Raw genomic sequence first — 57,169 nt, 5'->3', positions numbered from 1 at the left:
TATAGCCAAGTTCGGCAATCGTGCTGCGGCGATCGAGCCGTCGGGCGATCGTCTCGATGCTGTCTTCGGCAACTGCGCCGCGGTCCAGCGGCTCGAATGCACGCCGCCAGTCGCGAAGCATATCTTCCGCATTATCGAACCTCTCGTCAGCGTTTCGGCGTAATGCTTTTGTGAAGAAGTCACGCAATCCTTCACGCAACGCGGGATCAAAGCGGTCGGTTGCGATCGAGGCTTCGTCCTCTGTGACCAAGGGGTCTGTTGCCCCATCACCCCAGACGGGCGGCACACCTGCGACAAGCTCGTGCAAGGTGACAGCAGCGGCGTATCGCTCCGCATGAAGGTCCCAGCGGCGCTGTGGTCGCGCCGCGAGGAAAGGATCGAGGTAGGGGCGCGTCCCGGCCTGGATGTTTTCGGGAGGCGTGCGCGTGAGTGAGAAATCGAATAACACCAGGCGCAGGCGGCCGCTGCCACCAGCCGGTGCAATACCAATATTGTCGGGCTTGATGTCGCGATGAGCGACGCCCTGCTCTTCTAGATGATTGAGCGCCTGGAGGAGATCTTCTCCGAACCGCCGCATCAGATCGAGGGAGGGCATATCGTCACCCCGCAGACGCTCGGCGAGGGTACGGTCGCCAGCCTTTTCCATCAGAATAGCGGCGCGACCCGAGATAGTCAGGGTGTCGATGATTCGGACGATATTTTGATGGTGCAGGCGGCGAAGAACAGCGGCTTCAGCTTGCAGACGGTCACCATGTCCTTCATCGACGGCGACCTTGAGTACCAGTTCGGCATCCTCACCTTCGCGTCGGACCAAGAGCGCGTCCGCGGTGCCACCGCGTCCTAGTTTGCGGACGACGACGAGATCGCCGTCCAGCCTGTCATCGCGCTTTGCGACACTGGGATCGACTGTCGTTGAGGGTGGCTGCGCGCGCGTGTCTGTCTCGGCGGCGGCAAGGTATTCGAGAAACTCGCCGGCTGAAGCGATCCGCTCACCCACTACAGGGGTGGTCGACGCACGAACCAAGTCCTGAAGGTAGGAGCCGATGCCGTCCACCGCCTCGGCAAGCCGCAACCCGCCACCCTCACGCAACTTCGCTGGAAGATCCAGCGGGCTATCCGCCGGAGGTCGACCCGAAAAGAGGTGATAGGCAATGGCGCCCAACGAGAATACGTCCGCCTGCGCGCCAGTTTCGCCGCCGCTGAGTGCTTCAGGTGCAAGGTATACTTTCGCAGGATCACCAAAATGGTCATCGATATTGCGAGTGCCGGAGGTAACAGGGACGACTGTCTGGCTCGCCTGAGAACGGGAAGCGACCTGCCAATTCATGATCTGGAGGCGAGGGCTCTCATCTACGCCGTGGACCAGTATATTCTGAGGTGCCAGGCCGCGGTGGTAGAGGCGTTTGCTATGAGCGTGACCCAGGGCTTCAGCTAATTGCCTCAGTAGCCCGAGGCGTGTTTCGGCCGTGAGGTCCGATAGCTTTTCCTTCAGGAATCGATCGAACCTAACTGAGGCAGCGTCATGCTCGAACACCAACGCAGGGCCAAGTTCCGTTTCGCGGAAGTCGAGCACCCTGAGTATGCCGGGATGATCTATGCCTTCAAGAACGCGGAACTCGCGCATCGCCATGCGGCCGAGGCGCTCTCGCTCGTCCGGAGACGCAGCACGGGCATAAGGATAAACCCTGACACGACGGGTGACTCCAAGGCTGGCGTGCTTGGCAATGAAATCCTGCCAACCCTCACCCTCACCAAGCAGAGGCCCTAGGAGATAGTCGCCCACCCGGCGGTCGCGCCCAGCCGGCCGGATGCCGGCCTGTTCGATAGCCTTGGTGGTGGCGCGGGCAATATTCGCGTCCACTGATCCGGGGCGGCCCAGCTCAGTACCAAGCGCACCAGTAATTGCCGCGATAATGCCGGTATCGGATGGGCTCCGTGGTCTGCCTTGCAAAAACACCCTGCGTGCCGTGCCGGGATCTATACGGGGCGGCTGCAAAACCTTTGAGAGGAAGATGGCCTCCGTGACATAGGGCGCTCGACTGGCGCCGCGGCCGAATGCAGCCTGTCTCTTCAGCAAGGATGCAAGACGCTTTGCTTTGCGGTTGGCCAACAAGAGAGGATTGTCGACGGTATGGCGACGACCATCCGTTGTCCAATTCCAACTATGGGCGTCTCCCTCGATCACCCCCGGTCGACTCTTGATCTCGACAAGAATCAAGCCCGCTGGCCCTAGGACCAGCAAGTCGATCTCGTTTACTCGCCCCTCGTCATCTACGAATTCGAAATTTGACCACGCGCGCCATGGCTCGTGATCTGGCAGATGCTCCCGGACAAATTCCAGAGCTTCGCGCTCCCACTCGTATGCGGAGGAGCTAACAACCGTCCAACGCGGCGGTTTCATGTTTGTCTGTGCCCCTACGTAGCTGCCAAGCCAGTATTTTCTGCCTGGGCTTTGTCTCCCGTGACCGCGCGATCTCGTTTGGATGACCCACGAGCTCGAAGCGGTCCTGCCTCATAAGGGGTGGCTCCCCTTTGACGCGGCGACCTGGCCCAGAATTATTCTTACGAGGACGAGTAGCACGCTCCCCATTCTTCGCCACCGTAAGCTCAGAAGTCTGATTTTTCAATGGCTTGACGCGGGTTTTCAACGCCAACCGACAGCCGTTCCGACTGTGCTTCCAGGACCACGTGGGCTAATGGATGGCGGCCCAACTGTCGGTTCCAAAGTGCGGTCGCAACGCTTCCAATTCTGCAGGCAACTTTTGTTCGCAGGTCACGCCGAGGTAGGTGGCGGCGCGGGTCATACCGACATACACCAAGCGGCGATAGAGGTCTGGGATCCGTTGAGCGAGCCCATCGACGCCCATAAAGAACACGGCTTCGAACTCAAGACCCTTGATGTGCTTAACGTCGAAGATGCGCACCTCGCGCTCGTCGCCGACCACCTTGCCTTCCTTGCATCCTGCTACGGGAATATTTCTTTCTGCCAGTAGCGGCTGCAGGGCGCCAGCCAGGGGGTCAATGAGATCGTCCCCATCGACAAAGATCGCAATTGAGGGCAGGCGCCCGACGGCATCTTCAACCTCGACTATTCGCTTCGCCAGCCACTGAGCCGATGGCAATCCGGACAATCGTTCTCCCAGAAGCGGCCAGGCATTCGATTCATCGCTGCCCTTCGAAGCATCAGTGCCGCGTCCCTCAGTGTCATCCAACAAACGGGCAAGAGCGTCAGATAATTCCCGAAGCCTTTGGCTCTGCCGATATCCGATATTGATGCTGCGTAGATCGATCTTCGTTTCGGTCGCCTTGTTGAGCCATTCTATTTCGGCGTTGTCGCGAATGCCGTGGCCAGTGATCCGCTGGCGCAGGTCACCGCAGGCGAACCACGAACGAAGTGCTGGATCGGCCAGTTCAATCGTGCAGGCGAGCTGGACAGCAGAAAGGTCCGTCGCCTCGTCCACGAATACCTGAGTCAGGTGCCGTCTTCGTATCGTGCTAAGCCAATCGGGTTGGGCCGTCTGCTCGATACGCCTGCTATCCGCATAAGCGACTAGGCGACGAACATTTCGCAGAAGAACGAGGAGCAATGCGTCCAACTCGTCCTCAGATATGAGATTGCGATCGAGGAAGTGAGCAGTCTCGTCTCCAGCGCGGAAGTGTCTTCCATCCCTCGCGGCCTGCCGTCGGAAGCGAGCATACAGCGTCGGGAGTCCGATAACAGACGTGCGTGGCGCTTGAACGAATGTCCTCATACGAGCCCGCAGCGCGATCTGCTTACCCAAATCCAATAAGCTTTCGGCCGGAGGCATCCGGTTTCCGATCAGGGAAATGACCCTTCCTGATCTCCCGCCAACCGAGCGTCTTCCCTCAGCGACAGCACGAGCCCAACTGCGCATCGTTGCCATTACGACTTCAAGTGCTTCACGCCTCGGATTTCCCGCTGCGCCAGCGGGTTCTGCCCCCTCATCAACCTCGTCGTCGACGTCCTCCTCGTCTTCACCGCGGAGCGTCGACAAAGAGGCGGCGATCTCATCGAGCAACGATCGATTGACATTCAGCAGTAGATTAACCGTCCTGCCGAGGCCAGTTGAGATCGCCTCGGAGAGAGTCCTTATTTCGGCTTGCCAACCGTCCGCGCCATCGAGGAAGCGAAGAACGTCGCCAAGCGAGAATCTTTCCTCCGGCCCCAGAGCGCTGGCCAACGCGAGTGCCTGGCGCCGTATGCCTACACTCTCGGCTGAGCGCAATGCGGCCAAGGCCTCGTCGCACCGCCGAGCAAGGACGGATTCTGCATAGGTAGTAAAGTCATCATGCAACGTCGCGACGCCGCGACTGGACCGATCGATAAGGAATGCTCGATCGACCAACTGAAAGCGTCCGGAACTTCCGGTTCGAAGAATACCGAAGACATTGCGCGCGAGGTCATGGCGTTCCTTGTCCCATGTCCGGACGTTGCCAGAGTCCGGCACGCCTTCTTTGTTAAAGGCAGCCCCAAGGTATTCCTTGAGGAGTTCGGTTGGCGAAAACATCGCCCAATTGTCCGGCCTAAGGAATCGCTCGCGATCGTAAGCGGCGACGAGCCTCGTTTCGCTTTCCGTAAGCGCGTCCGCTGTTCTCTTCTGGGCCAACCGTTTGATGAGGGTAGTTGTCTTTCCAGAGCCCGGCGGTCCAAATAGTATGACCTGTCGATCGAGCGGCAGGCGATAAATCTCTCCCTGAAATTTGTCCAGTACCGGACGGTCCCGAAGCGCGATCCGGTCGACCACCTTGCGTCGGAGCCGACCTCGTTCCGCATCTGCTTCCGCGGCTTCGGCCAGCAATTTGCCGACTATGTCCTCGATCTCTGTCGGCCCGGCGAGCTTACGTTTTAGAGCGTCGAGCCCGATCCGCAACGACTCGGCACGGAGCAGTTCTAGAACCTCACCCCACTCTCCAACCTCAATGTTGGCGAGAAGAGCATCCCAAAGACCTTCCCGCATGTGCGGCGATAGGACAGCGCGCTTGATTATGCGAGCCTTACGACCGATCCCATTGATTTCGATAGTCGCGACATCACCAGCTTCGTATTCAGCCAATGCGCCGAGCCGGGCGCCCGAAGCGACAAAAGCCGCACCTTTGATCGCAGTGGTCAACCCGGCAGCAGAACGGCGCGCGAAGTAGTAGGTTGTTTGTGGCGGCCCACCCTTCTGCCACTCGACGTCTACCCTTGCAACGAATGGATCTTCTATCAGGCGGGCGAGCGCTGTCCGTTCCTCTGCATTCCTCGCCAGCATGAGCCGCTCGGGCTTGGCTTCTCCAACCATCCTGTTGGACGGCGTCGCCAGCGCTGTAAGGGAGGGGCCTCCACTAGAGCCTGATAGTGCTTCTCCTGCCGCTTCCGAGACGTTTGCCATTGCGGCTAAGATCTCATCACCCAGGTTCACCAGAACTTGGTCACGGCCATCCTTCCTAGACAAAGATACCTCCCCCGATATTTTTTCATCTTAGCGTTGTCGGGGAAGTTAAATACAGCAATTTCGAGAGCTGTAAGCGCGGCGGCTGTTTATCAATTCGCAGCATGGAGGGGAGATTCGTGAGCCAGTAAAAGTACGGAGTGGTACCCGCCACTAATGTGTCTCAGCTCATACAATCGCCGGCAAGAACGACGGTCCTCCAAGCTCGTCGCGTTGTGGAAGACCAGTGCCCCGCATCGAAGCTTGATCGTCACTCCCTGGAACGTGGTTTTGGGCTTAATATTGCACTTCGCGGCCAGACCGGCGACGCTTCATCCTTAGGGCGGCGGAATTCTTGCCATTGGTGCTTCAATAAATCGGGAAATGCGGCGTTGAAAACACTCTTCCGCTTGTCGGCGCCCCAGATGTTTGGCTTGGCCGGAAAGGTGCCTTTGTGCCGCTCCCAAAAGAGCGGTACGTTCTTTATGGCGCCGGTTTTGCTGTCATATCGATCCGGTTGATTCGTATCGAATGACAACATCGTATCAGAGCGTTTTCCGTTCGGTTTACAGTAGTGATAGTGCCAACCAACGTGGTGGTTGTCGCGGTCCAACTTGTTCCGGTCATCGATTATGTCTATGAATCTCGCGACAAGTTTGGACCGTTGAGCAGCCAGGCGCAAAGGCACTGTTTCGATCAGTTCCACGTGTCCCCGCAGGATCGGATGCACCTCGTGCACCAAGTTAACTATCAAAATGGGTGAACCAAGGCGTGGCGCTGAGATGTCACCAAGCATCCGAATTGCATCCCTAACTTCCGGACTAGCTAGTGCAAACAAGGCCGAAGAGCCCATCTCCTTCCACCACGGGCGAAGGTCGTGAGCGCGGCCTTCCAAAACCTCGTCCTGCTGGTCATCAGTCAAGCGCATGAGCGACGCGGCCGTGCGCAAAAACTCGACGGAAAACTGTGTCTCGTTCATGATCCCAGAGTGACTTTGGTATGAGCGCGGTAGGGCTCGAAAAAGAAGATCGGATGGGCAATCCATGCATGTCCACGCTTGCTGTTAAATGGACTTGTAACTCCGGTACCGCTCGCTGCACGTCTGTGTGCTGGATGCACGGTCAAATGCACGGTTGTTATCCAAGACTGTCACTCGCTTAGCTCAACCGTGTAAAGGATCTGTGCTCATCCGCGCGGTGATTTGCCCCCTGCAGGTCTTTTCTCCCTTTAGAGGAGGAAAGCGACGTGAAGGGTAGGTGATGTGCGGATCTCCAATCCGGTAAGTCTCGGCTAACGGCGGGAATCGAAGCGAATAGGGCACGCTTTTGACTCCTCTTAATGCCGCCCCTCAAGGTAGAAAATTATCAGTTAAAAATACTGCGATATCAGCGGTTTATCAGGCGCGGGGGCCCTACCGGACGCGGCTAAACTATCCGAACAGAAGTGACCTTCCGGCATTCCTCTACTGCAAAGTGTGCCGTTATACTGGGGCATATTTATGCACGATTCGGACATTCCTCCATTATGCCCACCGTTTCACCTTCTCTGCGCAATGTGGTGTTCATCAGCAAAGCCACTCCCGGCGATGATGAGTTCGCGCTCTGGCTCGCGCCACGCCTCGAAGCTTCCGGCTATACCGTCTATGCCGACATCATTCGTCTTGAGCCGGGCGTACGCTGGCGCCAGGAGCTAACCAATACGCTACAGGCGAGAGCGGTGAAGATGCTCCTTTGCGGGAGGGATTCGACGTTGTCGCGCAACGGCGTTCAAGAAGAGATCGGAATTGCCGAGGATCTTGCCCGGGAATTGAAAGACCCAAAGTTCATCATCCCGCTGCGCCTTGAGAGGTACAAAAAGGTTTTCGGCATCGGGGAGCTTCAATTCATCGACTTCAGCAACGGCTGGGCGAGCGGATTGAACCAGCTGTTGAATGCGCTCGACAAGGAAAAAGTCCCCCGCGATAGCTCCGCCATACGCATCAGTCCGAATTGGGAGCAGTACCGGCAGCGCAACGGCGTTTTGATCAAAAATGAACCGGAGCCGCTCACGTCGAATTGGCTTCGCGTTGTCGAAATTCCAGACACAATTCGCTATTTCTCTCCAAAGGGCGCGATCGACCACGCCGCATTTTCCAAGGCATGCGGCAAGTTCCGGTTTCACGGTCAAGTTCACGAACGTGGCTTCTTCTCCTTTGCATCCCTCGACGACGTCAACGCGGAGCTTGCGCATATCGCCAGCTTTGAAATTACCCATGAGTGCGACACCCTCACATTCGTCCGTGACGGCTATCCGCAGAAAAACATTGAAGCGCGAGAATCGTCCAACTTCGTGAAATCCATCTTCCGCAAAGCATGGGAAGCGTGGGCCATCAACGCGGGGCTATTGCGGATAGAGTATTCAAAGGACGCCGCCTTCCATGTTACGAAGGATCAAGCCAGGATCGGCCAACGCATACCTTGGGGCACCCAGGGTGAAAAGCACTCCTCCATGCTGCGGAACATTGCCCGCAAGCATGTGTGGTCCTTCGGCGTCACGGCCATTCCGTCGTTTTGGCCCTACTATCACTTTAAGATGAAGTCGCGGGTGCTGTTTTCGGAGGTCTCCGGTACCGAAGCCGGTCCGGTCCTTCAGAAGAAAGGCGCCCAGCACCGGCTTCGTCGATCCGTTTGCAAGGGCTGGCGCAATAAGCAATGGCACGGGCGGCTTCGCGCCTTTCTCGAATTACTGGTTGCGGATTCTGCCTATGTTACCCTTTCCGTAGGCTCGCAAGCAGGCATCAAACTTGAGGCTGTGCCGATCTTCTTTACATCACCCGTCACAACCGACCTTCCCGATATCGCAGACGATGCGGCGGAAGAGGCCGATGAGACGACCATGACGGGGCCCATACCCGACGACGACGAGGACGATGCGAATGAAGCTTGACGAAAGATCGCTCCCCGTCCTCCATATCGACGAACCCCCGCTCGAATTCAATTACGGGCAGAAATGCGCCTACCCGAAGGACGGGCTTTTCCTTTACGGCCCGCATATGAAGCCCCCGAAAGCACCTCTCATCTCGATCGGCGTTATTGGCAGGGCAGAAGGGGTTGAACATTTCCGGACCTGGGCGGCCAAACTGAAGGGCCAGATCGACGTGCCGCCGCCGAAGAAAGGCGAGAAGAAAAACAGGCTACACCTCGCCAATTTTCCGGGCATAGAGGAAGCTTTCGGAATCTCGTTCGACGCAGCTAACATTGTTTTCTATGAGATCAATTTCGATGAGCTGGACGAATCCACACGCACGCTCAACCATCATGAAGCCGTGCGCAAGGCGGTGAGCATCTACACCGATAAGGTCACTCAGCACGACAAGAACGAAGAGCGCAAGGTCGACGTCTGGATACTAGTCCTGCCGGAGCTCGTATTCGAGCGGTGTAAGCCGAAGGCAAAACGTACTGGTTTAGCCCTCGTGAAGGGCGATTTCGGCAAGAAGCAAATCGAGCGTGCCGACCTGCCGCTCTTCGAGAAGGTTATTGACCAATCTTCGGAAGAGATCTTCGACGACATTCCTGATTTCCATCGGCAAGCCAAAGCGGCATTTCTCAAATTGAATCACACCTCGCAACTCGTGCGAGAAACGACCCTTGCGCCGGAAGCTTTCCTCAACAGCGCGGGATACCAATCTCGGCACTTGCAGGACGCGGCAACCGTCGGATGGAACTTGGCGACGGGCCTCTATTACAAGACGCAAGCTGAGCCGCCGTGGAAACTTGCCAGTGCGCGGCCGGGCGTCGCCTACATCGGCTTAATTTTTAAGATGCTCCCAAACGATCCGAACGAACACGCCTGTTGTGCGGCTCAAATGTTCCTCGCCGAGGGCGACGGCGTCGTATTTCGTGGCGCCAATGGCCCGTGGCAGACAGGCCGCAATGAATTTCACTTAAAGCCAGACGCAGCCAAGAAACTCATTGGCCAAGTGCTGGATACCTATCGAGGCAAACACGGATGCCCGCCGAAGGAGCTGTTCATCCACGGTCGAACCACCTTTAGGGATGACGAATGGAATGCGTTCGCGGGCGTTGTACCAAAAGAGACAACCCTTGTCGGGGTCCGGATAAAGACGACTTACGGGGAGAACAAACTGTTTCGAAACGGCGATTATCCAGTGCTTCGTGGCACGGCGATCGTGCTTGATGACCAAAACGCATATCTTTGGACCACGGGATATGTTCCACAACTCGACACCTACATTGGCCCCGAAACCCCGAATCCTCTCTTCATATCGATTCTGCGCTCAAGCGCCGACTTCCCCCAAATGAAGGACGTTTTGGGTGACATCATGGGACTGACCAAGATCAACTACAACGCCTGCAACTTCAATGATGGCCTGCCGGTGACGGTCAGGTTTGCCGATAAAGTTGGCGACGTGCTTTCCATGGGAAGCGCGCGAGGCGCGGAGAAGCAGCCGTTCAAGTTCTATGTCTAGTCCTGACCACCAACGCAGTTAGCGTGGCCAAACATGCTGGTAAGCAACGAAGCGAGCACGTCGGATATTCTCGCCGCCTTCTATTGGGCCGACAGCGTGATCGGGCGTGAGTTCGATGCCAAGAGCGCGCGCCAAGAGCAGGAATTTCGCCGTGACCGCATCCTTGCCCTGCATTTTCTGAATAACTTTCACCTTGAGTGGCTTTTCGCGGCCGCGCGGGAATGGCACAGAAATACGGGCGAGCTCCCCCACGATGTTGTCTTCGACCCTCTCTTCAGTTTCCTCGTCTCTGCGCACCGAGTATTCCTCCATCTTCCGCCATCGGCGCAAGACGAATTCTCAAGTAAGCTGAAGGGGCTTGTGAACGGAAAATTCGGCATCCGGCCCTTCTCCTACGAACTGACGATGGCCATGCACCTGATGGGAATGGGCTGGGATGTTGTCCTGGCGGACATCGAGAAAGTCGGCAACTTCGACTTTCTGGCCCGGAAGGATGGCTTCGAGCTGGAGATGGAGTGCAAAACAACGTCGGGCGATTCAGGCCGCCAAATCCATCGACATGAAATGAGCCGCCTTTCATCGTTGATCGAATCCGGCCTAGAGCCGCTTCTGCTCGAGGCTGGGTCGCATTTCCTAAAAGTCGTGCTTCCTTCAAAGCTCGAACCCTCGACCGCCGCACTTCAAGGTGTAGCCGATGTCGTACTTGAAGCGGCACGCGGGCGTCGGGAGGTAAAAGCTGCCCCAGCCGCGGTATCCTACTCCCATAGCCACGAGCTGGTCTGGGCCGGGCCGCAGGACGACAAGATTGTCCACCGGGCATGCGCCGATGCCATGGGCGTTTCCAATGCGCACATCTTCCTTCGAGGCCGCCCCGGGTTCTCCGTCGCAGCTGCGGCTTTTATTAGCGAGCGGCCCGACACTGTCGTCGCCACGCTAACCAAGCGCGTGAAGGAAGCCGCCGACCAATGCAGCGGAACGCGGCCAGCCCTCGTCGCCCTCAATCTCGTCGATCCGATCAGCCGTTCCGAGCTAGAGGGCATGCTGCGAACGTCTAACGGGCTTCACGCCATCGCCGCTGGGGTCTTTACGTCCGAAAAGCGTGCTCATGTCGACACGGTCGCATTCACCGTGCCGCAAAATCCAGAAGTAAGTGAGGCGGGGTACACCACGCTGAAGGGCGACGTGATGACCCTTGTGAACCCAAAGCCAAGATTCCGCTGCGACGCGATCCGGGACCTATTTTCAGTCGTCAGGCGAAGTGGGGGGCCCAAGGCAGGTTGAAGTTCTCGACGTAGTCCAGCTTTCGGGCATACTTCGTCGCCATAACGCGGAATGTTTTCTCGACCGCTTTCTCCGCAAGGAGCTTCTTGGCTGGCGTGAACGCATCACGTTCGTTCCGGGGCGGGTAGTTCCTCGTATTCTGGATGTGAATGCGATTGCGCAGCTTCCTGATCTCATCGAGGTCGTCATAAAGCTTGTCGTTTGTCGCCTCGATCAAGCCATGTTTCTTCGCGCTTGCAATGTATTTCCCGAAGTCATCGATTCCCTTCTGTTTACGGACGTAGGCGATGGAGGACGCGATAATGTTTTCGACACCTTCGCGCGTGAATGTCTTGATCCGCTGATGCAAGTCATAAAAGACGGCATCGACCAGCGAAGCAAGTGTGACCACTATGGGCTTGCAGAGGAGGGCTTGCTCCGCTTCATCGGCTTCCGAATAGCTCTTGTACAAGGCCTCCAGAATTTTCAGGTTGTGATTGATGTTGTCGCCGATTTTGAAGTCGCCGATAAACTTGCTTTCGATAACAAACATTGGCCTTTGATCCTTGTCGTGCCTCGCGGTCCCTATGCGAGATCGGCTTCAGACGAATGCGAAGAATGAAAAAAGTGCTGGATCAGGTGTTTATCGACCTCCTGGTGGAGGGCACTATAATGCTACCCTAAGGTGATTCGATCGAGCCTGCATGGACAACAACAATTTCCAGAGACCGGGTGCGCTAAGCAACGCGCACGCCGGCAACGATTTTGAGGCAGCTGCACGCGCATTTTTCGCAACGCAGGGCGTTGTTCTGTCGAAAAATTTCGCGGTACTCGTGGGCGTCGCCGAGAGGAAGAAATTGCACCGCTTCGATCTCGGCAGTGAGAACCCGCCCGTCCTTGTCGAATGCAAGTCCCACACATGGACGCAAGGCGGCAACATGCCGAGCGCCAAGATGACGGTGTGGAACGAAGCAATGTACTATTTCCACGTTGCGCCTCCCTCATACCGGAAGATCTTTTTCGTTCTCAAGCACTACCGCAAGGAACAAAGCCTTGCGGCCTATTACCTCAAAACGCACGGCCATCTCGTGCCGGCAGGCGTAGAGCTTTGGGAATATGATTTCGAATCGTCAACTGCCGAGCGTCTGCGTTAGCCTTACAACGGTCGTGAGCGAAGTGCCGCTGGCTATCGGGCTTTGCCTTGGCGCCGCCGCAAGGTACGATACGGTTCCGGGGGCGAACAGCCAATGAGTGTGCCGGTACCGGACTGGATTTCCTTCGATGCAGTCCAAACGGCAGGCCTCGACTTGCTCGGGCTTCGCGCCCCTGTCCAAGCGATCGGCAACGACTTGTTCGACGGTGTCACAACCGTGACCCCCAAGCTCAGATACATGTCCCTAGTTTCTTGGATGATCTGGCGCTACGCCCAGGCGCGGCTTCCCGAGAAGAGATCGTCGTTCGCCGAATTCGCTGCAGCGCAAGAAGCGGCCTTCGTGATGGCCAACCGAATGACCCGACGGGATGTAAATAACCTGGTCGGCGTCGAGGAGGCCGACAAGGCGCTGGACTCGGGGAAAAAGACGCTGCCTTTGAGAAAACTCACGCAGAACATCGCGCTCAACGCCTACATCGCATCCAGCCGCCAATTGAACCTCACGAGCCAAGCGGAGCATGGGCTCAACAAGCTTAGTGAGGAACGTGGGGCTGCGCTCGCAAAAGAATTCGACAAGGTACTGCACAATACCGCTTACGGCGAGCGCCTCGCGAAGAAGCCGAGCACCGATCGGATTTCGCGCGGGGAACTCGAAGAACTCGCTGAGCCCATGTCGATCGTATCGATACCACGCGGTGAGCGTGAGATCCTGATCGACGTCCTTATGCCTCGAAGTCCTACGGACGCTACAGAACGGCGACGGTTGCGGCATTATGCGCTAATGCTCTGGCTCACCGAAGCGAACCAGCGTCCTATCGAGGAGATGGACATCTTCGAGGCGGCACAACAGCCGCCTGAGGGGCTCCCGGCCTGCCTTGAATCGAGCACGGACGGTTTCCTCGCTTACGTCGTGCGGGACTGCCTCGCGGTCTGTCACGAATACGTGTTCGCGGCCGTTATGCGTGCGGTCGACGGCGTTTACGGCGCGCGCTCCGCACCCGCGTTATCCAGCGAAATCATCGCCAGTCTCAGCGCGGCCGCTCCGGAGAAAGACGAGGCGTTAGGTCATTTCCGTATCTTAGGCAAAGGCGAGACCACAGAGGGATTGTCGTTTCGCACCGTCCATGAGCGCGTGCAAAAACATTGTCGCAAGGGCCGGGTGGAGGAAGGTGGAGTAGCACGTTGGGCGGGCGGCCTATCCGAAACTGCGCTTTATAAGCACGCGCAATCGTCGGGTGATGCGGCGGTCGCCCTGTTGCCGGTTGCCTGGTGTCTGGCGTCCGCACGAGCTCCGCTGGAGGACGTGGCTGCAGCGCGCCGGAGCGCGCTCTTGGAGAGCGGGGGGTTTTTTCAAATCGGCATCAACGCGGTCATACGCCCGAAGATCGACGAGTTTCTCGAAGATGACCTCAGTTACCGAGACGTGATGGCCGAACTCGTCATGCGGACTGTCCAGCAACATCTTCGCGTCGCGTGGAAACGCTTTTCGGCACCGCGTGGGAAAGACGTCTCGGTGCTCATAGCAGACACCGAGGCATGGTCGCGCAACAATGGCTTCAATCCCGGCCGCACGGGTTCTCGCCTCCCAATGGCAATCGATTGGCTCAAGCAACTCGATCTCACCGACAAGCGCGGCTTGACGAAATCCGGAGCGCGCTTGTTGAAACGCTCCCTTGATACGCTTGTACGGCCATGATCAGCGCGCGCGAATTCTGCCAGGAGCCCGGGTATCCCATCGCCATATTCCTGACCTATGCATTCGATCCTCTCTTCTTCGAGCGCATTCCGCTCGACGACCTTGCCGTAGGCGGCTCGCGTCGCATCCTGATCCTGGGCGATGCGGGCCAGATCGGCGACGCTCTGAAACGCTGTGCCGGCCAGATATTCCATCTCGGACGAAGGTACACGCTGGCAGAGGCGAAACCTTCAAACCTTTTCCATCCGAAGCTGATCGCTCGCCTTTCACCCGAGGGCGGCAAAGTTTGGATCGGCTCCGGCAATCTTACTTATACGGGTTGGGGCGGAAACCACGAGCTTGCCACCGCATGGCGGATTGGCCCCGGTAAGGAAGACAACGGGACGTGGGTCTCTGCGATTCTGCGATCGGTCGGCACCGTGACCGGCTCGGAATCCTTCCGCTCGCAAATAGAGATCGTTCATGCGTCAGCTCCATGGCTGAACAGGCGGGAGGATGACCCGAAGCTAGGCCCCGTTCTTCTCGGCATGCCCGGCCGCCCCCTCGCGCCTCAATTGGCGCGTCGCTGGGAAGGCCGTCGCTTCACGACGCTTAAAATGTACACTGGCTCGACGGACGTCGACGGCGCATTCCTTCGGTGGGCACACGATACGCTTGGCGTAAGGAAGGCGGTGATCTGTCTAACCCCATCTTTCGCGTCGTTCAATGTAAAGCAGTTGGCAAAGCTTCCCCTGCAGATTCGGTTCGTCGAGCGTGATCCCAAGCGCCGGGTGCACGCAAAATTCTGCTGGTTCTCGGGGCCCGACGGCAATGCCGCGGTTATGGGCTCGGCGAACTGCTCTGCTGCGGCATGGCTTGCGAACCACGCGAACGGGAACATCGAACTCGTCACCGTGTATGATGCGGCGGAACGTGCCGCGTTCGCGCCGATCCTCACCGACTTCGATGGTGAAGAGCGCTTGGCCAAGGATGTTCTCACCGCCCCCGTCAAACTCGAGGAATTACCTGACAATGCAGGAGCCGGTCCAGCTTATCGCCTGACGAGCCTGAGGCTCAGGGCTTCCGGACGCACGATTGAGGCTCTCGTTGAGCCTGTCCCGGATGGCGAAGACGCGATATTGACCTTCGAATTATATCGGAAAGTGGTTCGCGTTGCGATGAAGCGGTCAGGTACGCGATACTCGGGGCGTCTTCCGGAAGAGACGTCATTGGGCCCGGAGCCCGTCTTTGCAACGATGCAGATCCAGTCAGGCTCGACGGTCGCGGTGACGCAGCCGCGCTGGATCGACAACGAGCGCGCCATTGAGAATGCCGCGCGTGGCCGCCAGGTCGATCCCAATCACCAAGTGTTCTCCGGGCGAGGCTTCGCGGGTGCAAGCGAGCAGCGCATCATGGAGGCGATCTATGCTGTCTCCACCAGTCTCCTCAACTTCGAGACGCCCGACTTGTCGATCTCGCCGTTGGAACGAAAGGGAGCCACCAAGCCGGATACCGACGCGGATGCCGAGAGCGAACCGGCCGGCTCGGTCGACCCCTCGAAGTTGACCTATCGCTTGAGCGAACAGGCCAAGAAGAGCGAAACGCATCCGCCCGGCCAGAACGACATGCACGGCGTTTCGCTCAGCGGTATCATGAAGTTTCTCTTCACTTCAGATGACGAGCCGGAAATAGATCTATCCCAAGAGAGATGGAGTGCTGACGAGCCCGAGAAATATGAGGCTAATGGCGAAACGGAAAACAATCCCGGAAAGACACCGCCGCCGCCTCCGCCCGCAACTCGGAGGAGTGATGCAGAGGCGCTTGCAACTTTGCGCAACCAAATTGACAGCTTCTTATCCGGGCTTGCTAAGCCTCGTTTTGCCGAGGCGTGTCCGCCTGCCACCCTCGCACAGGCGATCGTTTTTCCTATTCTGCTCTGCATCAAAGGAAACGAAGAAGGATGGTTTTCGGACGACGCACTCGCGTCCGTCGCGTGCCGCGTCGTTCAGATTGTATTTGTCAAGCCCTATGGCCGCGAGAAGCCAAAAGGATTGTTCCGGCAGGTGCAGGCCCGTTACGCGGCGGAGGACAAGCGGCCCGAGTTTCTCAAGGCGATCGGCGACGGTGCCTTGTATACCATCTTGCTTGCCGCGCTCGCCAAGCCAGAGGCGCAATCCGTCGGCGCGCTTATCCAGCAGGCAGATGCAATCTTCCACGTGTTAGAATGCCCTGACCTTCTCGCTGTGTCTCATCCCGATCAACGGTCCACACTGACGCAGAAACTCATCATCCGAGACGCCGGATTCGCGATAAATGAGCGCGCGGCAGCGCTGGCAAAGGCGATGAAGAAGCTTTCGATGATCATGCAGCAATGGGACCGTGTTCATCCGGGACGCGCCGGCCGAAGCACCATGCAACGAGCCGGGTCAGTGTTATGGTCGGCTCACGGATGGGAAGTGACGCCTCGGTCCCCCGCCGAGACCTACTGCAGCGGCGTCAATCTTGAGGCAGCTGGCGTGGAAAATCTCGAAATCAGGGATGCTCTCGACGAACTTTGGCGAGCGATGCAGATGGGCCGGAGTTCAACCGAGGCAGAGCGAGAGCAATCTGCTGCGAACATTGCGTCCCAAGCCTCCTTACCGGGCCAGAACGAGTCGGCTTTGCGCATCTGACGTACCTGGTCATCGCTTCATGTCGCACATGACCGTCTGGCCACTAAGCTCGAAGTCAGCGACTCCCTTGGTGGCAGTGCAGAAGTCGAACCCGACGCCGTCCTTCTCGGCGTGCCAACCGGCTTTGCCGCAGTCGGTCTCGTCGATGTTGTAGACGGTCCCCTTCCAGGTCAGGGTGTTCTTCGCGTCGTCGACCGTCAGCGGATACGTCTTCCCGCGGTCCTTGCAAACGTAGTTGAAGGTCGATGCGTGCGCCTGGTTGATGCCGAGGGCGAGAGTGATCAACAGCAGTTTCTTCATCTTGCGTCCTTTCACTTGCAGAACTCGCGGGCTTCGTCTGGGTTGGCGATCAATACCTCCCGCATCTTCTTTTTGAAGATCATGTACCAGTTCACGACCACCTCGGCAGGGGCTTCAACGGTAGCGGTTCTCAGGTACATCTTCACCTCGTCGTCCATCTTTATGCTGCCACACATCTCTGTCCGAAGTTCAGTGCGGGCTGCAAGGTACATCTGGGTCGGCGCTGTGCTCATGCCCTTCTTCCAGAGATATTCCTTGATCGCATCTGTCTCCTTGTCGAGGGTTGGCGTCTTCTCTGCCACTGCGACATTTGGAACGGCGCAACAGATCAGCGCCAGCAGGATCAACTTCTTCATCCGTTCAACATTCCCTCCAACTCAACTGCTGGCCCATGATTAAGCCTGCCAAATCCTCATTAGTCTTTCCTCCAGGGGTTTTGCCTACCCGTGCCGCCGAACTGTTTATCCCAATGCCATGCATCCGAGGCGCGGCTTTCTGCGACTGCGAGCGCATGCTTTACCTTTGCATAGATGGCTTTTTCCTCGGCCGAGAAGGACTGGTAGGTTTCCTCCCTTGCTAGATCCTTGGCCCGTGACAGATCCTCCGCATCTCGCTCCCTCTGCCTCTCTTCCTCAGTCATTTTGGAGAGGCGCTCGTTGTCGCGGGCGATCTCTCTACGTGCTCGGCCTGGATTGTTGTGACCCATCCTTCGTCTCCTGTTTGTGGTTCCACTTTTTTCAACGATTCACTGTGCTGCATCGCGCTGAGGCCAGAGCCCCTTCGCCCCCCGCACTCTGCTCCCCGTTTTAGTATCCACATCATACCGCCCCTTAGTCGCGATTTTTTATCGTCAGGGCAAGCGTCTCGGGCTTAGAGTTTTCAATCTCTCCCGTGAAGCTCTCGATAGGCAAACACACGGCAGCCATGGACACCGAATTTACCCGGAAGGAGCTGTACGACTTGGTGTGGTCTCAACCAATGAGGGCCGTGGCAGCGACTATCGGTATCTCGGACGTTGCGCTCGCTAAGCAATGCAAGAAAGCGGGTATCCCTGTGCCGACCCGGGGATATTGGGCACGCAAACAAGCCGGAAAGCCGGCCCAAATCGCGTTGCCGCCTCGCTTCCCCGGTGCTTCCGATAGGATTGGTGGACCGCCACGCAACGATTATTGGGGCGCGGATTGGCCGGAAAGATTCAAGGACGTTACGATCCCTTCTGTTCCGACCTTCGATGAGGACATGTGTTCAGTCGAAGAGCGTTCCAGAAAGTTGGTGGGGCAGGTCCGCTGCGGGCGCAAATTCGAGCCTGCACATCCGCTCGTAGCGAAGCTCCTTGCACATGATGAAGAACGACGTAAGGAATTTGCCAAGCAGCGCCACAGCTTGTACGCGCCAAAATACGACGCAGGAACGGCGCGGCGGCGCCTGCTGATCATAAACGCTCTCTTTTTGACAGCCGCTCGCATCGAGTGCCGACCTTTGATGAATACGTCGAAATACGTAGAAGAGCCCGGCGGCAAGAGAGATCTATGGATCACGATTGGCAAAGCCCACGTCTGCTTTACCATCGAGCCCATCAAATCGAAGAAAGGAGGCCAGAGCGAGCGCTTATGTCTAGTTTTCGGCAGAGAGCGTGATCGCTCGAACACCGATAAATCCTGGGAAGATCGGGAAGGAAGCCAACTCGAAAATCAACTGACCGAGATCTTGGTGCAGATGCTGCTCAGTGCGGAGGCGTCTTACCGCAACGGTCTCGCCCGACATAGAGAATGGATCATTGAGCGAAAAGCTGAAGCCGAAGCTGAAATCAAGCGGCGGCTGGACGAGGCCGAGCGCAAGGCACGCGAGCTTCAGCAGAAGTCGGAAAGGCAACGGATCGGACGTTTGCTTTCTCAGGCGAAGGCGCTCGACCGCGCCAATCAGATTCGAACCTATGTGGAATCGGCACGATTGCGGGTCGCTGAAACAGCAACGGGACAATCGGAATTCGAGAAATGGGCGAACTGGGCGCAACGGGAAGCGGATCGCATTGACCCAGTGAAGAACGGCACAATCGCAGCAGCCATCGAAGAGCATTTAGACAGAAGCTGACGTCGTGTGCCGTGAGCGCGATAGTCTCTTCATGGTTGGCCCGAAAGTATCCACCCGGTCCACCAAGCGGTCCACGCTATTTTTCGCCATAAGCATAAGTGATTGATACCATTGGTGGGCCCGGCAGGACTCGAACCTGCAACCAGACCGTTATGAGCGGCCGGCTCTAACCATTGAGCTACAGGCCCCGCCGCGAGGCGACCGCGGCTAAGCGCGGCCGGCAACGGTGCGCGGTTCGTTTACAGGGATGGAGGCGGGGGTGCAATGCTGGCTCTGGTGGATGGGAACGCCGGCACGGCATCATGGATCATTTTCGAATAACCGAAATTGGCGATGATGCCTGTATAACCCTGTTTTGCCCGACGAAGCAAACCGCCCTTTCGGAGGTTTTTTCGAGGTGGCCGGTAACCCATTGAAATCACTGGCCTCGCCTACTGTGCATGGGGTTGTTTTCGCAACTTTGTTCGAGAGGGCCTGTTGGCCCCCTCGAACGTGGTGCGGCCGCGCTCGGCGGGGGCCGCCTAGTCCACCGAGACGCCGGCGAACTCGACCACCTTGCGCCACTTCTCGGTCTCATCCGCGACCAGCTTGCCGAACTCGGCCGATGTCATCGGCTTGGGCAGGCCGCCGACCTCAGTGAGGCGCGCCACAAGCTTCGGATCCTTCAGCGCTTCGCCGACCGCCTTGTTGAGGATCTCGATCACCTCGCCCGGCGTGCCCTTCGGCGCGGAGATGCCATAGAAGCCGACCGATTCGAAGCCGGGCACGGTCTCGGCGATCGCGGGCACGTCGGGCACGCTCGGCCAGCGCTGCGGCGAGGTCACGCCGAGCGCGCGGACGTTGCCGCCCTTCACCTGCTCCATGGCGGAGGGTAGGTTGTCGAAGATCAGCTGCACCTTGTTGGAGATGATGTCGGGGAAGGCGATCGCCGAGCCGCGGTAGGGCACGTGCACCATGTCGCACTTCGTCATCACCTTGAACAGCTCGGCCGACATGTGCACCGAGGTGCCGTTGCCGGAGGAGGCATAGGAGATCTTGCCGGGGTTGGCCTTGCAATAGTCGATGAACTCCTGAACCGACTTCGGCGGAAACGCGTTGGAGACGACCAGCATGTTGGTGAGCTGCATGATGCTGGCGACTGGGGTGGTGTCGCGCAAAAAGTCGAACGGCAGCTTCTTGTAGAGCGAGGTCGAGATCGCGTTGTTGGGCGCGACGAACAGCAGCGTGTAGCCGTCCGCCGGCGAATTGATCGCAGCCGCGGCGGCGATGTTGCCGCCCGAGCCGGTGCGGTTCTCGACGATGAATTGCTGGCCGAGCCGGTCCGACAGCCATTGCGCCATGATCCGCGCCACGATGTCGACCGGGCCGCCGGCGGCAAAGCCGATCAGCCAGTGCACGGGACGGTCGGGATAGCCGGCGGCTGCGGGAGGGGTGGCGCTGAAAAGACTCAAGAGGACTGCGAGCCCGAAAACACCGCACCGCAAGATTCGCAACATGACATCTCCCATTGTTCTATTGTCTTTGCGCGGCATGCTTTCACAGAATCAGATCGCTGCCTACATCGCCGCAAGTCGGTGTTGACGCAGGTCCGTCAGGGATGCCCATGAGATTCGCGATGATCCTTCTCGGTGCGGCGCTTCTCGCCAGCCCCGCCGCCGCCCAAACCGGAGGCACGGCCATTCCGACCACGACGATCAGCTTGGGTACGGCGACGCCCGGCGGCGGCTTCCCGCTCTATGGCAACGCCTTCGCGGAGGTGATGAATGCGGCCGATCCGCATCTCACCATCGCCCCCCGCAACACCAAGGGCAGCAACGAGAACATCCCGCTGCTGGAGAAGGGCGAGCTCGATCTCGCGCTGGTCGCGGGCGAGCCGGCCTATGAAGCCTTCGCCGGCATCGGCCGCGCGCCTGTGCGCCTGAAGATCCTCACCGCGATCTATTCCAACCCCGGCATGTTCGTGGTGCGCGCCGACAGCCCCTACACGACGATTCGCGATCTCGTCGGTCAGCCCGTCGCGTTCGGCGCCAAGGGCTCCGGCCTGCCGATCCTGGCGCGCTATGTGCTCGATGGTCTCGGGCTGAAGCAGGACGAGGACTTCAAGGCTGTTTATCTCGACCGCGCCGGCGACGGCCCCGCGATGGTCGAGGACGGCCGCGTCGCCGCGCTCTGGGGCGCCGGCATCGGCTGGCCCGGCTTTGCCGCGGTCGCCGCGAGCGCGCGCTTCATTGCGCCGAATGCTGACGAGATCGCGCGCATCCGCGCCAAGCATCCGTTCCTGAAGCCGCTGACGGTGCCGGCGGGCTCCTATCCGAAGCAGACCGAGCCGATCGCCTCGCTCGGCTCCTGGAGCTTCATCCTCACGCGCGAGGATCTGCCCGACGACGTCGCCTACCGCCTCGCCAAGACGCTGCACGGCAATGAGGCGACGTTCTGCAAGAAGCTCGCCCAGGCCTGCGAGACCACGGCTGCAAACACGATCGCGGCCGCGCCGAAGGCAGAGCTGATCCATCCTGGCGTGATGAAGTATTTTCGCGAGATCGGGGTGGTGAAGTAGCGAACTTTCGACGACGCGCTTTCTCCCTTCTCCCCTTGTGGGAGAAGGTGGCGCGAACCGCCGGATGAGGGGTTCTCTCCGCTCGTGAAGTTGTTCGTGAGGATAGATACCCCTCACCCGGCTTCGCTTCGCGAATCCACCCTCTCCCACAAGGGGAGAGGGTGCACCGTCATCGCGGCTTCATATTAGCCAAACCTATTTCTTCACCATCGCACACGCCGGGTCGGGCGGCCCAAACGCCTTGTCGCCGGAGATGGTCGTGAGGATCTTGTAATAGTCCCACGGATATTTGCTCTCCTCCGGCGTCTTCACCTGCACCAGCCAGAGATCGTGCACCATCAGATTGTCCTCGCGAAGCTTGCCGTTGCGGGCGAAGAAATCCTCGATCGGCTTCTCGCGCATCTTGGCGGCCACCTTCAGCGGATCGTCGGTGCCGGTCTCCTTGATGGCGTTGAGATAGTGCATCACGCTGGAATAGACGCCGGCCTGCCACATCGTCGGCATCCTGTTCATCTTGGCGAAATAGCGCTTCGACCATTCGCGCGTCTTGTCGTCCATGTCCCAGTAGAACGAGGTGGTCAGCAGCAGGCCTTGCGCCGCCTGCAGTCCGAGGCCGTGGATGTCGGTGATCAGCGCCAGCAGCGCCGCCATCTGCTGGCCGCCCTTGAACACGCCGAACTCGGCGCCGGTCTTGATCTCGTTCATGTTGTTGGGGGGACCGGCGGCAATGCCGATGATCTTGGCCTTGGAGGCCTGCGCCTGCAGCACGAAGGAGGAGAGATCGGGCGTTGCCAGCGGCGGCCGCACCGAGCCCAGCACCTTGCCGCCATTGGCGGTGACGACGGCGGAAGCGTCGCGCTCCAGCGAATGGCCGAAGGCGTAGTCGTCGGTGATGAAGAACCAGCTGTCGCCGCCGCGCTTGACCACGGCGTCCGCAGTGCCGACTGCGAGCGCGCGGGTGTCGAACACCCATTGGATGGCGTAAGGCGAGCAGAACTTGCCGTGGAAATCCGCGGTCCCGGTGGAGTGGGTGATGAACAGCCGCTTCTTCTCGTTGGCGACGTTCTGCACCGCGAGGCCAACCGCGGAGACCGGCACGTCGACGATCAGATCGACCTGGTCGACGTCGTACCAGCGCCGCGCGATCGTGCCGCCGATGTCGGCCTTGAGCTGGTGGTCGCCGATCACGATGCTGATCGGCTTGCCGAGCACCTTGCCGCCGAAATCGTCGATCGCCATCTGCGCCGCGGTCACCGAGCCCTGGCCGGTCGGCGCCGAGGCCGGGCCGTTCATGTCGGTGAGAACGCCGATCTTGACGACGTCGTCGGAAACCTGCGCCCTGGCCGCGCCCGGCAGCAGCGCTGCCGCAAGTGCGGCCGCGACGGGCAGTCCAAATCTCGTTGGATACACGTTTCTCCTCCCCTGATCCGGCGCGTTGGCCGGTGTTGCTTGTTCCGGGTATGGCCCGGCTGAATTGGTTTCTTTTGCAACTAATAGGGGGCAGGCGTCAATGTCAGGCTGCGAAGCGGATCAGTCCTGCGGGCGAGGGATCGTAACCGGTCAGCTCTTCCGCGCGCTGGCGCAGCCGCCGCTCGTTCATGAAGCGGAGCAGGGCCTGCATGGCAGGGCGGAAATAGCTGCGCTGCCGCATCGCAAGATCGAAATTCTCCCAGACCAGCGGCACGAAATCGAGGCCGGCCGAGCGCGCCGCGGCGCGCGTCGCGATGCCGCAATCGGCCTGGCCGGCGCGAACCAGCTCGGCAAGATCCGGGCCGGTCAAAGCCGGCGTCTCGATGCGGCGCAGGTCCCGCATCGAGGCGCCCGCACGCTTCAGCAGCACGTCGAGCAGCATCTGCGCGCCCGTGCCCTGTTGCCGCGTGGCCATCCGGGCGCCGGCTGCGAGCACGTCGGTCAGGCTGTGCAGGTGCTGGGGATTGCCGTGTGGCAGCACGAGGCCTTCTTCGCGGCGCACGAACGCCACCAGCACCGCATCATGCAGGTCCGGCGTGGTCCGCAGCGCTTCCATACTGGCATCGCCGGCGAGATTGTCGGAGGCATCCAGGGCGTGGAAGTGCACAGCCGCGGCCATCACCTCGTTGCGCTGCAAGCGCTCGAGCCCGCGCGCGCTGCCCTCGCTCATCGATCCGAGCCCGGAGCCGGATTCGCGCAGGCTCCAATCCAAGAGTTCGTCCTGGCTGCCGCCGACGACCGGCGGCGGCTCGGCGATCAACATGCCGGCCGGACGCGCGAGGCCCGACAGGACCCAGAGATCGAGCTCGTGCCGTGGGAAGAGCCATTTCCCCGTCACCTTGCTGCAGGGGATCGCACCGGTGGTGACGAGTTCGTAGAGCTTGCGTTCGCCGAGCCGAAGGTAGTCGGCGGCTTCGCTGGTGGTCAGGAATTCCATCCTGCATTCCTATGCAAATTCTTGCTTCTTTTTGACGTCCGACGCAGGTGGAATTCTGCATTTCAGATTTTTGTCGCGGGAACCATGCCCGATCATCTCGCTGCTTTGCAACACATCCGCACGCGCGATTTTCGCTTTGGTGAACGATCCCAAGCGATCGTTCGCGCGCTACGTCTCGATGAAATTGCCGAAATTTCCCGACTGGCAGCGCAAAAACGCGTCACGAGTGCGGCGCAATCGATCATCATCATGATCGCGTCATAACCTGAGGGAACCCGCTCATGGGCCGCCTGTCCGTTGCACTTGCGCTCCTCTGCGGCCTTGCCGCAGGCATTGCGGCGTCATCCGCGGAGGAGCGCAGAATCGTCCTCGCTTCGACGACGGCGACGCAGGAGTCCGGGCTGCTCGACTATCTGCTGCCGATCTTCCGCGACAGGACCGGCATTGACGTCACCGTGATCGCGCGGCGCGCCGACGAGGTGCTCGATGGCGCGCGGCGGGGCGAGGTCGACGTCGTGTTGATGCACGCGCGGCCACAGGAGGAGAAGTTCGTTGCCGACGGCTTTGGCGTGAAGCGCTACGACGTGATGTACAGCGACTATGTGCTGATCGGGCCGAAGAGCGATCCCGCGGGCGTGAAGGGCAAGGACATCGCGACGGCGCTGAAGGCGATCGAAGCCAAGGGCGCGCCGTTCGTGACGCGCGGCGATCGCTCGGGCACCCACGCCGCGGAGCTCGCGCTTTGGATCGTGGCCGGCATCGATATCGCCGGCGCCAAGGGCGCCTGGTATCGCGAGGCCGGGCCCGGCATGGCCGCGGCGCTCGAGGCCGCGCGCGCCGCCAATGCTTACGAGCTGGCGGATCGCGGCAGCTGGATCGCCTTCAGGGATCGCGGCGATCTCGACATCGTCGTCGAAGGCGACCGGCGGCTGCTCAACCAATATGGCGTGATGCTGGTGAACCCTGCGAAGTTCCCGAACGTGAAGAAGGACCTCGCGCAGACTTTCGTCGACTGGCTGACGTCGCCGGAGGGGCAGACGGCGATCGCCGGCTACAAGGTCGACGCGCAGCAACTGTTTTTCCCCAATTCGGACAGGTCGGGCGGCTGAAGCCGGCATCGCCGGCGGTTGCCAAACCGGACGATGCATGGTCCTCATGGCGCATGACCCAGCGCCTGCCGCCCTCGCTCACGCCGCTCGACACCGCGCTCGCCGCGCTGTTGCGGGGCGTTGATCCCGTTGCGCCGGTGGAGGTGCCGCTGGCGGAGGCGATCGGCTGCATCGCGGCTGGCGATCCGCTGCTCGCCGCCCATCCTTCGCGCGACATTGCGGCCGTAGACGGTTGGGCGCTATCGGCCAACGATCTCGTCGGCGCGTCCGCTTATTCGCCCGTGCCGCTGACAACGGCCCCTGCATGGGTCGAGGCCGGTGACGCGATGCCGGCGGGATGCGACTGCGTGCTCGATGCCGACGCCGTGGAGATGTCGGGGCCGCTTGCCCAGGTGCTCGCAGAGGGGGCGCCGGGGCAGGGTGTCAGGCGCGCCGGCAGCGACATTGCCGCGCGCATGGCCGTGGGGGCTGCAGGCCATCCCGTCGGTGCGGCGGACCTGCTGCTCGCGCGCGTGGCGGGCGTGGAGAAACTCGCCGTCAGGCGGCCGCGGCTGCGCATCGTCAATGTGCCGAGTGGAACGGTCACGGCGCAGATGATTGCCGGGATCGCGCACACAGCGGGACTGGATGTGGAAACGCGTCAAGCGCGTGCGCGCGATGAAGCGTCGATCGCCGATGCGCTCGATGCGTCGTCTTGCGACGTTCTGCTGACCATCGGCGGTAGCGGCGTCGGCCGCCAGGACGCTGCCATCGCGGCCCTCGCCCGGCGCGGCGAGGTGATGGCGCACGGCCTTGCGCTGCAACCGGGACGCACGGCGGCGGTCGGACGGCTGGGACGGGTTCCCGTCATTGCCTTGCCCGGCTCACCCGATCATGCGCTTGCAGTCTGGCTTGCACTCGTGCTGCCGCTCGTCGAGCGTTTGTCGGCGCATCGGCCGCGCCGAAAAGTGTCGCTGCCGCTTGCGCGAAAAATCGCCTCCAGCGTCGGCCTGACGGAGATCGCTTTGCTGGCCGAGGAACATCGTGCCTGGATGCCGCTTGCCGTAGGCGAATGGCCGCTCCAGGCGGTCGCCCGTGCGGACGCATGGCTGCTGATTTCCGCCAGCGACGAGGGATTTGCGGCGGGTGCGTCGATCGATGCCGATCTGATGCCGGCGTGATATGGGTTCTGACATGACGATGATCCCGAAATCACCGGACCGCAGCGCGCTCGAGCAGGAGCAGTTCCTCAAGATCCTGTCGCGCGAGGAGGCCTTGGCGCGCTTCGAGGCGGCCTTGTTCCCGCGCGCGCTTCGAACCGAAACGCGCAAGCTCGCGGCTGCGCTGGGCACTGCCCTCGCTGAAGACGTCACGGCGCCGATCGACGTGCCGCCGTTCGACCGCTCCAATGTCGACGGCTTCGCCGTGCGCTCCGCCGACCTTGCGGCGGCCGGCGAGGGCGCGCCGGTGCGCCTCGCGCTGAATGGCGAGACCATTCATTGCGGGACCGCGCCGATACTGCAGGTGGCGGCCGGAACCGCAACGGCGATCGCCACCGGAGGTCCGTTGCCGCGCGGCGCCGATGCCGTGGTCATGGTCGAGCACACCCAGCCGGCCGGCCAGGATGCGATCGATGTCCGTCGCGCCGTCTCGCCGGGGCTATTCGTCTCGTATGCCGGATCCGACATCGCGCGCGGCGAGGCTTTGCTGCGCGCCGGCACCATCATCGGCTCGCGCGAGATCGGCATGCTGGCGGCTTGCGGTGTCGCCGAGGTGAGTGTCGTGCACAGACCGCGGGTTGCCGTCATCTCCACCGGGGACGAGCTGGTTCAGCCCGGCCAGGTGCTCGGGCCCGCCGAGATCTACGATACCAACGGCGCCATCGTCGCGGCCGCGATCGACGAAAACGGTGGTGAGGCTGTCTTCCTAGGCGCCATTCCGGACGACGAAGCCAAGCTCGAAGCCGCCATGCGCGACGCGCTTGCGGATGCCGACATGCTGGTGCTGTCGGGCGGCACGTCGAAAGGCGCGGGCGACCTCTCTCATCGCATCATCGGCCGGCTCGGCGCGCCCGGCATCATCGCCCACGGCGTTGCGCTCAAGCCCGGCAAGCCGCTGTGCCTTGCGGTGTGCGACGGCAAGCCTGTCGTGATCCTGCCGGGCTTTCCAACCTCGGCGATGTTCACCTTCCACGACATGATCGTGCCGGTGCTGCGCAGGATGGCCGGACTGCCGCCGCGCTCCGATGCCAAGGTGAACGCGACCGTGCCGGTGCGCATCGCCTCCGAGCTCGGCCGCACCGAATTCGTCATGGTTTCGCTGGTCCAGGGCAGGGCGGGCCTCATCGCCTACCCCACCGGCAAAGGGTCCGGTGCGATCACGTCCTTTGCGCAGGCGGACGGCTTTCTGCGCATCGACGCACTTGCCGACCAGATGCCGGCCGGCACCGAAACCGAGGTGACGCTGTTCACGCCGCATGTGCGCGTGCCGGATCTCGTCATCGTCGGCAGCCATTGCACCGGCCTCGATCTCGTCACCGCACAGCTCGCGCATGCCAGCCTGACCGTGCGCTCGATCGCGGTCGGCAGCCTTGGAGGATTGGCGGCGGCAAAGCGCGGCGAATGCGATCTCGCGCCGATCCATCTGTTCGACGATCGCAGCGAGACCTACAACACGCCCTATCTCGTCGAAGGACTCGAGCTCGTCGCCGGCTGGCGGCGGATGCAGGGCATTGTCTTCCGCAAGGGCGACAAACGTTTCGAGGGCCTGAGCGCAAAGGAGGCTGTTGCGGCTGCGCTCGCCGACCCCACCTGCATCATGGTCAACCGCAACCAGGGCGCCGGCACGCGCATCCTGATCGACCGGCTGCTCGGCGGGGCGCGTCCGGAAGGCTATTGGAACCAGCCGCGTTCGCACAATGCGGTTGCGGCGGCCGTGGCGCAGCACCGCGCCGACTGGGGCATGACCATTGCGCCGGTCGCCCACGCCGTCGGCCTCGGTTTCATTCCGCTGGCCGAAGAGCATTACGATTTCGCGCTGGTGACCGCGCGCAAGGACCGGCCAGCCGTGCGGGCCTTTCTTGATGCGCTCGGCTCGAGCGCAGCGCGCGCCGCACTTGAGCGCGCCGGTTTCCGGCCTGCGTAGATATCAGCGAGGGCTACGGTTGCGACGCCTGGTCGGTGGCGCTGGCGGCCTGATCGGATTGCTCGCGCCTGCGCTTCCGTTCCTCGGCCTCGGCCAGCGCACGCTGCGCGGCGGCCGGCAACGGCTTCGGATCGGGCGGAACCTCGACGGTGTCAGGCTTGCTCAGCTGCTTCGTGCGATCGATCACATCCGAAACATCGAGCGCAAGATCGAAGACATCGAAGACGACATCAAGGAGAGAGTCGGCCATGGTTCATCCCGGGGACAACGTACCGATCATTGGTCGTTCCCCAGCTCGGTCGGGTTCACGGCAGCTCAACGCAGTGGCTTAGGATGGTCATCCAGCGCCGCCAGCCGCTCGGCCTCGGCAATGTCCTCGACCGTGTTCGCATTGAAGAACGGATCGACCGGCTCGGTCGGCCAGGTCACTGTCGCGAGCGGATAGCGCGCGGTCCAGCGGTCGATCTTGCGGAGGTCTTCGACCACGAGGGCGTGGCGCAGTTCCTCACGCAAGGCGACACGCCACAGGCCGATCACCGGATGCGACTGCTCATCTGATGCAGCGACCGCGAGCTGTGCGTTCTCACGCGCGCGCGCCTCATGCAGGCGCGCCACGAGGTCGCGCGGCAGGAACGGACAGTCGCCGGCGGCGCTGAGCACCCATTCGATCTCCGGCCGGTTCGCCGCGGTCCAGTCGAGCGCCGCGAGGATGCCGGCGAGGGGGCCGGGGAAGCCGGGCACGTCGTCGGCGACGACCTGCAAGCCGAACGCAGCAAAGCGGGCGGGATCGCCGTTGGCGTTGAGGATCAGCTCGCTGCACTGGGGCGAGAGACGCGCGATCACGCGTTCCAGAATGGTGCAGCCACCGATGGTGCGCATCGGCTTGTCGCCGCCGCCCATGCGCCGCGCCAGCCCGCCGGCGAGCAGCACGCCGAGGGTCGGCGGAACACGCGCCGTGGAATTGTCAGTCGTCACCGCCTTCACCCTTGCGCTTGTGCTTGGCCGATTCCTCCTCGACATAAGCGAGGTTCTGGTCGTAGACGATGCGCTCTTCGCCTGCGAGCGCGATGAAGCGCTTGCCGCGCGTACGTCCGACCAGCGTCAGGCCGACCTGTCTTGCGAGATCGACACCCCAGGCGGTGAAGCCGGAGCGCGACACCAGGATCGGAATGCCCATGCGCACGGTCTTGATCACCATCTCCGAGGTGAGGCGCCCGGTGGTGTAGAGGATCTTGTCGGAAGCGTCGACGCCGTGGCGGTACATCCAGCCCGCGATCTTGTCGACGGCGTTGTGGCGGCCGACATCCTCGGTGTAGCAGAGCGGCGTGCCCTCCTTGCACAGCACGCAGCCGTGGATCGCGCCGGCCTCCAGGTAAAGCGAGGGCATGGTGTTGATGGTCTGCGTCATCTGGTAGAGCCAGGAGGTGCGCAGCTCCGCCTTGGGCAGCGCGACGCTCTCGACCGCCTCCAGGAGGTCGCCGAAGGCGGTGCCCTGCGCGCAGCCGGACGTCTGCGTGCGCTTCTTCAGCTTGGCCTCGAAATTGGTGTGGTGTGAGGTGCGCACGACGACCACCTGGAGGTCGTCGTCGTACTCGACCTCAGTGACCACGTCATTATATTTCAGCATGTTCTGGTTCAGCAGGTAGCCGAGCGCCAGATATTCGGGGTAGTCGCCGATCGTCATCATGGTGACGATCTCCTGGGCGTTCAAATAGAGCGTCAGCGGCCGCTCCATCGGCACCTTGATCTCGACCCTGGCGCCGGCCTGGTCGGTGCCGGTCACGCTCTGGGTCAGGCGCGGATCGTCCGGATTGGGGACGATCAGGGGCACCGGGGCTTTGTCGATCTTCATCATGGCGGCGAGGTTAGCATGACATTCGGGTCAAGCCGATATAAGCATGGCCGGGAATGGGCAAAATGCCTCCGCTCGTCATTGCGAGCGGAGCGAAGCAATCCAGAATCCTTCCGCGGCGGCAGTCTGGATTGCTTCGCTGCGCTCGCAATGACGCGGAGGGGGCCGCGGTTCCAGAAGGGACCTGGGTCGTTCGCGGACACGGAGCTGGAATGAAAGTCATCGGCCTTGCAGGATGGAGCGGTGCGGGCAAGACCACGCTGTTGACGCGGCTGATTCCGCATTTCAACGCGCAAGGCCTGCGCGTCTCCGTGATCAAGCATGCGCATCACCAGTTCGACGTCGACGTGCCCGGCAAGGATTCCTGGCGCCATCGCGAGGCCGGTGCGGCGGAGGTGCTGGTTGCTTCGTCGAACCGCTGGGCGCTGATGCATGAGCTGCGTGGGGCGGCGGAGCCGCGGCTGCCGGAGCTGCTCGAGAAACTCTCCGCGGTCGATCTCGTCGTGGTCGAGGGATTCAAGCGCGAGCCGCATCGCAAGATCGAGGTGCATCGTGCCGCCAACGGCAAGCCGCTGCTGTTTCCGGACGATCCCGGGATTGCCGGGATCGCGACGGACGTCGCGATTGACACGAGGCTCCCGACTGTCCATCTCGACGATATCGAAGGCGCCGCGGCATTGATGCTACGGGCGGCGATGCCGGTCGAGGAAGCGGTGGCAAGAAGCGCCGCGATACGCTGACGAGGCACCATGGCGCAACTGTCGGACGATTGCTTTGCCTTCGGCGGCCCGATGATGTCGGTCGACGAAGCCGTTGGCCTCATCACGACGCGCGTCAGTGCGATCGTCGATCTCGAGACGGTTGGGCTCGTCGACGCGGACGGACGCGTGCTCGCGGGCGATGTGGCCGCGCCTCTGCCGCTGCCGCCCTTCACCAACTCCGCAGTTGACGGCTACGCCGTGCGGAATGCCGACCTTCCGGCAAGGGCCGAACAGGCGTTCCCGCTCGACGGTCGCATTCAGGCCGGCGGCCTTGCGCAGGCGCCGATCAAGCCCGGCCACACCGCGCGCATCTTCACCGGCGCGCCGATGCCGCCGGACGCGGAGACCGTCTTCATGCAGGAGGACGTCCGCATCGATGAGTCCGGGAAGATCGTGTTGCCGCCGGGGCTGAAGCCCGGCGCCAATGTGCGACCCGCAGGCGAGGACATTCCCCAAGGACACGTCGCGCTCCGCGCCGGCCAGCGCCTGCGGCCGCAGCATGTCGCGCTTGCCGCCGCGTTCGGCCTGACGAGGCTCGACGTCGTCAGGCGCATCCGTGTTGCCGTGTTCTCGACCGGCGACGAACTGGCTTCACCCGGCGAGCCGCGCGCCGCCTCGCAATTGTTCGATTCCAACCGCTTCATGCTGATGGCGATGCTGCGGCGGCTCGGCTGCGAGGTCAGCGATCTCGGCATTCTGCGCGACGAGCGAACGTCGCTGGCGAGCGGCCTGAAGCAGGTTGCGGGCGACCATGACCTGATCCTCACCACCGGCGGCGTCTCGACCGGGGAGGAGGATCACGTCAAGGCGGCGGTGGAGAGCATCGGCTCGCTGGTGCTGTGGCGGATGGCGATCAAGCCCGGCCGTCCCGTGGCGATGGGCATCATCGACGGCACGCCGCTGATCGGACTGCCCGGCAATCCCGTCGCGAGTTTTGTCACCTTCGTCCATGTGGTGCGGCCGACGGTGCTGGCGCTGGCGGGTGGGCTGCCGGAGCCGCTGTTGCCGATTCCGGTGCGTGCTGCGTTTACCTACAAGAAGAAGGCCGGGCGGCGTGAATATGTGCGCGCCTCGTTGCGGCGCGCGCAGGACGGCGGGCTCGAGGCGATCAAGTTCCCGCGCGAAGGGGCCGGGCTCTTGTCCTCGCTGGTCGAGACCGACGGCCTCGTCGAGCTCGGCGAGGACATCACGAATGTCGAGCCGGGGCAGGATGTCGGCTTCCTGCCCTACGCCAGCCTGATCTGAGGCCTCCCCGCGTTGACGCAGCCGTTCCACGCCGCCATGGTGCGGCCATGACCAGGACGACACTCGATCTCACCGGGCTGAAATGCCCGCTGCCGGCGCTCAAGACGCGCAAGGCGCTCAAGCCGCTCAAGGCAGGCGACCAGCTCGAAGTTCACTGCACCGATCCGCTCTCGGTGATCGATATCCCCAATCTGATCCGCGAGACCGGCGACAAGGTCGAGATCACCGAGCGCAACGAGGCGCGCATCGTGTTCCTGGTCGAAAAGAGTGACGCCCCGTAGAAGGCGATGTTCACGGCGGCGGCCTTTGTGCTCCCGCCGTAGCCTCGGACCGGGCATTCGATAGGACTTCGCTATCGCAGCACGGGACACCTTTATTGATCTCCCGACCAATTCGGGCTTCGCTCCATCAATGGCCCGTTGGGACGAAACGCAGGCCGTGTCTGGGCAGTCACGTCTACCCTGAGTTTCGCTTAAACGCTTCCGCGAACATCACAATTCGCTTGGCATCTGGCATGCCAGGGGCTAGAAGTGGAGCCGTTCTAAAAGAAGAGATCGAGACGAATCGATGAGCCACGAGGACGTGCACAAGGTCCGCTCCTTCGAGCATCCCGGTGAGGGACGCCGACGCGCCAAGGCGACCCCCAAGGGGCGGCAGGTCGATCCCACGGCCGCGCACGAGATCGAGCTGTTGCTCGGCGACAGGCCGCGGCGGCGCGATCTCTTGATCGAGTATCTGCACCTGATCCAGGGCAAGTACCATCAGATCTCGGCTGCGCATCTGGCCGCGCTCGCCGACGAGATGAAGCTCGCCTTCGCCGAGGTGTTCGAGACCGCGACCTTCTACGCGCATTTCGACGTGGTGAAGGAAGGTGAACCCGACATTCCCCCGCTGACGATCCGCGTCTGCGATTCGCTCACCTGCGCGATGCTTGGCGGCGAGAAGCTGCTCGAGGATCTGCAGAGCGCGTCAGGTCCCGGCATCCGCGTCGTGCGCGCGCCCTGCGTCGGCCGCTGCGACACAGCGCCGGCCGCCGAGGTCGGGCACAATTTCGTCGACCACGCCACCGTCGCCAACGTCATGGCGGCAGCCAAGGCCGGCGACACGCACGCGCATCTGCCCACATATACCGAGTACGATGCCTACGTCGCCGATGGCGGCTACAAGCTACTCAATCGCCTGCGCTCGGGCGAGCTGTCGAAGGACGATCTCCTGAAAGCGCTCGACGACGCTTCGCTGCGTGGACTTGGCGGCGCCGGCTTTCCCACCGGGCGCAAATGGCGCGCCGTGCTCGGCGAGCCCGGGCCGCGGCTGATGGCGATCAACGGCGACGAGGGCGAGCCCGGCACGTTCAAGGACCGCTATTACCTCGAAACCGATCCGCATCGCTTCATCGAGGGCATGCTGATCGGCGCCCATGTGGTGCAGGCGAGCGACGTCTATATCTATCTGCGCGACGAATATCCGGCCTCGCGCGAGATCCTCCAGCGCGAGATCGCAAAGCTCCCGCCGGGCGGCCCGACGCTGCACCTGCGGCGCGGCGCCGGCGCTTACATCTGCGGCGAGGAATCCTCGCTGCTGGAGAGCATCGAGGGCAAGCGTGGCCTGCCCAGGCACAAGCCGCCTTACCCGTTCCAGGTCGGCCTGTTCGGTCTGCCGACGCTGATCAACAACATCGAGACGCTGTGGTGGGTGCGCGACATCGTCGAGAAGGGCGCCGGTTGGTGGAAGGGCCATGGCCGCCACGAGCGTCACGGCCTGCGCAGCTTCTCGGTTTCGGGACGCGTCAAAAATCCCGGCATGAAGCTCGCGCCCGCGGGTATCACCGTGCGCGAGCTGATCGAGGAATATTGCGGCGGCATGGCCGACGGCCATCGATTCTACGCGTATCTGCCGGGCGGTGCGTCCGGCGGCATCTTGCCGGCATCGATGGACGACATTCCGCTCGATTTCGGCACGCTGGAGAAATACGGTTGCTTCATCGGCTCGGCTGCGATCGTGATCCTGTCGCACAAGGACAGCGTGCGCGCTGCCGCATTGAACCTGATGAAGTTCTTCGAGGACGAGAGCTGCGGCCAGTGCACGCCGTGCCGCGTCGGTACCCAGAAGGCGGCGCTGCTGATGCAAAGGCCGGTCTGGAACCGTGCCTTGCTGGAAGAATTGAGCCAGGCGATGCGCGATGCCTCGATCTGCGGGCTCGGACAGGCGGCATCGAACCCCCTGTCCTCCGTGATCAAATATTTCCCTGACGAGTTCAAGGAAGCGGCGGAATGACGAAGATTACGTTCGAGCTCGACGGCAAGCAGGTCGAGGCCAAACCCGGCGAGACGATCTGGCAGGTCGCAAAACGCCAGGGCCGCGACATTCCGCATCTCTGCTACTCGCCGGCGCCCGACTATCGCCCTGACGGGAATTGCCGCGCCTGCATGGTCGAGATCGAGGGCGAGCGCGTGCTCGCCGCGTCCTGCAAGCGCACGCCGTCGGTCGGCATGAAGGTGAAGACGGAATCCGCGCGTGCGGTGTCGGCGCAAAAAATGGTGATGGAGCTGCTCGTTGCCGACCAGCCGGCGCGTGAGACGTCACACGATCCGGATTCGAAGTTCTGGCACTGGGCCGAGACCACTGGCGTCACCGAGAGCCGCTTTCCCGCCGCCGAGCGCTGGGCAACCGACGCCAGCCATCCGGCGATGCGCGTCAATCTCGATGCCTGCATCCAGTGCGGCCTCTGCGTGCGCGCCTGCCGCGAGGTCCAGGTCAACGACGTCATCGGCATGGCCTATCGCAATGCCGGCGCCAAGATCGTGTTCGACTTCGACGACCCCATGGGCGAGTCCACCTGCGTTGCCTGCGGCGAATGCGTGCAGGCCTGTCCGACCGGCGCTTTGATGCCGGCCGTGATGCTCGACGAAAACCAGACGCGCGTGACCTATGCCGACAAGAAGGTGGATTCGCTCTGCCCGTTCTGCGGCGTCGGCTGCCAGGTCACCTACGAGGTCAAGGACGAGAAGGTGATCTATGCGGAAGGCCGCGACGGCCCCGCCAACCACAATCGTCTCTGTGTGAAGGGCCGCTTCGGCTTCGACTATATCCACCATCCGCATCGCCTGACGAAGCCGCTGGTGCGGCTGCCGAACGCGAAGAAGGATGCCAACGACCAGGTCGACCCGGCCAATCCGTTCACGCATTTCCGCGAAGCGAGCTGGGAGGAAGCGCTCGACATCGCCGCCAAGGGTCTCGTCAAGATCCGCGACGACAAGGGCGTGAAGGCGCTGGCCGGCTTCGGTTCGGCCAAGGGCTCGAACGAAGAGGCCTATCTGTTCCAGAAGCTCGTGCGCACCGGCTTCGGCTCCAACAACGTCGACCATTGCACCCGCCTGTGCCATGCCTCGTCGGTGGCGGCGCTGTTCGAAGGCCTCAGCTCTGGCGCGGTGTCGGCGCCGTTCTCGGCTGCGATGGACGCCGAGGTCATCGTCGTGATCGGCGCCAATCCGACCGTGAACCATCCGGTTGCAGCGACCTTCATCAAGAACGCGGTCAAGCAGAACGGCGCAAAGCTGTTCGTGATGGACCCGCGCCGGCAGTCGCTGTCGCGTCACGCGACCAAGCATCTGCAGTTCAAGCCGGGCTCCGACGTCGCCATGCTGAACGCGATGATCAACACGATCATCACCGAAGGCCTGACCGACGACCAGTACATCGCCGGCTACACCGAAGGCTTCGAGGACCTCAAGGAGAAGATCAAGGAATTCACGCCGGAGAAGATGGAACCGATCTGCGGCATCCCGGCGCAAACCCTGCGCGAAGTAGCGCGCACCTATGCGCGGGCAAAATCCTCGATCATCTTCTGGGGCATGGGCATCAGCCAGCATGTCCACGGCACCGACAATGCGCGCTGCCTGATTGCGCTCGCCCTGATCACGGGCCAGGTCGGCCGTCCCGGCACCGGCCTGCATCCGCTGCGCGGCCAGAACAACGTGCAAGGCGCCTCCGATGCCGGCCTGATCCCGATGTTCCTGCCGGACTACCAGCCGGTGGGCCGCGATGACTTGCGCGGCAGCTTCGAAAAGCTCTGGCAGCAGGATCTCGATCCCGTGCGCGGCCTGACCGTGGTCGAGATCATGAACGCGATCCACGCCGGCGAGATCAAGGGCATGTATATCGAGGGCGAAAACCCCGCGATGTCCGATCCCGACCTGCAGCATGCGCGCCATGCGCTGGCGTTGCTCGATCATCTCGTGGTGCAGGATCTCTTCGTCACCGAGACTGCGTTCCATGCCGACGTGATCCTGCCGGCCTCGGCCTTCGCCGAAAAGGACGGCTCATTCACCAACACCGATCGCCGCGTGCAGCTGGCGCGCCAGGTGATCAAGCCGCCCGGCGATGCGCGGCAGGATCTCTGGATCATCCAGGAGATCGGCAAGCGCATGGGCCTGCCGTGGAATTATGCCGGTCCCGGCGACGTCTTCACCGAGATGGCAGAGCTGATGCCGTCGCTGAAGAACATCACCTGGGAGCGGCTGGTGCGTGAGGGCGCGGTCACTTATCCCGTCGACGATCCGAACAAGCCCGGCAACGAGATCATCTTCACCACGGGCTTCCCGACCGCGAGCGGCCGCGGCAAGATCGTGCCGGCCAAGGTCGTCCCGCCGGACGAGATTCCCGACGACGAATATCCGATGGTGCTCTCGACCGGCCGCGTGCTGGAGCACTGGCACACCGGCTCGATGACCCGCCGCGCCCAGGTGCTCGACCAGATCGAGCCGGAGGCGGTCGCGTTCATGTCACCCAAGGACATGCGCAAGAAGAAGCTGGTGCCCGGCGATTTCATTCGCCTGGAGACCCGCCGCGGCGCCGTCGAGGTCAAGGTCCGCTCCGACCGCGACGTGCCGGAGAACATGGTGTTCATGCCGTTCTGCTACGCGGAAGCGGCCGCGAACCTGCTCACCAACCCGGCACTGGACCCGTTCGGCAAGATCCCGGAGTTCAAGTTCTGCGCAGCGCGGGCCGAGCGCGCCGAGATGCGGGACGCGGCGGAGTAGGGGCCTCCGCCGTCATTGCGAGCGAAGCGAAGCAATCCAGACTGCCTCGCCGGCGGGATTCTGGATTGCTTCGTCGCTTCGCTCCTCGCAATGACGGTGCTACATGTGACGCATGTCCAAAGTCACCCCCGCCACACGCGCACTCGCAGCCGCCGGTGTTGCCTTCACCGTTCACACCTACGACTATGATCCCGACGCCGAGAGCATCGGGCTGCAGGCGGCGGCCGCGCTTGGCGAGGACCCTGCGCGCGTCCTGAAGACGCTGATGGCGCTGGTCGACGGCAAGCCGGTCTGCGTGGTCGTGCCGTCCGACCAGGAGGTCTCGATGAAGAAGCTGGCCGCGGCGGCGAGCGGCAAGTCGGCCCAGATGATGAAGCCGCCCGAGGCCGAGCGCGTCACCGGCTACAAGGTCGGCGGCATCAGCCCGTTCGGGCAGCGCAAGCCTGTGCGCACCGTGATCGAGCAGAGCGCGCTCGCCCATGACCTGGTCTATCTCAATGGCGGCCAGCGCGGCTTGCAGGTCCGGCTGAAGCCCACCGATGTGCGGGATGTTCTGAAGGCGGCCGTGGCGGATGTGCTGGCGTGAGCGCGATGGAGCGGGATCATGAGGCGGCCGCTCCTGGCGTGGCTCGCGGTGCTGCTCGGCCTCGCGCTTCCGGCGGAGGCACATGAGGTCAACCTCATCACGGCACGGGTGGCGCTGAGTCCCGATCGCACGGTGAGCGCCGAGCTCGGATTGAAGGGCAGCGACGTCGATCGCCTGATCGGCACGAAGATTTATGATGCGAGGCGGGATGCGGTCGATCCCGCCGCCGTCGAAGCGGCCAAGCCCGCGATCCTCGCCTATATGGGCACGCATCTGGCTGTTACAGGAGGTGCCAGGGCCTGCTCCGCTGGAAATGCAGCGATCCTGGCGGACGGTGACGGCATCGTCTATCGCAACAGCTTTGCCTGTGCCGACGCTGCCGGCGATATCATCTATCGCTCCACCGTACTGACGGAGAAAGACAAGACCGCGCGGCAGGTGGTGCTGATCGCGCAGGGCCGGTCCGAGACGCAGGCCTTGCTCGACGCCGACAACACGACGGTGACCCTCTCGACGGCGCCGCCGTCGCTGTCCTCTACGATGCAGCGTTATCTCGTCACCGGCGTCGAGCACATCTTCCTCGGTTACGATCACGTCGCATTCCTGGTCGCGATCGTCTTGTGGGCACGCCGGCTCTTGCCGGTCGTCAAGATCGTGACCGCCTTCACCATCGCTCACTCCCTGACGTTGTCGCTGGCGGCCCTGAACGTCCTGGTCATCCCGAGCCGCATCGTTGAGCCCGCGATCGCGGCCTCGATCGTGTTCGTCGCCGTCGAGAACTTCTTTTCGCGCGATGTCGACAGGCGCTGGCGGGTGGCTTTTCTGTTCGGCTTGATCCACGGCTTCGGCTTCGCCGGCGCGCTTCGCGAGATCGGCCTGTCCCCTGATGCGATCGTTCCGGCGCTGGCCGCCTTCAATGTCGGCGTCGAGATCGGGCAGATCGCGATCGTCGCGCTGCTGCTGCCGGTACTTGGCGTGTTGGACCGCGTGACTGCGGCCGGCCGGGAGCAGCCGGCACGAGCGGCAAGGCTGGTTTATGCCACGTCCGCAATGATCGGTGTGCTCGGCGGCTATTGGCTGCTGACGCGCGTGTTCGAGGCGTGATCGGGCAGACGACTTACTGCTTCTGCAGCAATTTCAACCGGCAGCGGAGAGCTTCGCGGATGTGTGCACGCGCGAGTTGCTCGGCCTTGTCGCCGCTGCGGGCGGCAATCGCATCGATGATCTTCCGATGCTCGCCGTGGCTGGTCGTCGGGCGTCCCGCCACCGTGAAGGTGGTCGGGCCGAGCAGGGCGATCCAATCCTGCAATTCCCGCGAGGCGTTGTCGAGATAGCGGTTCCGCGCCGCGCGGCAGATGGCCTCGTGGAAGGCGCGGTTGAGCCGCGCCATCTCGGCGGCATCGGTCGCGGATGCCTCGACAAAGGCCTGCTCGATATCGCGGAGCGCGTCGATCTCCGGCGCTGAGGCGTGCTCGGCGGCGAGGCGCGCGGCGGCGCCCTCCATGATCTCGCGCATGGCGTAGAGCTCGAGCACCTCGGAGATGTCGAGATTGCGGACGATCAGCCCGCGGCCGCCGGCAGGCGCGACGAAGCCGCGCGCGGCGAGCCGGCCCAGCGCCTCCCTCACCGGCGTGCGGCTGACCTTCAGCCGCTGGGCGACCTCTTCCTCGCGCAGCCGGTCGCCGGCGCGGTAGCTGCCGGCCTGGAGCGCCTCGCACAGCGAGCGGAACACGGCTTCGCCGAGCGCAACGCCGCCTCCGCGCGCGATCGTCCCACCTGAATTTGCCGGGCGTCTGGCCATTGTCCCTCGGTGCGTCTCCTGCCCATGCAGATGCCGCTTGCGCGACTTATGTATATCTTTGTATACAAAGGTACGCAATGGCGGATCGGCGCGATCGAGACCGCCGGCTGGCGGAATGTCTCCAACTTCGCCGCATCGGGCAGATGGGATGAGCAGCAAATACGACGTGCTGGTGATCGGCGGCGGCAATGCGGCCCTGTGCGCGGCGATCAGCGCGCGGCGCGGCGGCGCGTCCGTGCTGGTGCTCGAAGGCGCGCCCAAATTCTACCGCGGCGGCAACACCCGCCACACCCGCAACATGCGCTGCGCCCATGACGCGGCGACCGAAATCCTGACCGGCCCCTACACCGAGGAGGAGTTTTGGGAGGACCTGCTGCGCGTCACCGGCGGGCAAACCGACGAGGTGCTGGCGCGCCACATGATCCGCGAATCCAAGGACATCCTGAACTGGATCGTGGAGCAGGGCGTACGTTGGCAGCCCTCGCTCGGCGGCACGCTGAGCCTCGGCCGCACCAATTCCTTCTTCCTCGGCGGCGGCCGGGCGATGCTGAACGCGCTGTATCTGACCGCGGAGCGGCTCGGCGTCGCCGTCGAATACGACGCCGAGGTCACCGACCTCGTGATCGAGGACGGCATGTTCCTCGCGGCGCGCCTCAAGCGGCCGATCAAGGGCGAGACCGAGATCCGCGCGACGTCGCTGGTTGCCGCGGCCGGCGGGTTCGAGGCCAACATCGAGTGGCTGAAGCAATATTGGGGCGAGGCCGCCGACAACTTCCTGATCCGCGGCACGCCCTATAACCGCGGCTCGATTTTGAAGATGCTGCTGGACAAGGGCGTGCAGGAGGTCGGCGATCCCACCCAATGCCATGCGGTCGCGATCGATGCCCGCGCGCCGAAATTCGACGGCGGCATCATCACGCGCCACGACTCCGTCGTGTTCGGCATCGTCGTCAACAAGCACGCCCAGCGCTTCTACGACGAGGGCGAGGACATCTGGCCGAAACGCTACGCGATCTGGGGCCGGCTGGTCGCGGCGCAACCCGACCAGATCGCCTATATCATTTTCGACTCGACCGTCGTGACCAGCTTCATGCCGACGCTGTTCCCGCCGATCGCCGGGCAGACGATCGCGGAGCTCGCCGGCAAGCTCGAGCTCGATCCGGTCGCGTTGGAGAAGACCATCACCGAATTCAACGCCGCGGTGCGGCCCGGGACCTTCGACCACACCATTCTGGACGATTGCGTGACGGAGGGCATCGCTCCGCCCAAAACGCACTGGGCGCGCCGGATCGAGACGCCGCCTTTTCTCGCCTATCCGGTGCGGCCCGGCATCACCTTCACCTATCTCGGAACGCGCGTGAACAAGGAGGCGCGCATGCTGATGAAGGGCGGCAAGCCGTCCGCCAACATGTTCGCGGCCGGCGAGATCATGGCGGGCAACGTGCTCGGCAAGGGCTATGCGGCCGGCATGGGCATGACCATCGGCAGCGTGTTTGGGCGAATCGCAGGACGGGAAGCGGCGAAACATGCACGGAACTAGGATTTTGGACGAGGCCGACCGTCTGATGACGGTCTGTAATTCCTGCCGCTATTGCGAGGGCCTGTGCGCGGTGTTTCCGGCGATGGAGATGCGCCGCGCCTTCTCCGATGGCGATCTCAGCTATCTCGCCAATCTCTGCCATGCCTGCGGCGCCTGCTACGTCGACTGCCAGTTCTCGCCGCCGCACGAGTTCAACGTCAACGTTCCCGAGACGCTGGCGGTCGCGCGCGCGGAGTCCTATGCGGCCTATGCCTGGCCGCGTGCGCTCTCCGGCGCCTTCGCGCGCAACGGCCTCGTCATCAGCATCACCGCCGCGCTCAGCATGGCGGCCTTCATTCTCGCCTTTGCCGCCTTGAATGACCGCGGCGTGTTGTTCGGCGTGCACACCGGGCCCGGCGCCTTCTACAAGCTGATGCCGCACAACGCGATGGCTGCGCTGTTTGGCGCCGCATTCCTTTACGCGATCCTCGCACTTGTCATGAGCGTGCGCGCCTTCTGGCGCGACATCGGCGCGCCCATCGGCGACCGTGCCGATGGCGGCTCGATCTTTCAGGCAATCCGCGATGCCGGCGAGCTGCGCTATCTTCATGGCGGCGGCGTCGGTTGCTACAATGAGGACGACAAGCCCACCGACCGGCGCAAGCTCTATCACCACCTGACCTTCTACGGTTTCATCCTGTGCTTCGCAGCGACGTCTGTTGCGACGCTTTATCACTATCTGCTCGGCCGCGAGGCGCCGTATCCGTGGTGGGACCTGCCCGTGGTGCTCGGCACGCTCGGCGGCATCGGCCTGATCGTCGGGCCGATCGGCCTGTTCGCCGCCAAGATGCGGCGCGATCCCGCGCTGCTGGACGAGTTCAGCTACGGCATGGATGTCGGCTTCATCGCCATGCTGTTCCTGACCGGCCTCACCGGAATGCTGCTGCTGGTGCTGCGCGAGACCGCCGCGATGGGACCGCTGCTCGCGCTGCATCTCGGCGCCGTGTTCGCATTGTTCATCACCATGCCCTACGGCAAATTCGTGCACGGCATCTATCGCTTTGCCGCGCTGGTGCGTTACGCGCAGGAGCGGCGGACGGCGGCGTGACCCGCGCACCGCCCGCTCGGGGCCCGGTGAACCTCCTATGCCACATCGCGCTCTGGCGCTGATGCCTGCTCGCGGGCCATTGCCGTCGCCGTGACGTAATCGGTCTTGCCGGTGCCGAGCAGCGGCACCTTGTCGACCACCATGATCGTCGCGGGCACGGTCAGCTCGGAGGCGCCGATGGTCTTGGCCTGGGCCTGCATCGCACTGCGTTCGGCATTCTTCTCGGTGGTCAGCAGCACGATGCGCTCGCCCTTGCGCTGGTCGGGGATCGAGACCGCGACGGATGCTGCCTGCGGCCACAACGTCGCCGCGATGGCTTCGACCGCCGACAGGGAGACCATCTCGCCCGCGATCTTGGCAAAGCGCTTGGCGCGGCCCTTGATGGTGATGAACCCGGCCGCGTCGATCGAAACGATGTCGCCGGTGTCGTGCCAGCCGTCGGGGAGCACTTCGAGCACGCCGGGATTTTCGGCCCTGAGATAGCCGAGCATCACGTTCGGCCCGCGCACCGAGAGGCGTCCGCCTTCCTCGATGCCGGGGACCGGATCGAGGCGGCTTTCCATCAGCGGCGAGAGACGGCCGACGGTGCCGGGACGGTTGGCCATCGGCGTGTTCATCGCCAGCACCGGCGCCGTCTCGGTGACGCCGTAGCCTTCGAGGATGCGGATGCCGTAGCGCTCCATGAACACCTGCCGCGTGCGATCCTTGACCGCCTCGGCGCCGGCGATCACGAGACGCAGGGTGCGGAAGTCGTAAGCGTGCGCCGAGCGGGCATAGCCGGTCAGGAACGTGTCGGTGCCGAACAGGATGGTCGCGCCGGTCTGGTAGATCAGCTCGGGCACGATCCGGTAGTGGAGCGGCGAGGGATACATGTAGATCGGAATGCCCGCCAGCAGCGGCATCATCATTCCGCCGGTCAGCCCGAAGGAGTGGAACACCGGCAGCACGTTGAACACCTTGTCGTTGGCATTGGCATCGACCCGCGCCAGCGCCTGCGCCGCGTTGGCGAGGATGTTGCGATGGGACAATACCACGCCCTTCGGCGTTCCTTCCGAACCCGAGGTGAACAGCACGACGGCGGGATCGTTGGCCTGGCGGGGTACGCGCGGCGTGGTGCCGGCGAGCAGGCCCTTGACCTTGTCGACGGTGCCGATCGAGGCACGGACGTCCTCGAGATAGACCACACGCGCCTCCGCGGAGATCGCGGCCATCAGCTTGTCGAGCTTGCCCTTCTCGATGAAGGCCTTCGAGGTTAGCACCGTCTTGACCTGCGCGGCCTTCATGGCGGCGAGGACGTTGACCGGACCGGCCGAGAAGTTGAGCATCGCCGGCACCCGGCCGCTGTTCTGCAGCGCCATGAAGACGACGGCGACGCCCGCGGAGTTCGGCAGCAGCACGCCGACATTCTCGCCGACGGCGGTGCCGCTCTCCAGCTTCCGGCTCAGCACCTGCGCGCCGAGGATCAGCTTGCGGTAGGTCAGCTTGGTGCCGAGCGCGTCCTCGATGATGACCTTGCCGGTATCGCGGTCGCGATAGGCGTGTCCGAGTGCCTCGAACAGCGTGTGATCGAGCATGGCGTTCTTGACGAGAGCGTCGATCATGACGTCCTGCAGCGCGGCGCCGGCCGCGTTGCGGCGTGCCTTGCCCTTGAGCGCTTCGTCGACCGGAAGCTTGACCGGCGGCAGGATGGTGACCGTCACGCGCGGAAACCACGACCGCTTGATCTGGCTCGAGTTGAGATAGCTGAGATAGGAGCGCTGCGCGCCTTCGATGCGGACCGGCACGACCACGGCGTCGGCCTTGTCCGCGATCATCGCGGTGCCGTCATACACCTTCATCAGCGAGCCGGAGACGGTGATCCGTCCTTCCGGGAAGATCACGACGGGCTCGCCTGCGGCGACGAGCTTGATCAGGTCGCGCGCGGCCAGCGGCTTGGTCGGGTCCATGGTGTAGTGCTTGACGACGCGCAGGAACGGCTTGGCCCACCAGGCCTTGGCGATGCCGGTGTCGACCGCAAAGCTCGCGTCGATCGGCAGCACGGCGTGCAGCAGCGGGCCGTCGATCAGGCTGACATGGTTGGGCGCGATCAGCATGCGCGTGCCCGGAGGCGGCAGGTTCTCGAGCCCCCGCACCTCGGTACGGAACAGGGCGCGGAACAGCAGCCCGCCGGCATCGCGCACGCCTTCCTTGCCCCACTTGGTCAGCACGAACCACACCGCGCCGAAGCTGGCGACGCCGAGGCCGAAGAAGATCCAGCCGACATGGAGACCGGCCGCCTGCAGCAGCGCGACGAACAGCGAGCCGACCACCATGAAGGCGGCCTGCAGCACGTTGCCGGCGGCGATGATACGGGCGCGCTCGGAAGGTTCGGACCAGGCCTGGACCGCGGCAAAGGACGGAACGACGAACAGGCCGCCGCCGAACGCGAAGGCGACGAAGTCGGCCAGCATGCGCAAGCCGGCGAACGAGGTGGCGAAGCCGAGCGCGGTGATGTCCTGCCCCTTGGCGGTGACGCCGATCGCCCAGGCGAGATCGAGGCCGGCAAAGCCCATGATGATGGCGCCGATCGGCACCAGCGCCAGGTTCGGGCGAACATGGCTGAGGCTGGCGGCAAACAGCGAGCCGATGGCGATGCCGATCGCGAAGACGGCAAGGCACAGCGTCACCACGCCCTCGGTGCCGCCGACGACCTCCTTGATCAGCGCCGGCAGCAGCGACAGCACGATGGCGCCGACCAGCCAGAACCAGGAGACGATCACGGTGCCGTCCCACAGCCGATGATCGGCATGCAATGTCTTGAGCAGGCTCACCGTTGAGGTCCAGGGATTGGCATCGACGGGCAGCTCAGGCGCGGAGGGCGTCGTCTGCGGAATGCGGGACGCGAACGCCCAGGACAGCACGGCCAGCACGACCACGGCCGATGCGACCCAGCCCATATGCGCGGAGCCGGCCACGAACTGGCCGCCGGCGACGGTGCCGAGCAGGATCGCCATGAAGGTCGCGCCTTCGACCAGCGCGTTGCCGGTCGCGAGCTCGCCGAGCTCCAGCTGGTCCGGCAGCATGGCGTATTTCACGGGGCCGAACAGAGCGGCGATGGTGCCGAACAGCGCGAGCGCTGCGAACAAGAGCGGCACCGAATGCAGGAAGAAGCCGGCAGCGGCGAAGGCCGCGGCAAAAATCTCGGCGAATTTGAGCCGCCTTGCGACGACGGATTTGACGTATTTGTCGGCGAGCTGGCCGCCGAGCCCGGACAGGATGAAGTAGGGGAAGATGAAGACGGCACCTGCGACCGTGACCAGCGCATCGCCATGGCCGGTCGCCGCGCTGTAAAGCAGGATGATGACGAGTGCGTTCTTGAGCACGTTGTCATTGAGCGCCGAGAAGAATTGCGCCCAGAACAGCGGCGCGAAGCGGCGTGACGACATCAATTCCCTGATCATGACCAGTCCTGTTCCAAAAAGGCAGCCTGAGATTGTTGCGTTGTCTGTGAAACGTCACGACCGGAAGCGCATGGGGCGAACGATTGCGCGGCAACGAAGTTGCTGGCCTGCTCTGTCCCCTCGGTTCCTCCGATCCTGTTGGTCTTCAATTGGTCTCGTTAGGTTCGCAAATATCTGGTCGAGGTCGCGGCGGACCCGGGCGGCAGCAGCCTCACTCGCCCGGATATGGCGCCGGGCGATGAAGGAAAAGCTGAACCGCATCGCTGAAATCCGCCGGATCGGCCGCGCAGGTCCAGACATGGTGAGTCCATCCTTGCAGTCGGCGCTTGCATTCGAACCGACCCGCGCGGGCCTCAAGTGAGATGGGCGAGGTGGCGAAACGGCGAGAGGCGGCCGAGCAGGCTGAACCGCCGCCGCTCTTGACGCGCATGGGCGCGGCTCGCTCGCCACATCCGGAAGGTCGCCCGGCGCTCGGCGAGCACGCCCGCAACGTCGCAGGCCGTGGCGATGCGATTGATCGGCGCCATGGCGAACCGCAGCAGGGCGCGGCCGAGCCCGGTCACGAGGGCGGCGGCGTCATCGGCGAAGGTGGTGACGATATCGACAGCAAGGGTTTGCATTTTCCAGGTCTCCAGGTTAAATTGAACAATGTTCACATGAGTAGTTTGAAAATGAACAATGTTCAAGAAGAATCGCGACGCGACCAGAAAAAATTTCGGCGCCGGCTGCAAATCGTCGAGATTGCCCGCGGCATTATCTCAGCTAAGGGGCTGAGATCATTGAAGGTTCGGGACGTGGCGGAGGCCGCCGGCTGCTCGGTTGGCAGCGTCTATAACGAGTTCGGCGACTTCGACGGGGTCATCCTGACGGTGAACCGGGAAACGGTTCAGGCGCTCACGACCCGGCTCCGGGGTGTTCCTGCCGAGGATCCGGTTCGCCAGCTCTATGGGCTCGCCGAGACCTATCTCGACTTCTTCGCCGCGCACGCCAATCTGCTGCGCTCCCTGTTCGAGCATCGGATGGAGGACGATCGCCCCTATCCGGACGATATCCTGCAGATGGTGATGGATGCGTTCGCGCTGATGCATCCGCCTTTGGTGCGGCTCTTGCCGGATGCGGATGACGTGAAGATCGCGCTGCTGTCGCGCACGCTGTTTTCCGCCGTGCATGGCATCATCTCGCTCGGTCTCGAGGAGCGCATGGTGGCCGTGCCGTCGCAGATGCTGCGCCAGCAGATCGAACAGTTCGTCGACACCCATCTCAGAGGTCTCGGCATTCTGCCGGTCGGTGCAGGGCTGTCTCGATGAGGCGCCGCCGCTACCAGGTGTAGCGCAGGCTCGCGGTGCCGGAATAAGTGGTGCTGTGAGCCGCGAGCTCGCCGTCGAACTTGGCCGACAGGGCAACACCGTTCGAGAATTTCAGCTCGGCCCCGGCGGATGCGAGGGCAGCGTCTTTCGCCGGCGTCGCGCCATTGACGATGAAGCTGGCGCCGGGCAGGGCCTGGAAGGCGGCGACGAGCGTCGGATCGCTCACCCAATCATGGGCCCAGGCCGCGCGAGCCCGTAGCGTCAGGACGGCACTCGGCGAGACCAGCATCGCCCGGTCGAAGCGTGTGCCGAGCTCACTCCTCGTGTGGGAGGCCGTGCGTCCCTGATAGGTCAGCCCAAAGCCGCTGCCGGCCGGATCAGTTTCGGTATAGGTCGGCGTGCGAAATGCCTGCGCCTGCGCAGCCGCGTAGGGCGTGAAGCCGCCGATCGGCGTGGCGAAGCGATAGCCGCCCTCGATGCGGCCGCCCACGGTCTGAGCGTCGAACTTTGCGGTGAGCTGGTTGCCGAACGGTGCCAGGCGGTCCGTCGACATCCAATGATTAGCCACGGCGAGAGAGGCGGCGAAATAGGCGGGTCCGTTGCGGACCGCGGTGTACACGCCGGCCTGGACCGCATCGCTCTTGCCGCCGCCGATCGCCTGCGCCAGATCCCACTTGGTGCCGCCGCCCGAGAGCGCAAAGCCGACGACGGCGTCGCGGCTGACATGATAGTCGGCGCCGGCAGCTACGCCGCCGGCGCGGGCGCTGAGGTCGTGGCTGCCGATCACGACCGGGTCGCCGCTGGTGCGATTGGTGCCGCCGAACGCCGCGCCCCAGGCGGTCCAGCGCTCGGCAAAGGTCGGCGCCTTCGGCGGGGCGCCCAGAACCTTGTTGTAGGCGAGGGCAATATCCTCCGGCAGCGCGGCGCGCTCGGGGCTGAAGCCGAGCGCAGTGTCGCTGGCGCTCGTGGTACCGCGTCCGCTCACGAACGGATCGAGCATGAGGCCGAGGAACTGGCTGGTGAACTGGAACGCGCCCTGCTGCGCGCCGGTGGCAGCTTCGCCTGAGAGCTGATCGAGATTGTAGCGGAGCTGGGCGTCGCTTTGCCCTGCGAAAGACGAGAGGAAGGGCAGATTGGGGCCGAATGCGCTCAGCGCGCCGGCCACTTCCTTCTGGTTTTGCGTCTGTGCGATGGAGAGGAACGCGGCGTTGTTGTAGTTGAGCGTCAGGAAAACGTTGAATCCGTCATAGCTGAGGGAGGACGCGAACAGCTGCGGATTGTATCCGCTGACGGTCACGCCCGCGAAGCTGCCGGTGAGGCCAGCCGTCGTGCTGAGGATGGTATACTGTGTCGAGGGATTGTAGGCGCCTGCAAGTGTGGTGACGGCGACGGTGCCGCCGGTCAGCGTCGCGCTCATAGCGGCAATCTTGTCAGATTGTCCGGCCGCGTTGACCGAGATCGCGTACGTCGACCCTGACTGGAACGCCGCATTGCTGTTGACGACGAGTTGACCGAGATTGCCGGGCGCGACCGTACCGCCCGACACCACGGTGAGCGATCCGATCATGCCGCTGCCACCGAGCGTGCCGCCGGTCACGACCGTCCCGAAGTTGGCCATCGTGCCGTTGACGATGAGGGTGCCGGCCTGGACGACCAGGGCGGCCGCGTCCATCGTGATGCCCGTCAGCGTCCAGGTCGAATTGCCGTTTTTTTCCAGCAGCTCGAAGTCCTTGAACTGGCCGGCCGCGCTGAATGTGCCGAGGTCGAATGCCGCGTTGGCGGTCCCGCCCAGGCGCAACGTGTCCATTCCGTTCCCACCCACGACCCAGCCCGTGATGTTCGATCCCGCGCGCAGCTCGAAGACGTCGTTGCCATTCTTGAGGTCGACGGCGGTGCTGACCCCACTGCTGCTGATCGCGCCCGAATTGACGATGGTGTCTTGACTGTTCGAGCCCGAAATTGCGGTGCCGACACTCGAGATCGTTCCCGCATTGTTGATGACGTTGCCGTCAGCTGCGCTGTTGAGATCGATGGCAGCGACATTGCCGGACTGCACGAGGCCGCTCGACAAGATGTTCACCTGGTTGTTCGCCGCTCCAGCGCCGATGCTGATTCCGATAGCTCCGAGGGCGCCGCTTCCCACCGCGCCGGCGATCTCGACGACGTTGTTGCTCGAATTGGCGAGGCCGATGCTCGCCGAGCCAAGGGGTGTCGATGCAACCACCGCCCCGGCATCGATCGTTATGGTGTTGTTGCCTCCACCGCTCACGTCGATGCCGTCATTGCTGCTGGATGTGACCGACGCGTTGCCGAAGACCCTGACTGCGCTGTTGGATGCGAATTGAAGAAATATGCTCGCAAAGGTGGGGTCGCTCACCGTGGTCGCGGTGGTGCCGTCCCCGATGTTGACGGTGACGCCGGTGACCACGGCTGCTGTTTTGATCTGGGTGTTGTTCCCGACGCAGGTAACTGAATCGCCCGATTGAAGCGTCGTTAGCGTGCCGCTCCCGGTCATCACACACACCGCTTGTGCCGGCGTGATGAACCCCGGCAGCGAGCTGCCCAGGGCACCGATCGTGGTGCTCAAGAGAAGCGCGCGCCGCCGGCGCGTCGTTGCACGAACGATATTGCGCGGGGCGATCAAATCATTCCAAGGCACTTCCAAGCTCCTCTCGGCGCGGTCCGGGCGGATTCGTACCCGCAGCATCGGGCGCACCCATGCTTAGCGAGTGAGGCCCCGGCCATCGTGGACAGGGGCGCAATGCGACGTGTCAGAATGCGAAGGGCGCTGCTTTTTCAGATCGATGTGGCCGCGGCGTCACAACTGTGCTGCGTCACCGCATTGTGGGGCGCGCCGGATGGATCGGGGCGCCTTCGGTGGGCCTGAGGCACCTCAACCTGATTGCGATGGCGCTGGAGATGAATTTGGGGGCTAGGCGGCAATCAGCCCTTTGCAGCGATGACCTCGCGCGGCCGGTGCGCGACCACGACGACGTCCGGTTTTCCGCTCTCGACCTGAACGCGGTTGCGTCCCTTTTCCTTGGCGCGGTAGCAGGCGGCATCCGCGCGCCGCATCGCATCCTCGAGCGTGATGTTGCCGTCGGCGATGCAGGCGACCCCGATGCTGGCGGTCACGGCAAAGCCGCGGTCGTCCCAGGTGAAATCGAACAGCTCCAGCGACCGGCGCAGGCGCTCGGCGATGTCGACGGCATCGAAGGGGGAGCATCGCGGCAGGATCAGGCCGAATTCGTCACCGCCGAGCCGGGCCACCAGATCATGCGCATGCCGGTCCTGTTGTAGCAGGCGCGAGACCTGGCAGAGCAGGCGGTCGCCGGCGAGATGGCCGCAGCTGTCGTTGACGCTCTTGAACTGGTCGAGGTCGATCAGGATGAGGGCGAGCGCACCCGCCGCGACATTGTCCAGTTCGCCTTGCAGGCGCGCCTCGAAGGCGCGGCGGTTGCAAAGGCCGGTCAGCCAATCGTGCGATGCCTGCCAGGCCAGGCGCTCCTTCTCGGCATGCAAGGCGTCTTCGAATGACTGCCGTTGCAGCACCAGCCGCCGCGTATGCCAGATCAGCAGCAGGATCAGCGTCGCGGCGGTGAGGACATTTATGCCCGTCAGCATCAGCTTGATCGCGCGGGAGCCTTCGCCGAGGACGGTGGAGAACCGCTTGGCATGCACCGTGAACTGGGCATTGAGCTCTGACAGCCGCGACGACAGGAATTGCAGGCGGCCGTCGTCCTGAATGGGACCTTTCTCCAGCTCGGATCGGATGACCTCGCCGAACACGCTGAGCTCCAGCAGCATGGGGTCGGTGGCGGCCCATTCCCTGATCGCGTCCTGGAGGAAGCTGACGCGGTTGAAATAGCGAAACAGCCAGATCAAACCCGGGACATCGTCGGGATGGTTGCCGCCTTGCAGAAAGCCGATGCGGGCGGCCTCGACGTCGACCGGATCGCGCTCCAGCGCCCAGCGCGCGAACTCGTCGCCGATGGGAACGGCGAGTGAAGCCTGATATTGCGCGAACTGGCTCGGTTCGCCCGAATGCAGATAGAGATTGAGGAAATAGACGGCGTTCTTCTGCGAGCGTGACCAGAGTGCTTCGCCGGCGACATAGGCGCGGACCGACGACATCACCTCGAGGCTGAATCCGGCGATCGCCGCCTGCAGCAGGACGACCATCACGAAAGGCAAGACGAGCTTGATGACGTGAAGGAAGTTGCCGCCCTTCACCGACGCCGCTGTTCTGCGAAACACACTAGTCCCCAAGTCGATCGACGCGCCCCAGAGGGCGTTGCGCCTGCAACGCAAAGTAGACGAGATGGTTGCTTAACTCGACCTGAAAGGCGCGGAGAACTCCGTACCAGGGTGAAGCCGTTGTGAAGCAGGCGCCAGCAACTCGCTTCAAATGCGGTGAACGGGGAACTGGCGCAGCATCGACGAACGATGCCGCGCATTCGTCATGCGATTTACCCGATGGAGAGAGTTTGGCGAGGGGCTACACCAGCACCGGCTTGCGCACGCGACCGGCGTCGCCGAACACGCGCAGGTAACGCGCGATCTCCGAGGGCAGGCCGGTCGCCTTCTCCGGATTGTCGGAGAGCTTGACAGCCGGACGGCCGTCGACCGACGAGACCTTGCAGACCAGCGAGATCGGATCGAGGCTGATCGAGCCGTCCGGCGTGCAGCCGACGAAGTCGTTGGTGAGGTTGGTGCCCCAGCCGAAGGAGAGCCGCACGCGCCCTGCGAAGTGGCGATAGGTGTCCTCGATCGAGCCGACATCCATCGCGTCGGAAAAGACGAGCAGCTTGTCCTTGGGGTTGCGGCCCTTCTTTTCCCACCAGGCGATGATCTCCTCGCCGGCCTGGATCGGCGGCGCGCTGTCGGGGCGGAAGCCGGTCCAATCGGCCACCCATTCCGGCGCATCGCGCAGGAACGCCTTGCTGCCGAAGGCGTCGGGCAGCGCGATCAGGAGGTTGCCGCCGTAAGTCTGACGCCATTGGTCGAGAATGCGGTAGGGCGCCCAGCGCAATTCCTCGTCGTCCCTGGCGAGCGCGGCTGCCACCATGGGCAGCTCGTGCGCGTTGGTGCCGATGGCTTCGAGATCGTTGTCCATCGCGAGCAGCACGTTGGACGTGCCGATGAAGGAGGGGCCGAGGCCTTCCTTCACCGCCTCGACGCACCAGCGCTGCCACAGGAAGCCGTGACGCCGGCGCGTACCGAAGTCGGAGAGCCGCAGGCCCTCGAGCTGGCGCAGCCGTTCGACCTTGGTCCACAGCTTGGCCTTGGCGCGGGCGTAGAGCACGTCGAGCTCGAAGCGGCCGCGGCCCTTCATGGCCGCACGCGAACGCAGCTCGTTGAGGATCGCAAGCGCCGGAATCTCCCACATCGTGGTGTGGGTCCAGGGGCCATGGAAATGCAGCTCGTATTGGCCCTCGACCTTGCGCAGCTCGTATTCGGGCAGGCGGAATTCCGCCAGCCAGCGGATGAAATCCGCCGAAAACATATGGGTCTTGCCGTAGAAGGTGTTGCCGGCCAGCCAGATCAGCTCTTTCTTGGTGAAGCGGATGGTGCGGGCATGGTCGAGCTGGGCGCGCAGCTCGCCCTCGTCGATGATCTCGGCAAGCCGCACATGGCGCGAGCGGTTGATGACCGAGAAGGTCACCTGCTGATCCGGGTAATCCTCCCGAATCATCTGCAACATCAATAGCTTGTAGAAATCGGTATCAAGCAGGCTGCGGATGATGGGATCCAGCCGCCAGCTGTGATTGTAGGTCCGGCTCGCAATGTCAGTCACTGTCATGCGGGGATTTTAGCGCGGCTCTCCCGGCGCAACCAGTGGGTTTGGGAAGAGCAGTCCCCACGAAGCGCGGCACCTGATATCAGGACTTGAGAACTGGAGGTCAGGACTTGGCGGCCGTCGCAGCGACGGCCTCGAGCTGGCTCCTGACCCAGCGATGGGCCGGGTCCTTCTGGTAGCGCTGGTGCCAGACCATGAACATCGGCAGCTCGGCCAGGGTCTTCGTGCGGGACGCCAGCGGGATCGGTGTTTGCGCAAAGCCGCGCATCACGCCGGAGGCGAGCAGGCTCGGCATGCTCGCCAGCATCTGCGAGCCGCGCAGGAAGGACGGCACGCCGGAGAAGCTCGGCACCGAGATCGCGATGTCGCGGTGAAGCCCGTTCGCTGCGAGCCGGCGGTCGAAGTCGAGCCGCTCATTGTCCGTGTAGACCACGGTGATGTGACGCGCCGCGAGATAGGCATTGCGGCTGGCCGGCGCGGCACGTGCCTTGGCATCGTAGTAGCAGACATAGTGATCCCTCAGCAGCCGCTTCTGGACGATGTCGACGCCGGAGGGCGGCAGCGGTGTGATCAGGAGGTCGCAGCGGTTCTCGCGCAGCATCGCCGGCGAAGGCGATTGCGAGGGGATCACGCGCAGGTTCAGGCTCTTCACTTGTGCGGCGACGTGATCGAAGAACCGCGGCAGCAGCAGGTCGCGCTGGAAGTCGTTGGCGGCGATCGTCAGCGACAGCTGAGCCTCCTCCGGCGCGAAGCTGACGCCGCCGGCAAAGCTGCGCATCTCGTCGATCAGCGCGCGTGCCTTGCCGGCCAGCGCCTGGGCATGAGCCGTCGCGACGATGCCGCGGCCTGACTTGGCGAACAGCGGATCGCCGGCGATCCGCCGCAGCTTGTTCAGGGCGTGGCTGACGGCCGATTGCGTCAGGCCGAGCCGCGTCGCCGCCGCCGTCACCGATCCTTCCTCCAGCACGGCCAGGAACAGTTCGAGGGCGTGGCCATCGAGGGCCAAATGATCGATTTCCTTCATGTAATTCATTATAATTCATCTATTTATCTTGAGAATAGGGTGGCTCATGCTCTCCCGATAAGCCGGGCCCGACCCCGGGCTCCCAGGGAGAGACAACGCCGATGAATGCCCAGGCGCCAGCCTTGCGGGATCCCCGCCTCAACCGCCCCGAGCCGTTCACGCCGCCGCTCGGCGACGGCGGCTTCTTCCAGCGCGACCGCGCGATCCATCCGCCGGCACATGCGCCAGGCTACAAGTCCTCGGTGCTGCGCTCGCCGCGCCAGTCGCTGCTGTCCCTTGAGAACTCGATCTCGGAGATGTCAGGGCCGGTGTTCGGGCACAATGATCTCGGCCCGCTCGACAACGATTTGATCCGCAATTACGCCAAGGACGGCGATCCCGTCGGCGAGCGCATCATCGTCCACGGCCGCGTGCTGGACGAGACCGGCCGCGGCATTCCGAACACGCTCGTCGAGTTCTGGCAGGCCAATGCGGGCGGCCGCTACCGGCACAAGAAGGACACCTATCTGGCGCCGATCGATCCGAATTTCGGCGGCTGCGGCCGTGCGCTCACCGACGACACCGGGTACTATTATTTCCGCACCGTGAAGCCGGGCCCCTATCCCTGGCGCAACTACGTCAACAGCTGGCGCCCCGCCCATATCCACTTCTCGGTGTTCGGCTCGGGCTTTGCGCAGCGGCTGATCACGCAGATGTATTTCGAAGGTGATCCCCTGATCCCGGTCTGTCCGATCCTGACGACGATCCCGGACAAGGACGCGCTCGACCGCCTCGTCGCGCCGCTCGACCTCAACGCCTCGACGCCGTTTGACTCGCTAGCCTACCGCTTCGACATCGTGCTGCGCGGCCAGCGCTCCACCTATTTCGAAAATCGCACCGCGGGGAACTAAGCCCATGCCGCAGCCGCTCAACTACCTCAAGGAAACCGCCTCGCAGACCGCCGGGCCTTACGTCCATATCGGCCTGATCCCGGCCATGGCCGGCTTCGACATCTTCGAGAAGAACTTCTCCAACGTGCTGGTGACGCCGAACACCAAGGGCGAGCGCATCACGCTGGAGGGCAAGGTGCTCGACGGCGCCGGCACGCCGCTGCGCGACGTGCTGCTGGAGATCTGGCAGGCCAATGCGGCCGGCCGCTACAACCATCCGGCCGATCGCTCGGCCGGCGCGCTGGACGACGAGTTTCGCGGCTGGGGCCGCGCCGGGTCCGACTTCGACAGCGGCCTCGTCACCTTCGAGACCATCAAGCCGGGCGCGATCACCGACAGGACGGGCCGCCAATGTGCGCCGCACGTCAACGTCTGGATCGTCGCGCGCGGCATCAACATCGGCCTCAACACGCGGCTCTATTTCTCGGACGAAGAGGCGGCCAACGCCGCCGATCCCGTGCTCAACCTGATCGAGCAGCCGATGCGCCGCAAGACATTGATCGCAACCCGCAGCGAGCGCGCCGGCAAAATCGTGTACGCCTTCACGATCAATCTGCAGGGGCCGGAGGAGACGGTGTTCTTCGACGTGTGAGGCGCCGGGGCGGCCGTCCTCCGATCATTCCACCCGGTCGTCGCGCTTGATCGTTCCGCGCGCGAGGAATTGCGGCGGCTGTCGCACCTCGCGCGATCCCGGCCGATCGGGTGGATCGCGCCCCACTTTTGGTTTCAGCTCCACCAAGTCAATGAATGCGTCCGCCTGCCGGCGCAGGTCGTCGGCGACCATGGGCGGCTGAGTGGAGAGTGTGGAGACGACGGTCACGCGGACACCGCGGCGTTGCAAGGCCTCCACCAGCGAACGGAAGTCCCCATCGCCCGAGCACAACACGATCTGATCGACGTGCTGGGCGAGCTCCATCGCGCTCACGGCAAGGTCGACATCCATGCTGCCCTTCACCTTGCGGCGGCCGGTAGCGGGGTCGACGAATTCCTTGGTGAGCTTGGTGACGACGGTGAACCCGTTGTAGTCGAGCCAATCGATCAAGGGGCGGATCGACGAATATTCCTGATCCTCGATGATGGTCGTGTAGTAGAAGGCCCGTAACAGCGTAGCGCGGCTTTGAAATTCACAGAGCAGGCGTCTGTAATCGATCTCGAAGCCGAGCGCCTTGGCGGTGGCATGGAAATTGGAGCCGTCGATGAAGAGCGCGCTCTTCCCAAGCGAAGACATTATCCACAACTCCCGGGTTCGGCGCGAAAGCCGACCGTCCAGCCGAAATGGCGCGGCGTGTCGGCAGGAAAATACCTCAACGCGCCGTTGGTTTGCCGAAAAAGCGGCGCAGACGACCGGACAGGGTTGGCCGCCTTGCGCCGAGGGTAGGGAGGTTGCATGCCACCAGCGCCAGGGCGCCGAATGCCGTCACGCTAGGGCCTGGGCATGCCCCGCTCAATTGTACGGAGGTAAAGCGCCTCTATCCAAAGGATGGGGCGCTATATACGAAGGTAGTGGCAACGAGAGACATCGCGGTTCCGCGGCGCGTCAGCCTTCGCCGCCATGGAGCCGCTTGCGAAACGCGCGTGGCGACACGCCCGTGGCGGCGGCGTAGACCCGGCTGAAATAGGCGGGGTCGTCGAAGCCGAGGGCGTAGGCGATCGTCGAGACCGGCAGGTTGGTGTAGACGAGGTTGCGCCGCGCCTCGCGGATCAGGCGGTTGAGGATCAGATGCGAGGCGGTGTCCCCGGTCGCCGCCCGCGTGATCCGGTTGAGATGCGTCGGTGTCACCGACAGCACCTTGGCATAGTCGGCGACGCTCCAGCGCTCCAGATGATGCTGCTCCAGCAGCGCCTCGAAGCGGCGGAACAACCCGCTTTCCGCGGTGCCGTTGCCGCCGCTCTCGCCCGTGAGCGCGCGCGCCACCAGCCCGATCATGGCCGACGACAGGGCGCGGAGCACATGCGCACGGCCGAAGTCGCGCGCGGCGTGCTCGGCGAAGATCTGCTTCATCGTGGCGCGGATCTGCGGCGTGCCGCGCACCACCGCCGACCGCGACAGCGCACCGCGCAGGCCCTCGGCGGCGAGCAGCGCTTCGTCGAGAATCTCGGCGGCGATGGTCAACACCCATCCTTGCGTATCGGGCTCGAAGCGGAAGCCGTGGACGTGGCCGACCGGCACGTTGACGATCTGCATCGGCCTCAGCGGCACCACGCGCCCGTCGAGTGTCGCCTCGCCGCCACCGCGCTCGATCAGCAGCACCTGGTGCAAGCGGGCATGGCGGTGCACGGCCAGCGTCCAGTCGTGCAGCACCGAACGCGACGCGATCGTCTCGCAATGCACGACGTCAGGCAGATCGCCGGACTCGCCGAACAGATTGTAGACCCGGATCGCCGGGGCGGGGGCCGCGCTTCTCATGTTCGAATAGTACAAGACAAAGGCGAAACCCTCCATCGGTCTGCGGCGTAGAATATGCAAAAAAATGCCGACGGGAGGACGCAAAAATGAAAGTTCAGGTCTGT

General features: G+C 63.0%; 47 protein-coding genes and 1 tRNA gene (2 of these 48 cut by a window edge). 26 read left to right on the top strand and 22 right to left on the bottom strand.

Annotated features, from left to right (window positions below; genetic code table 11):
- The 3 genes from pglW to ACNJYA_RS32950 form a co-directional block, all read right to left on the bottom strand.
- Window positions 1-2,401: the 5' portion of a BREX system serine/threonine kinase PglW gene (gene pglW / locus ACNJYA_RS32960; protein ID WP_439401429.1), read on the bottom strand. 1,748 nt of this gene lie to the left of the window's left edge; the window shows 2,401 of its 4,149 coding nt (coding positions 1-2,401); its start codon is at window positions 2,399-2,401; its stop codon lies off the left edge, out of view.
- 292 nt (window positions 2,402-2,693) lie between these two features.
- A complete protein-coding gene (locus tag ACNJYA_RS32955; RefSeq protein WP_439401428.1) occupies window positions 2,694-5,456 on the bottom strand; it encodes an ATP-binding domain-containing protein in 2,763 nt (920 codons plus the stop codon).
- A gap of 247 nt (window positions 5,457-5,703) precedes the next feature.
- The gene (locus ACNJYA_RS32950) at window positions 5,704-6,411 is read right to left on the bottom strand and encodes a hypothetical protein (RefSeq protein WP_439401427.1); all 708 of its coding nucleotides are present in this window, start codon (window positions 6,409-6,411) and stop codon (window positions 5,704-5,706) included.
- A 545-nt stretch (window positions 6,412-6,956) separates the two neighbouring features.
- Here ACNJYA_RS32950 and ACNJYA_RS32945 point away from each other — a divergent pair.
- Genes ACNJYA_RS32945 through ACNJYA_RS32935 form a run of 3 tightly spaced genes read left to right on the top strand, consistent with a single transcriptional unit; the run spans window position 6,957 to window position 11,181 of the window.
- Window positions 6,957-8,357 (top strand): toll/interleukin-1 receptor domain-containing protein, encoded by a 1,401-nt coding sequence (locus ACNJYA_RS32945; RefSeq protein WP_439401426.1) that lies wholly within the window; start codon window positions 6,957-6,959, stop codon window positions 8,355-8,357.
- The gene (locus tag ACNJYA_RS32940; protein WP_439401425.1) at window positions 8,347-9,900 is read left to right on the top strand and encodes an argonaute/piwi family protein; all 1,554 of its coding nucleotides are present in this window, start codon (window positions 8,347-8,349) and stop codon (window positions 9,898-9,900) included. The genes ACNJYA_RS32945 and ACNJYA_RS32940 overlap by 11 nt, the downstream gene beginning before the upstream one ends.
- A 33-nt stretch (window positions 9,901-9,933) precedes the next feature.
- Window positions 9,934-11,181 (top strand): hypothetical protein, encoded by a 1,248-nt coding sequence (locus ACNJYA_RS32935; protein ID WP_439401424.1) that lies wholly within the window; start codon window positions 9,934-9,936, stop codon window positions 11,179-11,181.
- Here ACNJYA_RS32935 and ACNJYA_RS32930 read toward each other — a convergent pair.
- A complete protein-coding gene (locus tag ACNJYA_RS32930; RefSeq protein ID WP_439401423.1) occupies window positions 11,150-11,713 on the bottom strand; it encodes a hypothetical protein in 564 nt (187 codons plus the stop codon). The genes ACNJYA_RS32935 and ACNJYA_RS32930 overlap by 32 nt on opposite strands.
- 151 nt (window positions 11,714-11,864) lie before the next feature.
- Between ACNJYA_RS32930 and ACNJYA_RS32925 the strand changes: the two genes are divergently transcribed.
- The 3 genes from ACNJYA_RS32925 (at window position 11,865) to ACNJYA_RS32915 (ending at window position 16,660) form a co-directional block, all read left to right on the top strand.
- Entirely contained in the window at window positions 11,865-12,314 is a 450-nt protein-coding gene (locus ACNJYA_RS32925; RefSeq protein ID WP_439401422.1) for a hypothetical protein, read from the top strand.
- Between the two features lie 93 nt (window positions 12,315-12,407).
- The gene (locus ACNJYA_RS32920) at window positions 12,408-14,009 is read left to right on the top strand and encodes a hypothetical protein (RefSeq protein WP_439401421.1); all 1,602 of its coding nucleotides are present in this window, start codon (window positions 12,408-12,410) and stop codon (window positions 14,007-14,009) included.
- Window positions 14,006-16,660, top strand: a complete 2,655-nt coding sequence (locus tag ACNJYA_RS32915; RefSeq protein ID WP_439401420.1) for a hypothetical protein — start codon at window positions 14,006-14,008, stop codon at window positions 16,658-16,660. Before ACNJYA_RS32920 ends, ACNJYA_RS32915 begins: the two co-directional genes overlap by 4 nt.
- 9 nt (window positions 16,661-16,669) lie before the next feature.
- Here ACNJYA_RS32915 and ACNJYA_RS32910 read toward each other — a convergent pair whose 3' ends face one another.
- Genes ACNJYA_RS32910 through ACNJYA_RS32900 form a run of 3 tightly spaced genes read right to left on the bottom strand, consistent with a single transcriptional unit; the run spans window position 16,670 to window position 17,666 of the window.
- On the bottom strand, window positions 16,670-16,960 hold the full coding sequence (locus ACNJYA_RS32910; protein WP_439401419.1) for a hypothetical protein: 291 nt from the start codon (window positions 16,958-16,960) through the stop codon (window positions 16,670-16,672).
- Window positions 16,961-16,971: 11 nt separating this feature from the next.
- Window positions 16,972-17,316: a hypothetical protein gene (locus ACNJYA_RS32905; RefSeq protein ID WP_014498070.1), complete on the bottom strand. Its 345-nt coding sequence runs from the start codon at window positions 17,314-17,316 to the stop codon at window positions 16,972-16,974.
- A 59-nt stretch (window positions 17,317-17,375) separates the two neighbouring features.
- On the bottom strand, window positions 17,376-17,666 hold the full coding sequence (locus ACNJYA_RS32900; RefSeq protein WP_439401418.1) for a hypothetical protein: 291 nt from the start codon (window positions 17,664-17,666) through the stop codon (window positions 17,376-17,378).
- A gap of 218 nt (window positions 17,667-17,884) precedes the next feature.
- Here ACNJYA_RS32900 and ACNJYA_RS32895 point away from each other — a divergent pair, with 218 nt between their 5' ends.
- The gene (locus tag ACNJYA_RS32895; RefSeq protein ID WP_439401417.1) at window positions 17,885-19,051 is read left to right on the top strand and encodes a hypothetical protein; all 1,167 of its coding nucleotides are present in this window, start codon (window positions 17,885-17,887) and stop codon (window positions 19,049-19,051) included.
- 112 nt (window positions 19,052-19,163) lie between these two features.
- Here the strand turns inward: ACNJYA_RS32895 and ACNJYA_RS32890 are convergent.
- Together ACNJYA_RS32890 and ACNJYA_RS32885 are read right to left on the bottom strand one after the other, a co-directional pair.
- Window positions 19,164-19,239 (bottom strand) — tRNA-Ile (locus tag ACNJYA_RS32890).
- A 333-nt stretch (window positions 19,240-19,572) separates the two neighbouring features.
- The gene (locus ACNJYA_RS32885; RefSeq protein WP_439401416.1) at window positions 19,573-20,547 is read right to left on the bottom strand and encodes a Bug family tripartite tricarboxylate transporter substrate binding protein; all 975 of its coding nucleotides are present in this window, start codon (window positions 20,545-20,547) and stop codon (window positions 19,573-19,575) included.
- A 107-nt stretch (window positions 20,548-20,654) separates the two neighbouring features.
- Here ACNJYA_RS32885 and ACNJYA_RS32880 point away from each other — a divergent pair, with 107 nt between their 5' ends.
- The gene (locus ACNJYA_RS32880) at window positions 20,655-21,608 is read left to right on the top strand and encodes a TAXI family TRAP transporter solute-binding subunit (RefSeq protein ID WP_439401415.1); all 954 of its coding nucleotides are present in this window, start codon (window positions 20,655-20,657) and stop codon (window positions 21,606-21,608) included.
- Between the two features lie 195 nt (window positions 21,609-21,803).
- On the opposite strand, the gene ACNJYA_RS32875 is transcribed toward ACNJYA_RS32880, so the two are convergent.
- Window positions 21,804-23,018, bottom strand: coding sequence for an ABC transporter substrate-binding protein (locus ACNJYA_RS32875; RefSeq protein ID WP_439401414.1), 1,215 nt, complete (start codon window positions 23,016-23,018; stop codon window positions 21,804-21,806).
- 103 nt (window positions 23,019-23,121) lie between these two features.
- Window positions 23,122-24,015: a helix-turn-helix transcriptional regulator gene (locus ACNJYA_RS32870; RefSeq protein ID WP_271501963.1), complete on the bottom strand. Its 894-nt coding sequence runs from the start codon at window positions 24,013-24,015 to the stop codon at window positions 23,122-23,124.
- Window positions 24,016-24,099: 84 nt separating this feature from the next.
- Between ACNJYA_RS32870 and ACNJYA_RS32865 the strand changes: the two genes are divergently transcribed.
- From ACNJYA_RS32865 to ACNJYA_RS32850, 4 genes are read left to right on the top strand one after another with little or no spacing between them, the layout of a single operon-like run.
- Entirely contained in the window at window positions 24,100-24,279 is a 180-nt protein-coding gene (locus ACNJYA_RS32865; RefSeq protein WP_212259224.1) for a hypothetical protein, read from the top strand.
- 17 nt (window positions 24,280-24,296) lie between these two features.
- On the top strand, window positions 24,297-25,124 hold the full coding sequence (locus ACNJYA_RS32860) for a substrate-binding domain-containing protein (RefSeq protein ID WP_212259223.1): 828 nt from the start codon (window positions 24,297-24,299) through the stop codon (window positions 25,122-25,124).
- Window positions 25,125-25,177: 53 nt separating this feature from the next.
- Window positions 25,178-26,284, top strand: coding sequence for a molybdopterin-binding protein (locus tag ACNJYA_RS32855; protein ID WP_439401413.1), 1,107 nt, complete (start codon window positions 25,178-25,180; stop codon window positions 26,282-26,284).
- A gap of 13 nt (window positions 26,285-26,297) precedes the next feature.
- Window positions 26,298-28,247 carry a molybdopterin biosynthesis protein gene (locus tag ACNJYA_RS32850; RefSeq protein ID WP_439401412.1) on the top strand — a complete coding sequence of 650 codons (1,950 nt, stop codon included), beginning with the start codon at window positions 26,298-26,300 and terminating at the stop codon, window positions 28,245-28,247.
- A 13-nt stretch (window positions 28,248-28,260) separates the two neighbouring features.
- On the opposite strand, the gene ACNJYA_RS32845 is transcribed toward ACNJYA_RS32850, so the two are convergent.
- From ACNJYA_RS32845 to fdhD, 3 genes are all read right to left on the bottom strand, one after another.
- A complete protein-coding gene (locus tag ACNJYA_RS32845) occupies window positions 28,261-28,497 on the bottom strand; it encodes a hypothetical protein (RefSeq protein WP_439401411.1) in 237 nt (78 codons plus the stop codon).
- A 65-nt stretch (window positions 28,498-28,562) separates the two neighbouring features.
- Window positions 28,563-29,147, bottom strand: a complete 585-nt coding sequence (mobA, locus tag ACNJYA_RS32840; protein WP_439403501.1) for a molybdenum cofactor guanylyltransferase MobA — start codon at window positions 29,145-29,147, stop codon at window positions 28,563-28,565.
- A gap of 64 nt (window positions 29,148-29,211) precedes the next feature.
- Window positions 29,212-30,102 (bottom strand): formate dehydrogenase accessory sulfurtransferase FdhD, encoded by an 891-nt coding sequence (fdhD, locus tag ACNJYA_RS32835; protein ID WP_439401410.1) that lies wholly within the window; start codon window positions 30,100-30,102, stop codon window positions 29,212-29,214.
- A gap of 209 nt (window positions 30,103-30,311) precedes the next feature.
- Here fdhD and mobB point away from each other — a divergent pair, with 209 nt between their 5' ends.
- The 7 genes from mobB to ACNJYA_RS32800 all read left to right on the top strand — a co-directional run bounded on the left by mobB (window position 30,312) and on the right by ACNJYA_RS32800 (window position 38,834).
- Window positions 30,312-30,839, top strand: a complete 528-nt coding sequence (gene mobB, locus ACNJYA_RS32830) for a molybdopterin-guanine dinucleotide biosynthesis protein B (RefSeq protein WP_439401409.1) — start codon at window positions 30,312-30,314, stop codon at window positions 30,837-30,839.
- A gap of 9 nt (window positions 30,840-30,848) precedes the next feature.
- Window positions 30,849-32,105 (top strand): molybdopterin molybdotransferase MoeA, encoded by a 1,257-nt coding sequence (locus ACNJYA_RS32825; RefSeq protein WP_439401408.1) that lies wholly within the window; start codon window positions 30,849-30,851, stop codon window positions 32,103-32,105.
- 47 nt (window positions 32,106-32,152) lie between these two features.
- On the top strand, window positions 32,153-32,386 hold the full coding sequence (locus ACNJYA_RS32820) for a sulfurtransferase TusA family protein (protein ID WP_036011410.1): 234 nt from the start codon (window positions 32,153-32,155) through the stop codon (window positions 32,384-32,386).
- A gap of 286 nt (window positions 32,387-32,672) precedes the next feature.
- Entirely contained in the window at window positions 32,673-34,379 is a 1,707-nt protein-coding gene (locus tag ACNJYA_RS32815) for an NADH-ubiquinone oxidoreductase-F iron-sulfur binding region domain-containing protein (protein ID WP_439401407.1), read from the top strand.
- Window positions 34,376-37,144, top strand: a complete 2,769-nt coding sequence (gene fdhF / locus ACNJYA_RS32810) for a formate dehydrogenase subunit alpha (RefSeq protein ID WP_439401406.1) — start codon at window positions 34,376-34,378, stop codon at window positions 37,142-37,144. Before ACNJYA_RS32815 ends, fdhF begins: the two co-directional genes overlap by 4 nt.
- A 112-nt stretch (window positions 37,145-37,256) precedes the next feature.
- Window positions 37,257-37,730 carry a Cys-tRNA(Pro) deacylase gene (gene ybaK, locus ACNJYA_RS32805; protein WP_271501980.1) on the top strand — a complete coding sequence of 158 codons (474 nt, stop codon included), beginning with the start codon at window positions 37,257-37,259 and terminating at the stop codon, window positions 37,728-37,730.
- Between the two features lie 18 nt (window positions 37,731-37,748).
- On the top strand, window positions 37,749-38,834 hold the full coding sequence (locus ACNJYA_RS32800) for a HupE/UreJ family protein (RefSeq protein ID WP_439401405.1): 1,086 nt from the start codon (window positions 37,749-37,751) through the stop codon (window positions 38,832-38,834).
- Between the two features lie 13 nt (window positions 38,835-38,847).
- On the opposite strand, the gene ACNJYA_RS32795 is transcribed toward ACNJYA_RS32800, so the two are convergent.
- A complete protein-coding gene (locus tag ACNJYA_RS32795) occupies window positions 38,848-39,531 on the bottom strand; it encodes a GntR family transcriptional regulator (RefSeq protein WP_439401404.1) in 684 nt (227 codons plus the stop codon).
- A 148-nt stretch (window positions 39,532-39,679) separates the two neighbouring features.
- On the opposite strand from ACNJYA_RS32795, the gene tcuA reads away from it, so the two are divergent.
- Window positions 39,680-41,071, top strand: a complete 1,392-nt coding sequence (tcuA, locus tag ACNJYA_RS32790; RefSeq protein WP_439401403.1) for an FAD-dependent tricarballylate dehydrogenase TcuA — start codon at window positions 39,680-39,682, stop codon at window positions 41,069-41,071.
- On the top strand, window positions 41,058-42,158 hold the full coding sequence (gene tcuB, locus ACNJYA_RS32785; protein ID WP_439401402.1) for a tricarballylate utilization 4Fe-4S protein TcuB: 1,101 nt from the start codon (window positions 41,058-41,060) through the stop codon (window positions 42,156-42,158). Before tcuA ends, tcuB begins: the two co-directional genes overlap by 14 nt.
- Window positions 42,159-42,193: 35 nt before the next feature.
- Here the strand turns inward: tcuB and ACNJYA_RS32780 are convergent, their stop codons facing one another.
- A complete protein-coding gene (locus tag ACNJYA_RS32780) occupies window positions 42,194-45,598 on the bottom strand; it encodes an acyl-[ACP]--phospholipid O-acyltransferase (protein WP_439401401.1) in 3,405 nt (1,134 codons plus the stop codon).
- A gap of 238 nt (window positions 45,599-45,836) precedes the next feature.
- Between ACNJYA_RS32780 and ACNJYA_RS32775 the strand changes: the two genes are divergently transcribed.
- Both ACNJYA_RS32775 and ACNJYA_RS32770 read left to right on the top strand, forming a co-directional pair.
- Window positions 45,837-45,959: a hypothetical protein gene (locus ACNJYA_RS32775; RefSeq protein WP_283813637.1), complete on the top strand. Its 123-nt coding sequence runs from the start codon at window positions 45,837-45,839 to the stop codon at window positions 45,957-45,959.
- Window positions 45,960-46,269: 310 nt separating this feature from the next.
- On the top strand, window positions 46,270-46,905 hold the full coding sequence (locus ACNJYA_RS32770; protein WP_439403500.1) for a TetR/AcrR family transcriptional regulator: 636 nt from the start codon (window positions 46,270-46,272) through the stop codon (window positions 46,903-46,905).
- A 10-nt stretch (window positions 46,906-46,915) separates the two neighbouring features.
- Here the strand turns inward: ACNJYA_RS32770 and ACNJYA_RS32765 are convergent, their stop codons facing one another.
- The 4 genes from ACNJYA_RS32765 to ACNJYA_RS32750 form a co-directional block, all read right to left on the bottom strand.
- Window positions 46,916-49,564 carry an autotransporter outer membrane beta-barrel domain-containing protein gene (locus ACNJYA_RS32765; protein WP_439401400.1) on the bottom strand — a complete coding sequence of 883 codons (2,649 nt, stop codon included), beginning with the start codon at window positions 49,562-49,564 and terminating at the stop codon, window positions 46,916-46,918.
- Window positions 49,565-49,848: 284 nt separating this feature from the next.
- Window positions 49,849-51,162, bottom strand: coding sequence for a GGDEF domain-containing protein (locus ACNJYA_RS32760; RefSeq protein WP_439401399.1), 1,314 nt, complete (start codon window positions 51,160-51,162; stop codon window positions 49,849-49,851).
- 241 nt (window positions 51,163-51,403) lie between these two features.
- Entirely contained in the window at window positions 51,404-52,708 is a 1,305-nt protein-coding gene (gene pncB, locus ACNJYA_RS32755; RefSeq protein ID WP_172785713.1) for a nicotinate phosphoribosyltransferase, read from the bottom strand.
- A 100-nt stretch (window positions 52,709-52,808) separates the two neighbouring features.
- Complete coding sequence (locus ACNJYA_RS32750; RefSeq protein ID WP_172785714.1) at window positions 52,809-53,738, bottom strand: LysR family transcriptional regulator; 930 nt, start codon at window positions 53,736-53,738, stop codon at window positions 52,809-52,811.
- Window positions 53,739-53,830: 92 nt separating this feature from the next.
- Between ACNJYA_RS32750 and pcaH the strand changes: the two genes are divergently transcribed.
- Together pcaH and pcaG are read left to right on the top strand one after the other, a co-directional pair.
- Window positions 53,831-54,619 carry a protocatechuate 3,4-dioxygenase subunit beta gene (pcaH, locus tag ACNJYA_RS32745; RefSeq protein ID WP_172785715.1) on the top strand — a complete coding sequence of 263 codons (789 nt, stop codon included), beginning with the start codon at window positions 53,831-53,833 and terminating at the stop codon, window positions 54,617-54,619.
- 4 nt (window positions 54,620-54,623) lie between these two features.
- The gene (gene pcaG / locus ACNJYA_RS32740) at window positions 54,624-55,250 is read left to right on the top strand and encodes a protocatechuate 3,4-dioxygenase subunit alpha (protein ID WP_439401398.1); all 627 of its coding nucleotides are present in this window, start codon (window positions 54,624-54,626) and stop codon (window positions 55,248-55,250) included.
- 24 nt (window positions 55,251-55,274) lie between these two features.
- On the opposite strand, the gene ACNJYA_RS32735 is transcribed toward pcaG, so the two are convergent.
- Together ACNJYA_RS32735 and ACNJYA_RS32730 are read right to left on the bottom strand one after the other, a co-directional pair.
- Window positions 55,275-55,886 (bottom strand): LabA-like NYN domain-containing protein, encoded by a 612-nt coding sequence (locus tag ACNJYA_RS32735; RefSeq protein WP_172785717.1) that lies wholly within the window; start codon window positions 55,884-55,886, stop codon window positions 55,275-55,277.
- A gap of 309 nt (window positions 55,887-56,195) precedes the next feature.
- Window positions 56,196-57,101: a helix-turn-helix domain-containing protein gene (locus tag ACNJYA_RS32730; protein WP_439401397.1), complete on the bottom strand. Its 906-nt coding sequence runs from the start codon at window positions 57,099-57,101 to the stop codon at window positions 56,196-56,198.
- Between the two features lie 50 nt (window positions 57,102-57,151).
- On the opposite strand from ACNJYA_RS32730, the gene pobA reads away from it, so the two are divergent.
- Window positions 57,152-57,169: the beginning of a 4-hydroxybenzoate 3-monooxygenase gene (gene pobA / locus ACNJYA_RS32725; protein WP_439401396.1), read on the top strand. Its footprint extends 1,155 nt past the window's final position; 18 of the gene's 1,173 nt are visible here — the first part of the coding sequence; its start codon is at window positions 57,152-57,154; its stop codon lies beyond the right edge, outside the window.

It is taken from the genome of Bradyrhizobium sp. BLXBL-01, from assembly GCF_051853025.1.
GTDB lineage: Bacteria > Pseudomonadota > Alphaproteobacteria > Rhizobiales > Xanthobacteraceae > Bradyrhizobium.
Note: the sequence above shows the minus strand (reverse complement) of the source record. Positions and strands in the feature narration are given on the sequence as shown.

Bases quoted from the DNA above. Each gene is read 5' to 3' on its own strand.
- ACNJYA_RS32950 (WP_439401427.1), bottom strand. From the start codon at position 6,411: ATGAACGAGACACAGTTTTCCGTCGAGTTTTTGCGCACGGCCGCGTCG.
- ACNJYA_RS32770 (WP_439403500.1), top strand. From the start codon at position 46,270: ATGAACAATGTTCAAGAAGAATCGCGACGCGACCAGAAAAAATTTCGG.
- ACNJYA_RS32850 (WP_439401412.1), top strand. From the start codon at position 26,298: ATGACGATGATCCCGAAATCACCGGACCGCAGCGCGCTCGAGCAGGAG.
- ACNJYA_RS32865 (WP_212259224.1), top strand. From the start codon at position 24,100: ATGCCCGATCATCTCGCTGCTTTGCAACACATCCGCACGCGCGATTTT.
- ACNJYA_RS32845 (WP_439401411.1), bottom strand. From the start codon at position 28,497: ATGGCCGACTCTCTCCTTGATGTCGTCTTCGATGTCTTCGATCTTGCG.
- tcuA (WP_439401403.1), top strand. From the start codon at position 39,680: ATGAGCAGCAAATACGACGTGCTGGTGATCGGCGGCGGCAATGCGGCC.
- ACNJYA_RS32900 (WP_439401418.1), bottom strand. From the start codon at position 17,666: ATGGGTCACAACAATCCAGGCCGAGCACGTAGAGAGATCGCCCGCGAC.
- ACNJYA_RS32910 (WP_439401419.1), bottom strand. From the start codon at position 16,960: ATGAAGAAACTGCTGTTGATCACTCTCGCCCTCGGCATCAACCAGGCG.
- ACNJYA_RS32895 (WP_439401417.1), top strand. From the start codon at position 17,885: ATGGACACCGAATTTACCCGGAAGGAGCTGTACGACTTGGTGTGGTCT.
- ACNJYA_RS32925 (WP_439401422.1), top strand. From the start codon at position 11,865: ATGGACAACAACAATTTCCAGAGACCGGGTGCGCTAAGCAACGCGCAC.
- ACNJYA_RS32820 (WP_036011410.1), top strand. From the start codon at position 32,153: ATGACCAGGACGACACTCGATCTCACCGGGCTGAAATGCCCGCTGCCG.
- fdhF (WP_439401406.1), top strand. From the start codon at position 34,376: ATGACGAAGATTACGTTCGAGCTCGACGGCAAGCAGGTCGAGGCCAAA.
- ACNJYA_RS32930 (WP_439401423.1), bottom strand. From the start codon at position 11,713: ATGTTTGTTATCGAAAGCAAGTTTATCGGCGACTTCAAAATCGGCGAC.
- ACNJYA_RS32780 (WP_439401401.1), bottom strand. From the start codon at position 45,598: ATGATCAGGGAATTGATGTCGTCACGCCGCTTCGCGCCGCTGTTCTGG.
- fdhD (WP_439401410.1), bottom strand. From the start codon at position 30,102: ATGATGAAGATCGACAAAGCCCCGGTGCCCCTGATCGTCCCCAATCCG.
- ACNJYA_RS32800 (WP_439401405.1), top strand. From the start codon at position 37,749: ATGAGGCGGCCGCTCCTGGCGTGGCTCGCGGTGCTGCTCGGCCTCGCG.
- ACNJYA_RS32825 (WP_439401408.1), top strand. From the start codon at position 30,849: ATGGCGCAACTGTCGGACGATTGCTTTGCCTTCGGCGGCCCGATGATG.
- ACNJYA_RS32885 (WP_439401416.1), bottom strand. From the start codon at position 20,547: ATGTTGCGAATCTTGCGGTGCGGTGTTTTCGGGCTCGCAGTCCTCTTG.
- ACNJYA_RS32870 (WP_271501963.1), bottom strand. From the start codon at position 24,015: ATGGAATTCCTGACCACCAGCGAAGCCGCCGACTACCTTCGGCTCGGC.
- mobB (WP_439401409.1), top strand. From the start codon at position 30,312: ATGAAAGTCATCGGCCTTGCAGGATGGAGCGGTGCGGGCAAGACCACG.
- ACNJYA_RS32730 (WP_439401397.1), bottom strand. From the start codon at position 57,101: ATGGAGGGTTTCGCCTTTGTCTTGTACTATTCGAACATGAGAAGCGCG.
- ACNJYA_RS32915 (WP_439401420.1), top strand. From the start codon at position 14,006: ATGATCAGCGCGCGCGAATTCTGCCAGGAGCCCGGGTATCCCATCGCC.
- ACNJYA_RS32855 (WP_439401413.1), top strand. From the start codon at position 25,178: ATGACCCAGCGCCTGCCGCCCTCGCTCACGCCGCTCGACACCGCGCTC.
- ACNJYA_RS32940 (WP_439401425.1), top strand. From the start codon at position 8,347: ATGAAGCTTGACGAAAGATCGCTCCCCGTCCTCCATATCGACGAACCC.
- mobA (WP_439403501.1), bottom strand. From the start codon at position 29,147: ATGGGCGGCGGCGACAAGCCGATGCGCACCATCGGTGGCTGCACCATT.
- ACNJYA_RS32815 (WP_439401407.1), top strand. From the start codon at position 32,673: ATGAGCCACGAGGACGTGCACAAGGTCCGCTCCTTCGAGCATCCCGGT.
- ACNJYA_RS32905 (WP_014498070.1), bottom strand. From the start codon at position 17,316: ATGAAGAAGTTGATCCTGCTGGCGCTGATCTGTTGCGCCGTTCCAAAT.
- ACNJYA_RS32860 (WP_212259223.1), top strand. From the start codon at position 24,297: ATGGGCCGCCTGTCCGTTGCACTTGCGCTCCTCTGCGGCCTTGCCGCA.
- ACNJYA_RS32795 (WP_439401404.1), bottom strand. From the start codon at position 39,531: ATGGCCAGACGCCCGGCAAATTCAGGTGGGACGATCGCGCGCGGAGGC.
- tcuB (WP_439401402.1), top strand. From the start codon at position 41,058: ATGCACGGAACTAGGATTTTGGACGAGGCCGACCGTCTGATGACGGTC.
- ACNJYA_RS32945 (WP_439401426.1), top strand. From the start codon at position 6,957: ATGCCCACCGTTTCACCTTCTCTGCGCAATGTGGTGTTCATCAGCAAA.
- ACNJYA_RS32750 (WP_172785714.1), bottom strand. From the start codon at position 53,738: ATGAATTACATGAAGGAAATCGATCATTTGGCCCTCGATGGCCACGCC.
- ACNJYA_RS32920 (WP_439401421.1), top strand. From the start codon at position 12,408: ATGAGTGTGCCGGTACCGGACTGGATTTCCTTCGATGCAGTCCAAACG.
- pncB (WP_172785713.1), bottom strand. From the start codon at position 52,708: ATGACAGTGACTGACATTGCGAGCCGGACCTACAATCACAGCTGGCGG.
- ACNJYA_RS32880 (WP_439401415.1), top strand. From the start codon at position 20,655: ATGAGATTCGCGATGATCCTTCTCGGTGCGGCGCTTCTCGCCAGCCCC.
- pcaH (WP_172785715.1), top strand. From the start codon at position 53,831: ATGAATGCCCAGGCGCCAGCCTTGCGGGATCCCCGCCTCAACCGCCCC.
- pcaG (WP_439401398.1), top strand. From the start codon at position 54,624: ATGCCGCAGCCGCTCAACTACCTCAAGGAAACCGCCTCGCAGACCGCC.
- ACNJYA_RS32735 (WP_172785717.1), bottom strand. From the start codon at position 55,886: ATGTCTTCGCTTGGGAAGAGCGCGCTCTTCATCGACGGCTCCAATTTC.
- ybaK (WP_271501980.1), top strand. From the start codon at position 37,257: ATGTCCAAAGTCACCCCCGCCACACGCGCACTCGCAGCCGCCGGTGTT.
- ACNJYA_RS32935 (WP_439401424.1), top strand. From the start codon at position 9,934: ATGCTGGTAAGCAACGAAGCGAGCACGTCGGATATTCTCGCCGCCTTC.
- ACNJYA_RS32775 (WP_283813637.1), top strand. From the start codon at position 45,837: ATGAAGGAAAAGCTGAACCGCATCGCTGAAATCCGCCGGATCGGCCGC.